The 48,621-nt window shown below is 34.5% G+C and carries 44 protein-coding genes and 1 pseudogene; 37 read left to right on the forward strand and 8 right to left on the reverse strand.

Going from position 1 to position 48,621, the window contains the following annotated elements:
* Positions 1–204: 204 nt before the first annotated feature.
* Positions 205–882 (reverse strand): Pr6Pr family membrane protein, encoded by a 678-nt coding sequence (locus Q5O30_RS10880; RefSeq protein ID WP_021953774.1) that lies wholly within the window; start codon positions 880–882, stop codon positions 205–207.
* A 224-nt stretch (positions 883–1,106) separates the two neighbouring features.
* Between Q5O30_RS10880 and Q5O30_RS10885 the strand changes: the two genes are divergently transcribed.
* Genes Q5O30_RS10885 through Q5O30_RS10915 form a run of 7 tightly spaced genes read left to right on the forward strand, consistent with a single transcriptional unit; the run spans position 1,107 to position 10,565 of the window.
* Entirely contained in the window at positions 1,107–1,517 is a 411-nt protein-coding gene (locus Q5O30_RS10885) for a GNAT family N-acetyltransferase (RefSeq protein WP_021953775.1), read from the forward strand.
* Between the two features lie 40 nt (positions 1,518–1,557).
* The gene (locus Q5O30_RS10890; protein ID WP_021953776.1) at positions 1,558–2,223 is read left to right on the forward strand and encodes a histidine phosphatase family protein; all 666 of its coding nucleotides are present in this window, start codon (positions 1,558–1,560) and stop codon (positions 2,221–2,223) included.
* An 18-nt stretch (positions 2,224–2,241) separates the two neighbouring features.
* Positions 2,242–4,152, forward strand: coding sequence for a type IIA DNA topoisomerase subunit B (locus tag Q5O30_RS10895; RefSeq protein WP_021953777.1), 1,911 nt, complete (start codon positions 2,242–2,244; stop codon positions 4,150–4,152).
* Positions 4,153–4,160: 8 nt separating this feature from the next.
* The gene (locus Q5O30_RS10900; RefSeq protein ID WP_021953778.1) at positions 4,161–6,554 is read left to right on the forward strand and encodes a DNA topoisomerase (ATP-hydrolyzing) subunit A; all 2,394 of its coding nucleotides are present in this window, start codon (positions 4,161–4,163) and stop codon (positions 6,552–6,554) included.
* Between the two features lie 36 nt (positions 6,555–6,590).
* Positions 6,591–8,747 carry a fibronectin type III domain-containing protein gene (locus Q5O30_RS10905; RefSeq protein ID WP_021953779.1) on the forward strand — a complete coding sequence of 719 codons (2,157 nt, stop codon included), beginning with the start codon at positions 6,591–6,593 and terminating at the stop codon, positions 8,745–8,747.
* 29 nt (positions 8,748–8,776) lie between these two features.
* Complete coding sequence (locus Q5O30_RS10910) at positions 8,777–9,565, forward strand: Cof-type HAD-IIB family hydrolase (protein WP_186840452.1); 789 nt, start codon at positions 8,777–8,779, stop codon at positions 9,563–9,565.
* Positions 9,566–9,578: 13 nt separating this feature from the next.
* Positions 9,579–10,565, forward strand: coding sequence for a peptidylprolyl isomerase (locus tag Q5O30_RS10915; RefSeq protein ID WP_021953781.1), 987 nt, complete (start codon positions 9,579–9,581; stop codon positions 10,563–10,565).
* A 1-nt stretch (position 10,566) separates the two neighbouring features.
* Here Q5O30_RS10915 and Q5O30_RS10920 read toward each other — a convergent pair whose 3' ends face one another.
* The gene (locus Q5O30_RS10920) at positions 10,567–11,244 is read right to left on the reverse strand and encodes a Crp/Fnr family transcriptional regulator (protein ID WP_021953782.1); all 678 of its coding nucleotides are present in this window, start codon (positions 11,242–11,244) and stop codon (positions 10,567–10,569) included.
* Between the two features lie 88 nt (positions 11,245–11,332).
* On the opposite strand from Q5O30_RS10920, the gene hcp reads away from it, so the two are divergent.
* Complete coding sequence (hcp, locus tag Q5O30_RS10925) at positions 11,333–12,916, forward strand: hydroxylamine reductase (protein ID WP_021953783.1); 1,584 nt, start codon at positions 11,333–11,335, stop codon at positions 12,914–12,916.
* 77 nt (positions 12,917–12,993) lie between these two features.
* On the opposite strand, the gene Q5O30_RS10930 is transcribed toward hcp, so the two are convergent.
* Together Q5O30_RS10930 and Q5O30_RS10935 are read right to left on the reverse strand one after the other, a co-directional pair.
* Positions 12,994–15,678 (reverse strand): YfhO family protein, encoded by a 2,685-nt coding sequence (locus Q5O30_RS10930; protein ID WP_021953784.1) that lies wholly within the window; start codon positions 15,676–15,678, stop codon positions 12,994–12,996.
* Between the two features lie 27 nt (positions 15,679–15,705).
* Positions 15,706–16,644: a glycosyltransferase family 2 protein gene (locus Q5O30_RS10935; protein WP_021953785.1), complete on the reverse strand. Its 939-nt coding sequence runs from the start codon at positions 16,642–16,644 to the stop codon at positions 15,706–15,708.
* 231 nt (positions 16,645–16,875) lie between these two features.
* Here Q5O30_RS10935 and Q5O30_RS10940 point away from each other — a divergent pair, with 231 nt between their 5' ends.
* The 13 genes and pseudogenes from Q5O30_RS10940 to Q5O30_RS11000 all read left to right on the forward strand — a co-directional run bounded on the left by Q5O30_RS10940 (position 16,876) and on the right by Q5O30_RS11000 (position 27,248).
* On the forward strand, positions 16,876–18,540 hold the full coding sequence (locus Q5O30_RS10940; protein ID WP_021953786.1) for an alpha-glucosidase: 1,665 nt from the start codon (positions 16,876–16,878) through the stop codon (positions 18,538–18,540).
* 125 nt (positions 18,541–18,665) lie between these two features.
* Positions 18,666–19,040 carry a hypothetical protein gene (locus Q5O30_RS10945; protein WP_021953787.1) on the forward strand — a complete coding sequence of 125 codons (375 nt, stop codon included), beginning with the start codon at positions 18,666–18,668 and terminating at the stop codon, positions 19,038–19,040.
* Positions 19,041–19,115: 75 nt separating this feature from the next.
* Positions 19,116–20,027, forward strand: a complete 912-nt coding sequence (locus Q5O30_RS10950; protein WP_021953788.1) for a hypothetical protein — start codon at positions 19,116–19,118, stop codon at positions 20,025–20,027.
* A 53-nt stretch (positions 20,028–20,080) separates the two neighbouring features.
* Positions 20,081–21,145, forward strand: a complete 1,065-nt coding sequence (locus tag Q5O30_RS10955) for an ABC transporter permease (RefSeq protein WP_186840458.1) — start codon at positions 20,081–20,083, stop codon at positions 21,143–21,145.
* 97 nt (positions 21,146–21,242) lie between these two features.
* A complete protein-coding gene (locus Q5O30_RS10960) occupies positions 21,243–22,454 on the forward strand; it encodes an ABC transporter permease (RefSeq protein ID WP_021953790.1) in 1,212 nt (403 codons plus the stop codon).
* 1 nt (position 22,455) lies between these two features.
* On the forward strand, positions 22,456–23,145 hold the full coding sequence (locus tag Q5O30_RS10965; protein ID WP_021953791.1) for an ABC transporter ATP-binding protein: 690 nt from the start codon (positions 22,456–22,458) through the stop codon (positions 23,143–23,145).
* Between the two features lie 20 nt (positions 23,146–23,165).
* Positions 23,166–23,783, forward strand: coding sequence for a sugar O-acetyltransferase (locus Q5O30_RS10970; protein WP_021953792.1), 618 nt, complete (start codon positions 23,166–23,168; stop codon positions 23,781–23,783).
* Between the two features lie 182 nt (positions 23,784–23,965).
* A complete protein-coding gene (locus tag Q5O30_RS10975) occupies positions 23,966–24,406 on the forward strand; it encodes an immunoglobulin-like domain-containing protein (protein ID WP_021953793.1) in 441 nt (146 codons plus the stop codon).
* 288 nt (positions 24,407–24,694) lie between these two features.
* Positions 24,695–24,865, forward strand: a complete 171-nt coding sequence (locus Q5O30_RS10980; protein WP_021953794.1) for a hypothetical protein — start codon at positions 24,695–24,697, stop codon at positions 24,863–24,865.
* Positions 24,834–25,838 (forward strand): RHS repeat-associated core domain-containing protein, encoded by a 1,005-nt coding sequence (locus Q5O30_RS10985; protein ID WP_021953795.1) that lies wholly within the window; start codon positions 24,834–24,836, stop codon positions 25,836–25,838. The genes Q5O30_RS10980 and Q5O30_RS10985 overlap by 32 nt, the downstream gene beginning before the upstream one ends.
* A gap of 2 nt (positions 25,839–25,840) precedes the next feature.
* Entirely contained in the window at positions 25,841–26,290 is a 450-nt protein-coding gene (locus tag Q5O30_RS10990; protein WP_021953796.1) for a hypothetical protein, read from the forward strand.
* A gap of 299 nt (positions 26,291–26,589) precedes the next feature.
* Positions 26,590–26,700 (forward strand): annotated as a pseudogene (locus tag Q5O30_RS10995) (transposase); the annotation flags it as partial.
* On the forward strand, positions 26,688–27,248 hold the full coding sequence (locus Q5O30_RS11000; RefSeq protein ID WP_021953797.1) for a DUF2247 family protein: 561 nt from the start codon (positions 26,688–26,690) through the stop codon (positions 27,246–27,248). The pseudogene Q5O30_RS10995 and the gene Q5O30_RS11000, both read left to right, overlap by 13 nt.
* A 119-nt stretch (positions 27,249–27,367) precedes the next feature.
* Here Q5O30_RS11000 and Q5O30_RS11005 read toward each other — a convergent pair whose 3' ends face one another.
* Positions 27,368–28,594, reverse strand: a complete 1,227-nt coding sequence (locus tag Q5O30_RS11005) for an argininosuccinate synthase (RefSeq protein WP_021953798.1) — start codon at positions 28,592–28,594, stop codon at positions 27,368–27,370.
* A 266-nt stretch (positions 28,595–28,860) separates the two neighbouring features.
* Here Q5O30_RS11005 and argC point away from each other — a divergent pair, with 266 nt between their 5' ends.
* The 14 genes from argC (at position 28,861) to holA (ending at position 44,953) form a co-directional block, all read left to right on the forward strand.
* The gene (argC, locus tag Q5O30_RS11010) at positions 28,861–29,901 is read left to right on the forward strand and encodes an N-acetyl-gamma-glutamyl-phosphate reductase (RefSeq protein ID WP_021953799.1); all 1,041 of its coding nucleotides are present in this window, start codon (positions 28,861–28,863) and stop codon (positions 29,899–29,901) included.
* Positions 29,902–29,913: 12 nt separating this feature from the next.
* Positions 29,914–31,146, forward strand: a complete 1,233-nt coding sequence (gene argJ / locus Q5O30_RS11015; protein ID WP_021953800.1) for a bifunctional glutamate N-acetyltransferase/amino-acid acetyltransferase ArgJ — start codon at positions 29,914–29,916, stop codon at positions 31,144–31,146.
* Between the two features lie 31 nt (positions 31,147–31,177).
* Positions 31,178–32,107 (forward strand): acetylglutamate kinase, encoded by a 930-nt coding sequence (argB, locus tag Q5O30_RS11020; RefSeq protein WP_021953801.1) that lies wholly within the window; start codon positions 31,178–31,180, stop codon positions 32,105–32,107.
* Between the two features lie 9 nt (positions 32,108–32,116).
* Positions 32,117–33,298 (forward strand): aspartate aminotransferase family protein, encoded by a 1,182-nt coding sequence (locus tag Q5O30_RS11025; RefSeq protein ID WP_021953802.1) that lies wholly within the window; start codon positions 32,117–32,119, stop codon positions 33,296–33,298.
* Between the two features lie 179 nt (positions 33,299–33,477).
* On the forward strand, positions 33,478–35,121 hold the full coding sequence (locus tag Q5O30_RS11030; RefSeq protein WP_021953803.1) for a Na/Pi cotransporter family protein: 1,644 nt from the start codon (positions 33,478–33,480) through the stop codon (positions 35,119–35,121).
* 32 nt (positions 35,122–35,153) lie between these two features.
* A complete protein-coding gene (locus Q5O30_RS11035; RefSeq protein ID WP_021953804.1) occupies positions 35,154–35,840 on the forward strand; it encodes a response regulator transcription factor in 687 nt (228 codons plus the stop codon).
* A 1-nt stretch (position 35,841) separates the two neighbouring features.
* Positions 35,842–37,182: an ATP-binding protein gene (locus tag Q5O30_RS11040; protein WP_021953805.1), complete on the forward strand. Its 1,341-nt coding sequence runs from the start codon at positions 35,842–35,844 to the stop codon at positions 37,180–37,182.
* Between the two features lie 51 nt (positions 37,183–37,233).
* Positions 37,234–37,662, forward strand: a complete 429-nt coding sequence (locus Q5O30_RS11045) for a DMT family transporter (protein ID WP_021953806.1) — start codon at positions 37,234–37,236, stop codon at positions 37,660–37,662.
* A 98-nt stretch (positions 37,663–37,760) separates the two neighbouring features.
* On the forward strand, positions 37,761–38,363 hold the full coding sequence (locus Q5O30_RS11050; RefSeq protein WP_021953807.1) for a ComEA family DNA-binding protein: 603 nt from the start codon (positions 37,761–37,763) through the stop codon (positions 38,361–38,363).
* A 13-nt stretch (positions 38,364–38,376) separates the two neighbouring features.
* Complete coding sequence (locus tag Q5O30_RS11055; RefSeq protein WP_021953808.1) at positions 38,377–39,063, forward strand: response regulator transcription factor; 687 nt, start codon at positions 38,377–38,379, stop codon at positions 39,061–39,063.
* Between the two features lie 4 nt (positions 39,064–39,067).
* Positions 39,068–40,522 carry a cell wall metabolism sensor histidine kinase WalK gene (locus Q5O30_RS11060; protein WP_021953809.1) on the forward strand — a complete coding sequence of 485 codons (1,455 nt, stop codon included), beginning with the start codon at positions 39,068–39,070 and terminating at the stop codon, positions 40,520–40,522.
* Positions 40,523–40,537: 15 nt separating this feature from the next.
* Positions 40,538–41,509, forward strand: a complete 972-nt coding sequence (locus tag Q5O30_RS11065; protein WP_021953810.1) for a GerMN domain-containing protein — start codon at positions 40,538–40,540, stop codon at positions 41,507–41,509.
* Positions 41,510–41,521: 12 nt separating this feature from the next.
* Positions 41,522–43,924 (forward strand): DNA internalization-related competence protein ComEC/Rec2, encoded by a 2,403-nt coding sequence (locus Q5O30_RS11070; protein WP_021953811.1) that lies wholly within the window; start codon positions 41,522–41,524, stop codon positions 43,922–43,924.
* A gap of 45 nt (positions 43,925–43,969) precedes the next feature.
* The gene (gene holA / locus Q5O30_RS11075) at positions 43,970–44,953 is read left to right on the forward strand and encodes a DNA polymerase III subunit delta (protein ID WP_021953812.1); all 984 of its coding nucleotides are present in this window, start codon (positions 43,970–43,972) and stop codon (positions 44,951–44,953) included.
* A 79-nt stretch (positions 44,954–45,032) separates the two neighbouring features.
* Here holA and rpsT read toward each other — a convergent pair whose 3' ends face one another.
* Positions 45,033–45,296 (reverse strand): 30S ribosomal protein S20, encoded by a 264-nt coding sequence (gene rpsT / locus Q5O30_RS11080; RefSeq protein WP_021953813.1) that lies wholly within the window; start codon positions 45,294–45,296, stop codon positions 45,033–45,035.
* A 220-nt stretch (positions 45,297–45,516) separates the two neighbouring features.
* On the opposite strand from rpsT, the gene gpr reads away from it, so the two are divergent.
* Positions 45,517–46,428 (forward strand): GPR endopeptidase, encoded by a 912-nt coding sequence (gene gpr / locus Q5O30_RS11085; RefSeq protein ID WP_021953814.1) that lies wholly within the window; start codon positions 45,517–45,519, stop codon positions 46,426–46,428.
* Positions 46,429–46,607: 179 nt separating this feature from the next.
* Positions 46,608–47,771, forward strand: a complete 1,164-nt coding sequence (gene spoIIP, locus Q5O30_RS11090) for a stage II sporulation protein P (RefSeq protein ID WP_021953815.1) — start codon at positions 46,608–46,610, stop codon at positions 47,769–47,771.
* Between the two features lie 37 nt (positions 47,772–47,808).
* Here spoIIP and dut read toward each other — a convergent pair whose 3' ends face one another.
* Together dut and Q5O30_RS11100 are read right to left on the reverse strand one after the other, a co-directional pair.
* Complete coding sequence (gene dut, locus Q5O30_RS11095; protein ID WP_021953816.1) at positions 47,809–48,246, reverse strand: dUTP diphosphatase; 438 nt, start codon at positions 48,244–48,246, stop codon at positions 47,809–47,811.
* A gap of 20 nt (positions 48,247–48,266) precedes the next feature.
* The coding region (locus tag Q5O30_RS11100) for a 4Fe-4S single cluster domain-containing protein (RefSeq protein WP_302674706.1) at positions 48,267–48,621 on the reverse strand (355 nt) is incomplete at its 5' end.

Genomic DNA, 48,621 nt, shown 5'->3' on the forward strand with positions numbered 1-48,621 from the left:
ACATTGGTTATAATTGGTGTGTAATCCTCTGGCAGGGTATCTGCATATACAGACACACCCTTAAATGAAGCAAGACATAAAATAATGAATGCTGCAAACAAAAGTTTATGCCTTAAATTTTTAATGAAAGTTGACATTTCTTATATCCTCCCTATATGTTATTTTAAATATCAGTGATAGTAAAAGTGTACCACAAAATAACAGTTAATGGGATTTTTTGTTGGAAAATCTGTACATAAGATAGTCAGCAGCAACAATAAAGGCATTTATGGCTAACAAAATTCCCATTAAAACCAATATATAGGAAAGGCATTTAAAGTAACCGATAGTTTCATAGTCAAGAAAAAAGTAAGGATATTTAGGCACCGAAAGAAATGCTGATGGGGCATTGCAGCAGCATCTTGTTATAAAGCATAAAATATAAAAAAGAGGAAAGGCAAGCCAAGTAAAAATATGGTAAAACTTAAAATATCCTTTAGGCTGGAATAAAATCCAGTCAAGGACATACATAAGGGGGGACACGTAATGAGCCAGAAGGCTTTCTAACGGAATACTGAAAAGTCCTTTAACATATATTGGATATACAACGCGGCATTCCGCAAAATGATACACTAAAAAAGTGCAGATTATGCAGGAAAGCCCCATACCCTTAAAATACATCATAAGCCTTGTACGCTCATCTTTTTTTGAAAAATGTTTAATAAGCAAAAGGCACATAACCACGAGACAGAATATATTACTTTGAATGGTAAAAAAACTAAATTCGTGTGTATTGTAGTTTTTATCATTTATATCAAAATGTATAATTATCCCAATAAAACTTACAATAATAAATGTTATTCTATAAATTAATTCAAAATTTGTCTTAATAAAATCTTTCATAAAAATCACCCATTAATATTATTAGCTTTATATAAATTACAATAACAGTTAATTTTTTGAAAAATTAGCATTAAAAATATTAACAGTCAGAAGTTTTCCGGGAAAACTTGAAGAAATGTGTGGGATATAGTAGAATATAAAAGTTAAAGTGGGCTCAGTATACAGTTGATTCAAGATACTAAGACTTATAAATTTTATCAGGAACTGAGGATAATAATTAAAAGATGATTTTAAAAGAAAATGAATTGGATTTGGATACATATTTAAAATTGAGACAGGAAGTAGGATGGAAAAAATTATCCAATGAACAGGCACAATGCGCCATTAATAACAGTCTTATCACAGTTGTGGCATATGATAACCATAAGCCTGTAGGAATGGGAAGAATAGTGGGAGACGGAGCTGTTATCTGCTATATTCAGGATTTAATAGTTATTCCTTCATACCAGAAAAAAGGTGTAGGAAGAATGATTATAGACAGACTGGTTAAATTTGCAAAGGATATTAAATTTCAGGATACGGAAGTTATGCTTGATTTAATGTGTGCAAAGGGCAGAGAAGAATTTTATAAAAAATGTGGATTTACAGCCAGACCTAATGAAAAATTAGGTCCCGGCATGATTATGTATTTATAGAAGATACCATAAAACCGATTTTATTATGTGAGGCAGTAATATGAATATTTATTTAATTAGACACGGAAGACAGAACAGCAGGCTTTGCAATGTAGATGTGGAGCTGTCAAAGGAAGGAAGAGAGCAGGCAGACTTACTTGGAAAAAGATTAGAAAAATATGACATAGAGGCTGTTTATTCAAGTCAGCTTATCAGGGCTAAGGAAACGGCAGATATTATTAATACCCATCTTAACAAGCCGAGAATTATTGATGAGAGATGGCAGGAAGCTAATTTTGGTGGAATGACAGGATTGTCTAATGAAGAAATGAAGGAAAAATACGGAGACTATCTTGAAAAGCGGGCAAAGATGATAGAGGATATGCCATATCCTGATGGTGGTGAAAACTGCCGGATGGTATTTGAACGTTCCTTTGAAGCTTTGAAGAATTTAACAAAAGAGCCTTATAAGAATGTTTGTGTAGTTACCCATGGAGGGGTTTTAAGAGCGTTAATTACAGGAATTATAGGTGCAGATTACAAAAACTGGCTTACTATTGGCAGACAAATAGAAAACTGTAGTATTTCACATATTTTATATGATGAAAAAATGGGTACATTCCACATTGAAAGATTAAATGATTTTGCTCACTTTGAGGATAAGGATTATCTTTTAAGAAAACATTTTGGAAGTGGATTTTTTAACATGAAGGACATAAAAAAATAAATTTAAACAGGAGAAATCATGGCATCAAATAATTATGATGGAAATAGTATTTCCGTTTTAGAGGGATTAGATCCGGTAAGAAAAAGACCGGGAATGTATATAGGAAGTGTTGGAACAAAGGGACTTAACCACCTTATTTATGAAATAGTGGATAATTCGGTAGATGAGCATTTAGCAGGCTATTGTTCCGAAATAAAGGTCACATTGGAAAAAGACGGCTCTGCAACTATTGTGGACAACGGAAGAGGTATACCAGTTGATTTAAACGAGCAGACAGGAAGACCGGCGGTGGAAGTTGTATTTACCACTCTTCATGCAGGAGGCAAGTTTGGAGACGGCAACTACAAAATATCCGGTGGACTTCATGGTGTTGGTTCATCAGTAGTTAATGCACTTTCTCTTTGGTTAGAGGTAGATGTAAAGCGTGATGGTAAAATATATAACCAACGTTATGAACAAGGGAAAATCAGTTACGATTTAAAGCAGGTAGGAACCTGTAGAAAAAATGACACAGGAACAACTGTAAGATTTTTCCCTGACGGAGAAATTTTTGAAAAGATATATTTTAAGGCGGATGCCATAAAAAGCAGATTACATGAAACAGCATACTTAAATCCGGAACTTACCATTGTTTTTGAAAACAAAAGGGTAGGGGAAGAAGAAACAGTAACTTTCCACGAGGCTGACGGTATAAAGGCATTTATCAGTGACATGAATAAAGATAAGGAAAAGGTTACTGATATTATTTATTTCAAAAAAGAGTCAGACGGAATCGAGGTAGAAGTGGCTTTTCAGTATATAAATGAATTTACGGAGAATATCTCAGGATTTTGTAATAACATTTATACTCAGGAAGGTGGAACTCACATTACAGGGTTTAAGTCAGTTTTAACTTCCACTATTAATCAGTATGCAAGGGAGCTGGGAATATTAAAGGAAAAGGATAATAATTTTACGGGAGCTGATGTAAGAAACGGCTTGGTGGCTGTTGTGGCAGTAAAACATCCTGACCCTAGATTTGAAGGACAGACTAAAACAAAGCTGGACAATCCTGATGCAGAAAAGGTTACAAAAAACATTACAGGGGAACAGCTTACATTGTTCTTTGACAAGAATTTAGAAACTTTGAAAAATGTTATTTCCTGTGCGGAAAAGTCTGCCAAAATCAGAAAGGCAGAGGAGAGAACCAAAACAAATCTTTTAACAAAAAGCAAGTTTTCCATTGACAGCAACGGAAAATTATCTAACTGTGAAAGCAGAAAGCCGGAGGAATGTGAAATATTCATAGTAGAGGGTGATTCCGCCGGAGGCTCTGCAAAAAGTGCCAGAAACAGAAGAACTCAGGCAATTATGCCTATAAGAGGAAAAATCCTGAACGTTGAAAAGGCTACAATGGACAAGGTTTTGGCAAATGCTGAAATTAAAACTATGATAAATGCCTTTGGCTGTGGATTTTCGGAAGGCTATGGAAATGATTTTGACATAGACAAGCTTAGATTTAACAAGATTATCATTATGACTGATGCCGACGTTGACGGGGCACATATTGATACTCTTTTGCTTACATTTTTCTATAGATTTATGCCGGAACTTATTACCCACGGACATGTTTATCTGGCAACACCACCTCTTTATAAGGTAGTGCCTAAAAAGGGTGAAGGCGAATATTTATATGATGACAAGGCATTGGAAAAATACAGAAAGAATCATAAGGGATTTACATTGCAAAGATATAAAGGTTTAGGTGAAATGGATGCAGACCAGCTTTGGGATACCACACTTAATCCTGAAACGAGAATATTAAAACAGGTTGAAATAGAAGATGCAAAAATGGCAAGCGATATTACAAGTATGCTTATGGGAAGTGAAGTTGCACCAAGACGTGAATTTATTTATACCCATGCCACTGATGCAGAATTGGATATTTAGGAGATATTATGGCTGAACAGATAATAAAAACAGAGTATTCGGAAATAATGCAGAAAAGCTACATTGATTATGCAATGAGTGTAATTTGTGCAAGAGCCCTTCCGGATGCCAGAGACGGACTAAAGCCGGTACAAAGACGTGTGCTTTATGCCATGGATGAGCTGGGGTTAAATTATGATAAGCCTCACAGAAAGTCAGCACGTATAGTAGGTGATACCATGGGTAAATATCATCCTCATGGTGACAGCTCCATATACGAAACTCTTGTAGTTTTGGCTCAGGATTTTAAAAAAGGCATGGCGTTAGTAGACGGTCATGGTAATTTCGGCTCCATAGAAGGAGACGGCGCTGCGGCAATGCGTTACACAGAGGCAAAGCTAAAGAAGTTTACACAGGATGTGTATTTAGCTGACCTTGATAAAGACGTTGTTGATTTTATGCCAAACTTTGATGAAACAGAGAAGGAACCGGTGGTTTTACCTGTAAGAGTTCCAAACCTTTTGGTAAATGGTGCCGAGGGTATTGCAGTAGGTATGGCAACTAACATTCCTACCCATAATTTAGGGGAAGTTATTGATGCAGTTATTGCCTATATGGATAATAATGATATTACCACTGAACAGCTTTTAAATATAATGCCGGGACCTGATTTCCCAACAGGGGGCATTGTAGCTAATAAGTCAGACCTTTTAGATATTTATAAAACAGGTGTAGGTAAATTAAAATTACGTGGAAAGCTTGTTTATGAAAAAGGAAAAGGCAGGGAAAAAGACAGACTTGTGGTAACGGAAATTCCATATACCATGATTGGAACAGGAATCAGCAAGTTTATATCAGATGTTATTGATTTAGTTGAAACAAAAAAGACAACGGATATAGTGGATATTTCCAATGCCTCTGACAAAAACGGCATGAGAATTATCCTTGAACTGAAAAAAGGTGCAGATGTTGAAAAATTAAAAAACATGCTGTACAAAAAAACTAAGTTAGAGGACACCTTTGGTGTGAATATGCTAGCCATTGCCGATGGAAGACCTGAAGTAATGGGACTTAGAAGCATTATAAAGTACAATGTGGATTTCCAGTATGATTTGGCTACAAGAAAGTATACTACATTACTTAATAAGGCATTAGAGCAGAAGGAAATTAAGGAAGGTCTTATAAAGGCAACTAATATTATTGATTTAATAATAGAAATAATAAGAGGATGCCAAAGCCAGAAGCAGGTTAAGGAATGTCTTGTTACGGGAAAAACAGAGGGGATTAAATTTAAGCATCCGGAATCTGAAATACTTGCAGGAAATTTATGCTTTACCGAAAGACAGGCTCAGGCTATTTTAGACCTTAGATTATCAAAACTTATTGGTCTTGAAATTATGGCTCTCCAGAAGGAATATGAAGAGTTGGTCAATAAAATCGGTGAATATGAGGATATTCTTGGTAGCAGAAAGGTAATGACTAAGACTATCAAAAAGGATCTTCAAAAAATTAAGAAGGAATATGACGTTGAGAGACGTACATTAATTGAAGATGGAAGGGAAGCTGTTTTTGATGAAAATGCCTTTGTAGAGCAGGAAGTAGTTTTTGTTCAGGACAAGTTCGGTTATGCCAAATTACTTGATCCGGCAGCATTTGACAGAAACAGGGAGTCAGTAACTACAGATAACAAATATTATTTTAACTGTATGAACACTGATACGATTTGTATTTTTACGGATAATGGAAATGTTCATCAGATTAAGGTAGCAAAAATTCCAACTAAAAAAGTCAGGGAAAAAGGTGTACCTATTGACAATCTGGGAAATTACAGCAGTGAGGGAGAAAGCATTGTTGCTTTAATGTCCTCTAATATGATAAAAGACAAAAAGCTATTATTTACCACAAAACTTGGAATGATTAAGTTAGTAGATGGAAGTGAATTTGAAACTAACAGAAAGACAATGGCTGCCACAAAACTTGGAAAAGATGATGAGCTTGTGTCTGTAAAGATTACAAGAGTATCAGAAAGAGAAGCGGTACCGGATGACTTTGAAATGCCTGTTATGCTTTCAGGTGGTTCAGATGACTTTGAATCATTAGATTACGAGCAGATGGAATTTGGTCAGATGGACAATATGGTGGATGTGCCTGTGGAAACTGAGCTTAGATACACAAGAGAAATTCTTGTGATACAGACAGAGGAAGGCATATTCTTAAGATTTCCAATTAAGGAAGTCCCTGAAATGAAAAAATCCACATTAGGCGTTAAAGGTATAAAACTTAATGCAAATGATTATGTTTCCAATGTTTACCTTCTTGATGTAGGCGATAATGAAGTGGTAGAATATAAAGGAAAACAGGTGGATTTGAGAAAGTTAAAAATTGGAAAACGAGGAACCAAGGGAGTAAAAGTAAGACGCTAGTAAGTGTCTTTTAGTTAGGACAGTTAGAGAGGTATTATGAGAGTACATAAGAATAGATTATTAAATATTGTTATTTCCATAATCATGGTAGTTGCTATGGTTGCTACTTTGTGTACGACTTTTGAAGCGGAAAGTGAAACTGTAAGTGCAGCTACGGCATTTGAAAAAAGTATAAGTAAATTTCCGGATAGCTATAAGCCGTACCTTCGTGCATTACATAGCAAATATCCAAAGTGGAAATTTGTACCTTATAATACAGGAATATATTTTGATACGGCAGTTTCAGAAGAATACAAGGATAATAAAAGTCTTATTGAAAATGCCTACAGTAAATTCCTTAAGTCAAATGCTTCGGGAGATTACAATGCATCAACAGGTAAATATATTCCTAAAGATGGAGGAAACTGGGTTTCGGCTTCAAAAAATGCCATTGCGTATTTCATGGATCCAAGGAATTTTTTAGATGCTGAACATATATATATGTTTGAGCAGTTGTCCTATGATAGTGCTACTCAGACCCAGGCAGGTGTTGAGGCCATATTAGATGGTTCTTTTATGTATAAAACTAATATTGGTTACATAACTACAGCAGGAAAATATAAGGCAAGCAATACACTTTTTTCCAGTAAGATATTAGAAGCTGCAAAAAAAGCTGATGTAAGTGCATATTATATTGCATCAAGAATCCTTCAGGAAGTAGGAACAAAAAAGAACGCAAAATATGCAGGAATGGGAGCCAGTGGAAGTGTATCAGGTCAGTATTCAAAGACATACACCGGAATATATAATTTCTACAATATAGGAGCTTATTCCAGTGCTAATCCTATAGCAAACGGATTGGCATGGGCAAGTAACAGAAAGGATAAAACTTATAACAGACCTTGGACTAAGCCGGGAAAATCCATTATAGGTGGTGCATCGTATATAGGTGAAAAGTACATAAATTGTGGACAGAACACTACATATTATCAGCGATTTAATGTAAACAAAAGTTCAAAGTATGCATTATATACTCACCAGTACATGACAAATGTTTACGGTGCAGCATCAGAGGCAGCATATACTTCAGAGGCATACAATGATTTGGGAATAGCTTCTCTTGCAAAGACCTTTGTTATTCCGTATTTTAAAAATATGCCGGGAGAAAACAGTACAGTAAGATTGGGAGCTTCCTCAAAGTCAGGGGAAACAATTGCTTCAGTAAACTTAAGAAAAAAACCGGGAACTAATTCAGCTAAGGTAATTACTTTATCTAAGGGAGATAAGGTGTCAGTATCAGGTGGTTGTATGACAAAAGTGTCTTATGGTACAGCATGGCTTAGTAATCCTTACTGGTATAAGGTATCCCTTGTAAAAAACGGTAAAAGTTATTCGGGATATTTAGCAGCAACCTATGTAAGTTTATCTGACGAATATAGTGTAGCAGTGGGAAGCAAATGTAAATTACCGGTTAGTGTAAGTAAAGGCGAAACAATATACTATATGTCAGATAATCCGGCAATAGCAACTGTTAATAATTCAGGAAATGTAACAGGTGTTAAAGCAGGAAGTGTTACAATAAGGGCATTTTTAGGCTCAGGAAGTATGAGTGCCGTATCAGTTAAAGTAGGTGGTACCACTACAGTTGCAAAGCCTAAAAGACCTGTAGCCAAAGCAGCTTCAGCTAATTATAATTCTGTTAAATTATCATGGCAGAAAGAAGAAGGGGTTGCAGGATATATAGTTTATAGAAGAAATTCTAAAGGTCAGTATACATTGAAAAAAATAATAGAAAGTCCGGTATCTTCATATACAGACAGTGGACTTACTACAGGAACAGAATATTCATATAAGGTTAAGGCATATAGACTGGCTGTAAACGGAACAAAAGTAAAAAGTGCCGTTTCAGAAGCTGTTAATGCAATACCGATACCTTCAAGAGTTTCCATTACATCCATTAAATCAGTAGGAAGCAGTGTTAAGCTAACATGGAAGAGAATAGATGGAGCCGGTGGATATAAAATATACAGGAGTAATAAAAAGACAGGAGAATATGTACAGGTAGGTAAGGTATATGGAAATAAGAGATTTACATATACCAATAAGAAAGTAAAGGGCGGCAAAACATATTATTATAAGGTTGCTGCTTATAAAAAAGCGTCAGGACAGGTGATTTATGGAAATAAATCAAAGGTTAAGTCTATAAAGAAATAATGTATAAAATTACTCAGCAGGAGGCAGTAATGATTAATTTTATAGTTTGCGGATTAGAGAATACGTTATTATATGAAAATAAGAACAAAATTGATGATAGAACAATTGAATTAATATCTGAACTTAATGCCAATGGTGTCAAGTTTGCCGTGGCAACAGGCAGAAATTATGATGCAGTTAAGCCTTTATTTGGGAATGTAAAAAATGACATTGTTTATATATGTAATGACGGTGGTGTGGTGATTTATCAGGACAAGGTGATTAGCAAGACACCTATTGACAGGTTAGTATGTATGGAAGTTGTGTCTGAAATTGAAAAAAATGATAAATTTATAAGGCGTTTTAAACTGCTGTTTTCAGATGAACGGGGGGCAATGACTAACACCCATGATATTGATTTTATTAATTATCTTAAAAACATGGGAGTTGAGCCGGAGTACATAAGAGACACTAAAGAGCTTAACGGAGATGTAAATAAAATAACAATTTGTGCCAGAGATGGATTTGATGGGGAAACATATGAATATTTTTATAATAAATGGGCAGGTAAGGCTCATGTTTCCATTTCAAGTCCTGAACAAATGTATATAACCGGAGAATATGTTACAAAGGGAATGGCAATTGCCCTTTTACAGCATGTATTTAATATATCTCAGGAAGATACAGTGATTTTTGGCGGTGGATATAGTGATATAGATATGTTTGAGCATTGTTTTTACAGTTATGCAATGCAATGGTCTGATGCCGAGGTTAAAAGAGCGGCTAAGCATATTACTGAAAATGTAAATACTATTTTAGAAGATGTAATGAGAATGTAATCCGGAGGATATAATGAGAAAAAAACAGATTGGAATAAAATGTATGGCTATAAGTCTGGTTATGGCATGTTCGGTACTTAATTTTACCGGATGCAGTATAGGTGATAATACACCGATAATTGGAAATATTACAGGACTTAAGTCAAATCAGATGTTTAAAATAGATGAGTTAGTTTGCAGCAAGTCAGAGTATATGATTTGTCTTCTTGATACTGCAAAACAATATGCAAAGGATTTTGGTGGCAGCGTTGACTGGAAAAATAAAATAAGTGACCATAAGACATTAGAGGAGTTTGTAAAGGATAAGGTAAAAGAGAGTATAACTGTTAAATATGCATTGGCAGCTATGGCAAAGAAGAATAATGTTACCCTTTCAGATACTGAAAAAACTGAGGTGAGTAAGCAGGCATCACAGTATTATAAGGCTATGACAGATTCAGAAAAGGATTATACCGATGCAAAAGAAGCTGATGTGGAGAATTTGTGCGAAAAATACAAATTGGCTGAAAAAGTATATTCAGGTATTACTGAACATGTAGGAGATGACATTAGCGAGGAAGACGCAAGAGTTATTAAAATTCAATATATAAAAATGGATTCATCTAAAACAAAGGTTTCAAAAATTAAATCTACATTAAATGAAGTAAAAAGTGTGGTTGAAGGGGGCTATCAGGAGTTTTCCCGTGAAGCAAAGCAGTATAGCGTTGATAGCACAGTGGAAAAAGACATAAAGAAGAGTGAGGCTACTCTTAAGTATGAAACGGAAGCATTCAACCTTACAAAGGGAAAAATCAGTGATATTATAGAAGATGGAGACAGCTATTATCTGGTGTACTGTGTCAACAATTATATTAAGGACAAGACAACAGAGAATAAAAAGGATATGGTTGAAAAGGCAAAGGAAGCAGCTTTTAATGAACAATACAGTAAATTTATAGACGGGTCTAAAAATCAGTTCAATGATAAACAATGGAAGAAAATAGAGCTTCCAAGCCTGTAGATTAATTATCTATATTATAAATTATGAAGTGATTTTTGTTAAAATCAATTAATCCTTCATTACGCATTTTGCAAAGCTCCTTTGATAAGGCACTTCTGTCTAAGTTTAAAAAGTCAGCCATTTGCTGCCTGTTAAAGGGAATATCAAATTCATTACTATTATTAATGGTAGACTGACCTGAAAAGTATATAGATAGCCTTCCGCGAATGGTTTTTGGAGCAGTGCAAAAGCTTCTGTTTGATAAAATAATATTCTTTCTTGTGGCGATTCTTAAAAGATTTCTAATAATTTTGTCCTGCCATGAACAGTTAGAATATATGGGATTGTCAAGGATATTTAAGTCGAAAAATAAAATAGTGGCAGAGTCTGCGGCTACGGTATTTACCATTAAAGGTAAATGGCTATAGGCGTATGACTCACCAAAGACCTGCCCCGATGTAACAATACTTAAGATGGTTTTATTTCCCCATAAATCATTATTTTCTATAATAACATTTCCACTAATTACAATTCCTATTTCATGAATTATTTCTCCGGTGTGAAAAATTATATTATTTCTTTTATATTTCTCAATGCGGAAAGCATTAATAGATTTAAGGTATACTAAATCTTCATTATCTATGTTTTTGAAAACTGGCATTTCCAAATTTCCCAAAATTTTCATTATGTTTTTTTTCATAATTCCTCATTTCTGTGGTTATAACCACCGATTAATTATTGCCATTCTAATATAATTTCATTGTAAATTCAAGAGAGGAGAATGGAAAATGTTTTGTTTTCAGTGTGAGCAGACTGCGGGATGCAGCGGATGTACAAAAAATGTAGGGGTTTGTGGTAAAACAGCAAATACAGCTAATTTACAGGACAAACTTACAGGAGCCCTGATTGGGTTAGCAAAGGCTTGTGGGAACAACCAAAAGACAGAAAATACTGACAGAATTATTATTGAAGGTTTGTTTACCACAGTTACTAATGTAAATTTTAATGATAATACATTAGAGGAAATGATAGAAAAAGTTCATAGGGAAAAGGAAAGAATTGCACCGGGATGTGTAGCGTGTATTTCAAGATGTGACAATACAGATGATTACAACATGGATGAACTTTGGAATAGTGACGAGGATATTTGTTCCCTTAAATCCCTTATTTTGTTTGGAATAAGAGGAATGGCTGCCTATGCATATCATGGCTTAGTGTTAGGATATGAAGATAGTGAAGTGAATGAATTTTTCTACAGGGCATTATCAGTTATAAGCTATGACTTAAGTAGCGACAAGTTACTTGAAACAGTTCTTAAGGTGGGAGAAGTTAATTTAAAGTGCATGGAATTATTAGATAGAGCAAATACAGACGCTTATGGCACTCCAACACCTACTAAGGTGCCACTTACTATTGAGAAAGGGCCATTTATTGTAATATCAGGTCATGATTTAAAGGATTTGGAATTGTTGCTAAAACAAACAGAAGATAAAGGTATAAATATCTATACTCACGGAGAAATGCTTCCGGCACATGGTTATCCGGAGCTTAAAAAATACAGCCATTTAAAGGGAAATTTTGGAACTGCATGGCAGAACCAGCAAAAAGAATTTGATAATATTAAAGGTCCTGTGTTGTTTACAACTAATTGCCTTATGCCTGTTAAGGAAAGCTATAGCGACAGGGTATTTACTACAGAGGTTGTATCTTATCCGGAAATGGTGCATATAGGTGAGGATAAGGATTTTACACCGGTAATTAATAAAGCTTTAGAACTTGGAGGATATGAAGAGGATAAAAAGCTTACAGGTATTAACGGTGGGGAGTATGTGACAACAGGATTTGCCCATGGAACAGTGTTGTCAGTAGCAGATAAAGTAATTGATGGCGTAAAGACGGGAAAAATCAGTCATTTCTTCTTAGTTGGCGGTTGTGATGGTGCCAGGGTAGGAAGAAACTATTACACGGATTTTGTAAAGCAGACTCCAAAGGATTCTATTATTTTAACATTGGCTTGTGGAAAGTATAGATTCAACGACTTAGATTTAGAAGATATAGAGGGACTTCCAAGAATAATGGATATGGGGCAGTGCAATGATGCTTATTCTGCCATTAAGGTGGCAACAGCATTAGCAGAGGCTTTCCAGTGTGAAGTTAATCAGTTGCCATTGTCTATGGTGCTGTCCTGGTACGAACAAAAGGCAGTATGTATTCTTTTAACTTTGCTTTATTTAGGAATAAAGGATATATATTTAGGCCCCACATTGCCGGCTTTTATATCACCAAATGTGCTTAAAGTATTAGTGGATAATTATAATATATCTCCAATAACTACACCGGAGGAGGATTTAAAGAAAATTTTAAATAAGTAAACCCTATCTGATACGGATTTAATCCCATAAAAAATAGCGGCTGCATTAATTAGCAGTCGCTATTTTTTATGATTGTGTTACTTCTTAGAAGTAACCTTGTTATTCTTTGATTTGTTAGAAATTAAGTTTATAATATTGTCTTTATAGATTATTCCAAGGAAAATTAAAAGACAAATAATTGTAATAACAATACCCGGAACTAATCCTTTAGGAGTATATTTAAAGGTAATTTCGTGAGTGCCTGCTTCTACAAGAACACCTGTAAGAGCTCCTGAACAAATAGATGTAGTCTTTGATTTTACACCATCAACATATACATTCCATCCTTTATCATATGGAATAGAAGTGTACATAATGCCCTGTTTCTTAGCTGTAACCTTACCGGTAATCTTTGTATCAGAATAGGATTCAACAGTATAAGGATTTTTGTTTAAAAGCTTATAAGCTGTTTCCCATGCATCATTATCAAAAGCATATGCATAACATGTGGTTAAAGCCTGTCCGTCGCTGGCTGTTACTGTTATAGTGGAGCCGGCAGATACGTTACCAACATGGCAAATGTAATTCTGGTTAGTAGATGAGAATGTCTTTGTTGTAGAATTGTCATCTGTTATGCTTCCATTAGTAATATTCACAGTAAGAGTTTCAGAAGAAGTTACACAGTAGAAGTAAACATCGTATGTTGCAGCATCTCCTGATGGTTTGTAATTATCATCTTCCTCTAACTGATATTTAGCAGTAAATGTTCCAACAGTGTCAGTTGTCTGTAATTGATGGAAAATATTAGCATCACTATCAATTGCAGTTTTTACAAAACTGTTCTGTGTTGTAAATGGATTTCCCGTCTCTTTATTCCAGTTTGCCTCAGTGCTCATATTTACCATAAATCCAAGAGGAAGAGTATTATTGTACTCATATAAATGAACAGTTGAGGCTGCATTATTGCCTGTTGAATATGTCTGACTTCCAATCTCTGTCATGTTAGTTGGAAGAGAAGGTGTATTGTCAGTAAATTCATATTTAACAGAGAACATAGCAGCAGTAAGTGGTGTATGTCCGTAATATGAATATGCATTAAATGATGTCTGCATACCAAGCTGATTATAATAATCCTGCATAGCAGCTGATGCTACTGATGAGAAGGTTGAAATACTGTCGTAATCAAATCTTGCACCATCATTTCTTGTGGAATGTGAAGCAGATTCTGTTCTGTAGAATTTAACTCCTTCACTTTCTGCTTTATTTTTAGCTGTTTCATTTAACTGTTTATGAGCCTGTGTACTTTCGTAATATGCAGACCTTGAGGATGTGCTTGCCATACCTGTAACGCATAAGTTAAGGGTAAGCTCACAGAATGTAGTAAGTACCAGCAGATAAATGAAAAATGCCTTCATATCTGATTTTCTTCTGTAACAGAAATACAGAATCACATATATAACAATAAACAACATACTGAAATATATTATTTTTCTTATATTAGTTTCTACAGCCAAATCGCTAAAGAATGATGTGTTTTTAAATAATTCCTGAAGGACAAGTATAAGTCCTAAGGCACCACCCATTGCACCGATAATCTGGGAGGCCTTAAATTCCTTTATGTGTAAGAAAGCTTCATATGCCATAGTAACTATAAGGAAAATGTATAAGAAAGATTCCCTACATGGAAGACTGTTTGGAAAATGGAATCCATGCCAGATATAGTTAGGTATGTTAATATTAAAGCTTAACAGCATAATTACGGCAATTACAGTTTTTCCAACACGCTCTTTAACGCTGATTTTTTTACATAACCAGAAAAGAGGAATTAAAACAAATACTGCAACTGTACAATAAATGTTAGGGTCATGTGGATACTTTAAGTCTGCTACAGGGATACAAATAAGAGACCTGAAAAGCATATAGAGAATGGAAAAATATTCTTCTATGGCATCAGGGAAAGATGTATCTGCTGATTTAGTTGTAAGTAGGTTAAAATACTCAGGTAAAATTACGCAGGCAGCAAGCCCGCCACCTAAAACGGAGTATATTGCAAAATCCTTAAATGCTAATAATCTTCCTTTAACATTACCGATTTCTTCATCAAAATCTGATACGCAGATTAAATATACAAAATAAATTACACTGTAAATACAAAGCATAATTCCAATATAGTAGTTAGAAAAGATGCCAAGAGCAAGGGCTATACAGTACATTTTGTATTTTCTTTCAGTAACAAGTCTGTCCAGACCTAAAATGATAAATGGTAAAAGCCACATACAGTCTAGCCACATAATGTTCCAGCTAAATGCTGCAAAATAAGATGAAAGTGCGTATACCATACCGAAAATAACAGCAGGAACATGCTTTGTCTTAAATCTTTTTACAAGATAGTAAGTAGCTGAAAAACCTGCAAGTCCCATTTTTACTATTATAAAGAAACTAACATAGTCAGCCATGTTACCCGGCCATAAAATAGTTAAAAGATTAAAAGGACTTGATAAATAGTAGGCGGCTATAGCCACAAAGTTCATACCGGCACCGATTTCCCAGGTATAAAATAAGCTTCCGCCTCCTCTTAACTTGTCCTGCAAAATCTGCAGATATGGTGTGTACTGATGGTAACAGTCACTTCTTAAATACATTTGATCGCCAAAAGGTGCGATATCTTTGAAAAAATAAACAATTAACATTGACAGTACCGGCAAAAGAAAAGCTAAGAAATACAGCCAGTTATCTTTTAACCATGTACTAAATGAAAATTTAGAGTCTCCCTTACGTTCCATTATTTATCTCCTTCCTTATTAATGGTTTTATTTTGATTCTTTAATATTTGTATCCTGAATAATGTATATAGGTCTGTCTTTTGCTTCTAAATATATATTGGCAATATATTCACCGAGAATACCTAAGGACAATTCGATAATTCCCCCTAAGAACAACACAGCAATAAGCAGTGAAGCATAACCTGAAACGTCTATTCCAAAGGCTAACTTTCTAATAAGGGTAAATACTATAAGCAAAAATGCAACAACGGATATTACAAGACCAAAACACGTAAGAAATCTTAATGGTGTTATGGAAAAAGAAGTAATACCGGTTATGGCATACTTAAACAGACTTTTAAAACTCCATTTGGTTTCGCCTGCGATACGTTCCACATTTTCATAAGGTATCCAGCTGGTTTCAAAACCAACCCATTCAAAAATACCCTTTGAGAAACGCTGCACTTCTGATAACTTCACTATGTTATCTACCATTTGTCTGCTCATTATTCTGAAATCAACGGCATTTTGTACCAGTTGCACATCAGTAAATCTGTTGCTGAATTTGTAAAACATTCCGGAGAAGAAACTTTTGATTTTAGATTCTCCTTTTCTGCTTGTCCTAAGGGCAGCACAGCAGTCATAACCTGCTTCAATCTGCTTTATCATCTCAGGAACCAAAGCCGGCGGGTGCTGTAAATCTGCATCCATTACAATTACATAGTCAGCAGTAGTGTTGCGAAGCCCGGCATACATGGCTGCTTCCTTACCGAAATTACGTGAAAATGAAATAAATTTTACATTATCATGTTTTCCGGCTAAATCCTTCAGTATGGGATAAGTCTTATCCCGGCTACCATCATTGACAAAAATATAACTAAACGAATATTCATCTATTGTTTTATATATTTTTTCGGATTCCACGTAGAACATATTAAGCATTGCTTCTTCGTTATAGCATGGAACCACAACTTCAACAGTTTTCATAATACCTCCAGTAAAAATAATCAGTTAAGTTAATATAGGGACAATTTAATTAGCAAGTTAAATGCCCACAATTAGTAATATTTTACTATAAATTTTGTTCACTGTAAACAAAGAAAGCAATAAGAAAAATGAAACCACGGTAATTATAAACAATAAAGCGGTATTGACATTATTAATAGGAAAAATATAATTAACTTATTAGAAAAAATAACAGAAGAAAGGGCAGTTTTTATGGAAAAGAAGTGGTGGCATGACAAGGTAGCATATCAGATTTATCCTAAAAGTTTTATGGATACAAATGGTGATGGAATCGGAGATATACGGGGAATTATCAATAAGCTTGATTATTTAAAGGATTTAGGAATTGATATTATATGGATTTCACCTATATATCAGTCACCTTTAGTTGATCAGGGATACGATATTTCAGATTATTATAAAATAGATGAACGTTTCGGAACAATGGAGGATTTTGAAGAACTGATTGCTGAAGCAAAAAAAAGAAACATTGGCATTTTGATGGATTTGGTTATAAATCATTGTTCAGACCAGCATGAATGGTTTAAAAAGGCATTGCAGGATATTGAAGGAGAGTATGGAGATTATTTTTATTTTAGGAAAGGGAAAAACGGTCAGCCACCGTGTAATTACCGTTCCTATTTTGGAGGAAGTGCATGGGAAAAGGTTCAGGGAACAGATTACTATTATCTGCACCTGTTTGCCAAGGAACAGCCGGATTTGAACTGGTACAATCCAAAGGTAAAAGAAGAGTTATATTCGATGATTAACTGGTGGCTTGATAAGGGACTAGCCGGTTTTAGAATAGATGCAATTATTAATATAAGAAAAGATTTGCAATTTAAGAGTCTGCCGGCAGATGGAGATGACGGATTTGTTCATGCAGGTGTTGCAGCGGAAAAAGTGCCGGGAATAGGTGATATGCTGGAAGATTTGAAGAAAAATACTTTTGAAAAGCATGATGCATTTACAGTAGCTGAAGTGTTTAATATGAGAAAAGATGAAATTAGGGAATTTATTGGGGACAATGGACATTTTTCCACAATGTTTGATTTCTCTGCTGAGTGTTTGGCTTTTGGAGGACATGGCTGGTACGATGCACCGGAAATAACATTTGAGGATTACAGAAGGGTTATTTTTCATTCTCAAAGAGAGTGTGAAGATGTTGGGTTTATGGCTAATATTATTGAAAACCATGATGAGCCAAGAGGAGCAAGCAGGTATATTCCATCCTATGCCCAAAATGAAACGGGCAAAAAAATGCTTGCCACGGTAAATCTTCTTTTAAGAGGAATACCTTTTATTTATCAGGGACAGGAAATAGGAATGACTAACTGCCCTATGAAAGGAATTGAGGAATACGATGATATAAGTACCATTAACCAGTACAATATGGCTGTACAGGCAGGAGTATCAAAGGAATTGGCATTAAAGGGATGTTACGAGCATAGCAGAGATAATGCAAGGACTCCAATGCAGTGGAGTGATGGAGAAAATGCAGGTTTTACTAATGGAAAACCGTGGCTTAAGGTAAATCCTAATTACAAAGACATTAATGTTTCAGACCAGGAAAACAGGGAAGATTCCCTGCTTAACTACTACAGAAAATTAATTGCTCTTAGAAAATCTGATGAGTACAGGGAACTTCTAACTTATGGAATAACAGAGCCTATTTTTGAAAATGAGGATAAAATATTTGCATACAAACGTGTAAATGAAAGCGGTGAGATTGTAGTTTTAGCTAATTTTGGAAAGCAGGACAAAGTGTTAGAGCTTGAGAATAGAAAGTACCGGGTAATACTTAATAATATGGAAGACCTGGATATGGAAGACGGAAAAGTAAAACTGAAAAGCTGCCAAAGTGTGGTGCTGGTGTAAAAGTTTTTTTATGCAAATAAAATTAATTAAGTAAAAAACATTGACAATAAAAGTGTTTTTATGTAATGTATGTAAAGATGGGGTCGACACATCTTATAAAATACGTAAGAAAGGAGACGAGTGTGATGAAGAAGAGCATTTGTAAGGTTATTGCAATGGGCGCTTTATGTGGCGTTATGCTCACATCGGTCGTGGGAGCAGCAACATTGTATGTAGAAGGAACTTTATATACCAAGAATCCATTATACAGTGCACCTAAGGGATACTCTGATACATACGGTTATAAAAAGATAACCGCTAAATGTACAGTATCCAAGAGTGGATATACTACAAGGTCTGTATCTTCAAGTAAAAGCTTAAAAAGTGGATTTGGTGGAGTTGAAACAGATTGGATATCAGGTCCTACATACAAATCTAGTGGAACTAAATTTGTAAGTAAGCATACTGGGTATAGCCATGATGGTATTTATTCTGAGTTGAAAGCTAGTAAAAAATATTAAATATTAGTTTATAGTTTCTCCATACCCTGCAAGTCAGGGTATGGAGATTAATCAATAATAAGAAGGGGAATATTAATGAGTAAGTCCAAGAAAAGAATCTTTATAATTTCCATGGTTGTTACAATAATAATATGTGGTGTGGCTGCTAAAATGATTATAGACGGTCTAAAACCTCAACAGGAGTATAGTGTTCATTCAGGGATGAAAGTTTCAAATTTAAAGGGAATGTTAGAGCTAAAAAATAATAGCATTGATAATTTTTTAGATAAAGATAATAATATTAAAATAGATTTTGAAATTTACAACTATAATGACAGAAAAGTTAAATATGAAATGACAGTTTTAGTTAATTATCATCAGAAAAGCTTTAAAAAGGATAATTTGGAATTACAAAAATATGAATTTGAATTATCTTCTCAGGGCTGTAATAAATATAGTGTTACATTAGATAAAAAAGCATTTAAGTATCAGGTAAACGATGTTGTTATTGTCCTACGGCAGGACACGGATGTTTATTCAGATGAAAATGAGCTGGTTAGTGATACAAATACAATATGCAGACACTACATAATCGAAAATAATTCCAGTGAGGAAACAATAGTGAAAACTCAAAAAATAAAGATTTCTGAGTTAGATGATGATTTAGATACAGAAGCATCTTTGAAGTGCATGAATATGAAGAAGACATTAGGAATTAGTGTAGATAAAAATCAGAAAATTAAGTTAAAAATAGATATGAAAAATAATGAAATAGGAACAGATTATATATTGGTTTGTCTGCTTAATGGCAATCAGATAAGTATAAATAATAAGGATTATATGACATATTCAGATGATTTAGAGAATATGGAAATTTATGCACCGGACAAATCAGGAAAATATGAAATGGAATTTTTATGCATTCCTAATTTAAGCAATGCCGTGATAAATACAGAAAAAGAAATACCGGTTATAAGTAGTAACAGGTATACACTAGAGGTTGAATGATGTTTAAGTATATAATGATGCAATGGAAACACAAAAAAATAATATTAAGTCTTATGGTGATTGGATTTTTTGTAGGAAGTCTGTTTCTTTCGGTGGGAGCGAGCCTTGTAAAAGAAAATTATAATTACATATTAGACTGCAATTCCGGAGATTATTCTAAACAATTAAATATTGACATGAAAATTAATGAGGGTCTGAACATTGAGAAAATTAAAAGTATTTTTCAGAAATTAGGTAAATATGGGGAGATACAAATTTTATCCCTTGGAGGAGTGGAAACAGATAATGGAGTTTTGCAGATTGTTCCTGTGGAAGCTAAAAATCAGGGTGATTGGCATATACCGATTATTAATGGAAACTATTTAGACGGACAATGTGGTCAGGTTGTTTTAGGAAAAGATGCAGCTGATGCTTTGAAGTCGAAAAAGGGAAAAAATGTGAGTATTAATGGTAAAAAATATAATGTTCGGGGGATTTGCGGAAGGGAAAACAGAGAAACAATATGGGATAATGCCATATATATGGAATTTGAAGACTACATATCATCATTTGGCAATGATTTTTATAATCCACAAAAAAAGAATAATTACATAATGGTATTAAAAAATGGAAAAGATGAATTTATTAATGAATTTGGTGATATTGAACAGAAGTTAAGTAATTATGGTGTTGAAATAGTATATGAGGAAATGGAAAGGAATATAGATGGAAGTTCATTAGACAATTCCATAGCTATTACAGCCATAGCATCGTGTCTGGTATTTTTTATCGCAATAATTAATATTATTAATCTTATGAATTATTGGATGATGGAAAGAAAAAAAGAAATAGGAATTATGAAAGCAATGGGAGCATTAAACGGATTCATTATAAAGTGGGTTGTTGTGGAAATGACCATGATTTCTTCAATGGGCGCAATATTAGCTTTGTTTATTCAGTTTGTAATTAATGTGCTTTTCAAATCTATGCTTGTAAGTTATGGTGTGAATATCAATTTATCCTTTACAAATCTTTTATTAGCAATATTAGTATCCGCATTATGTGGGGTTATTTCAGCGCTTTTAATAGTTCGTAAAAGTGTTATGTTTAACCCAATAGAAGTTATTTCATGTGAGTAGGAGGAAACAAAATGAACGAAGTTCATTTTTCAGGATGTTTCCGACGAAATGCCGCTGACCCGAAGGGAGGGGGCACTACATATTATTAGGAGGAAATATGATTAGCATTATTTTGAAAAGTTTTAAGATTCATAAGAAAAAAAGTGTCCTTAACATAATTCAGTTTTCAATTGCATTTTTTTCTTTGCTGTTAAGTATTTGTATGGTGCAGCAGGTTTTGGAATATAGAAGAAACATTGAATCAATTATGGATTCAGATACGGTGCAAATGTCAGTTACAGAGGATGAAAGTGATGACGAAGAGGACGGAGAAGTTGTAGGAAAGGAGCCACCAAAAACTCAAAAAGATAAATACAGCACCATATATGACGAAATAAAAAGTGATACAAATGTCTCTATCGGTATTTTAGACAATATTAGTGTTTATGATGAAAATAATATGGTTGACAATGCTATTATGGTAAATAAAGATTTTATCAATATGGCAAAGTGGAAATTTCAGGATGGCAACATAGAAAAATTGGTAAATTACAATGACGATGATGTTATTCCTGTTATTGTTAGTTATTCATTAAGGGATAAATATAAGCTTAATGAAAAATATAACATAGAATATATGATAGATGAGGATACATATAATGCCACTATTATGGTAGTGGCTGTTGCAGATAAAAATTCTTATATATTTACAGGGAATGCCACATGTATTTCGGATACTATTAAAAATAAAGAAGATTTTATGGTATTTCCTAAAATAGCAGATTTTTCTGATTTGGCTTATGAGAATAATGTTTTAATCAAGGCAAATAGCGATATGGAGAATATTGAGGACAGATTATCAGATGAATATGAAAATGTAGGAAAAAACATACAGTTTATTAGCCTGGAAAGTCAGATTGAACAATATTACAATAAACAGAAAACAGTTATTTTAGCTACAATGATATTTGCAATTATAATTATTGTTTTGTCATTGTTAGGAACAATTGGAACAATATTGTCTAATCTGGTGCTAAGAAAACGGGAATTTGGTATTCATTATGCCATGGGATTATCAAAAAAACATTTGCTTATTATGACATTAGGGGAAGGTATGGTTATGTTTTTCATTAGTTTTGTAATCTCTATAGCAGGGAGTCTTGCAGTAACATTCTTTATGGCATCTGAGGGCTTTAAAATAACATTAGAAAATGTGGCAATTACACTGCTCGTTATGATTGTATGCATGGTTGTATGTGAGTTGCTACCTATGAGAAAAATTGCAGGTCAGGAACCGGTAGAACTTATAAACGAAGGAGCAGGCAAGTAAAATGAATATAATTGAGTTAAAAAATATTAATAAATTCTTTGGAGAAAAAGAAAGCAGACAACAAATATTAAAAAATATTTCTATAAACATTGAAAAGGGTGAAATGGTAGCCATTATGGGACCATCAGGTTCGGGAAAATCAACAATGCTTAATGTTCTGGGATTATTAGATAATAATTATTCAGGAGAATATATGTTGGACGGGATAGAAGCGTCAAAATTAAGCAATAATGAATTGGCAATGGCTAGAAATGAAAAAATAGGTTTTGTATTTCAGAATTTTAATTTAATAAAAGAATTATCTGCAAAAGAAAACGTAAAAATGAGTCTTATATTTTCAAATATTTACAAAAAGGGTAAGGAAAAAATCAGTAAAAAAGTAATGGATAAAAGTTCTTCTGACATCTTAGAAAAGGTTGGATTGAAAAATCACGAAAACAAGAAACCGGGACAGTTATCAGGTGGTCAGCAGCAGAGGGTGGCAATTGCCAGAGCATTAGTTAATAACCCGGAAATAATTTTGGCAGATGAGCCGACAGGGGCATTAGACAGCAAAATAGGCGAGGAAATAATGAAAGTATTTCTTAAATTGAATAATCAGGGGAAAACGGTTATAATTGTAACTCATGATGAAAGAGTCGCACAGATGTGTGGCAGAACCATACATATTAAGGATGGGGTGGTTCAATAAAGTCGTAGGAGAGTGTTAGGATGACAGAAGAAGAAAAGATGATTAGAGGCATGATTTATGATTCATCAGATAAGGTTCTTGCAATGAAGCGTACAAATGCCCATAAGTTGTCAAAGGATTATAATGATACATATGAAGATGAAGTGGAAAAAAGAGAGGAGATACTAAAAGGATTATTGCCCAATATGGGAAAGGGCACAGCCATTCAGGGACCGGTACAATTTGATTATGGAGTAAATACTGTCTTTGGAACAAATTGTTTTGTTAATTTTAATCTGGTGGTTTTGGATTGCTGTCCGGTTATTATAGGCAATGATGTGTTAATGGGGCCTAACTGTACATTGGCAACACCAATTCATCCAATGTTAATAGAAGAGCGTAAAGTTAAGTTTAAGGAAGATGGCACACCATATGATGAAGAATATGCGGCACCAATTAATATTGAAGACGGTTGCTGGCTTGCATCAAATGTAACAGTGTGTGGTGGCGTTACCATAGGAAAAGGTGCCATTATTGGAGCAGGAAGTGTGGTTACCAGAGATATTCCGGAAGGAGTGTTTGCAGCAGGTAATCCATGCAGGGTAATTCGGAAAATTACAGAAAAAGATTCAATAAAATACAGGAAAGAATTATTTTAGTGGGAAAAATCTTCGGGGGGATGGTATAATAGGTTTATCAGATGAGAGCGGTAATATATGGTATTGAGGGGCATAATTAATTGGAGAAAATTATATTAAAAAATGAATTTGAAATAGTAAAAGAAGAGCTAAGAAATCGAATCAAATGGTTACAATTGATTTTTTGAAGAAAGGGGAACGTAATGTATAAAAAATTATATTGCAAGCATAAAATGAAAAAATATTTGATTGTTATATTGATAATGTTTAGTGGTCTAATATTTAATGCATATAACGTAAATAACGTTTATGCCGGGTCGGATAAAACAAACATGACAACGAGTAGCAGGAAAGTAACAGTTAAAGTATTAAAGGCTACAAAAAAACAAATTAAAATTAAGATTAAAAATAATGGGAAAAAAGATTTCTATTTTTCAGAATTGTTTGTTTTAAAGAAACATGGAAAGAATAAATGGAAAAAAGTGAAATTCAGTGAGAAAGCAGTGTTCTGTAAAACGATAGTGGCGAGGAGTGGCAAAAGCGTTACTGTAAAATTAAAATGGAAAAAATTCTTTGGAAAGAATTTGTCTAGAGGAAAGTACAAAATTAAGTTTGTAAAAACAAAATCATTTAAAATTAAATAGTGAAATGGTTAGTTATTAAGTTGTACTAAATGTTGGAAATTTATTTTCATATGTAGATGAGAAAAATCACTTCTATCGTGACAGAGAAGGGAAAAAATACGTTAAACTGGAATTTGTATCATTTGACTTTAGCGGGTATCCATATATGAATTGAATAAAGGGCGTTGTATATTTAGGTTAGTGGAGCTTAAGTGTATAATTTAATCAGAGAAAATGATGAAATCTGGAAAATGCGCTGAGGCTATAAGATACATACAGGCAAAGTCATAAAAGGAGTGGATGTCAGGTATGAAAAGTAATCAACTAATTGATTTTTTAGAAAAAAGAAGGCAGGAAATATACAAAGATGAACGAAGCATATTGAAAGAATATGATGAGTTGCTTATGAAATACGGAGTAGTGAGGGGATATGATGGCGTAACATATAGTGACCTACAAGGCAACGGAAAAGGCATATGATGTCTGGTACTTTTATGACAGCAATGACAGCGTTATCGGTTTTGAGTACAGCCAGATAAGTGAAATGGATAACAGCCTGAAGAAGACAAGGGTATACTATGAGAAAAATCTTCAGGGAGATGTCATCGGACTTCTGGATGCAAGAGGGACAGAAATCGCTACTTATGCATATGATGCGTGGGGAAATATAACTGACACGGTATGTTATGAAGGAAATGAGACTGCATACGCATTAAATCATATAACATATCGAAGTTATTACAGGGATGAAGAGACGGGATTTTATTATCTGCAGAGCAGATATTATGATACTAATATTTGTAGATTTGTTAATGCAGATGATACGGAAATTATAGGAATTAATGAAGGAAGTATATTTAAAGATAATTTATATGTTTATTGTAATAATAATCCAATAAAATATATTGACCCTAGTGGATATTGGGTAGTTTCAGCAGGAATTGAGTTGGGTGCTGCCTTTGTATTAGGACTTTATGTTATGGTGGGTGTAAATTATGATGGAACAAATTTATCAGTAACACTTGCATTTGGAGTACTTTGTATTACTAATGCGTCTGCATATATTAGTGGTTATCTTGCGTATTATCCTAAAAAGAAGAATGTAAATAGCTTAAATGGAATTGGTTTGTCAACAGGAGCATCGTTTAGTGTTGGTATACATCTATCTGGTTCAGGAGCTGCAGAACTATCACAAAATGGAAATGGATTTTCAGCAAGTGTTGGTTATGGAGCATCTTTTGCACCTATTCCGTATTGGCAAGTTAAAGTTGGATGGACTTGGACAATAGTTAAATGGAAATTATCTAGTATAAAAAATGGGACATCAGTAACAAAATCTCATATAGGTGCTAAAGTTAAAGTGACAAAATATTCTCAATATACCAATATATATATTTATGCGATGAAAAAAACGATTCGTGTATATAATAATAAAAATATAAGGATATATTAGTTATGAATATTGGAAAAAAATTTTTTAAACATATTAAAATAGTAAATATCTTAGTATGTATCTTTTTAACGATTGTATTGGTGCCGGCAATGGTAATGAATATATGTGAAGGAAAGTGGAAAATTGTTCTTTTGTGTATATTGGCGATAGAAATGGGGGGAGGAATAATGCTCTTTCTTTTTAGACATTATCAAAATATGGTAATAGGGGTTCATTTAGTGAATGGTGAAACAGTGGAGATTGTTACTAATAAGGAGATTTTTCGTTACAAGATAGGGCAAGTATCAAAAATAGAAAAAGAGTCAGGTCGAATATGCATATATTGTTGTGGAGAAAAGGGAGAAAGAAAATTCACTTATCAGACGATATATTTTGTAAAAGAGCATATGCCCGACATTAAATCTTGGAAAAGAAAGTTAATTTATACTACATTTGTTGGATTTGATGAGTAAAAAATAAAGAATGAAAGTGTTAAATAACAAGTTGTAAGTAAGATGCAACATTTATAATATCATAAAATGTTGTGCCTTGCTGGTTTAAAGCTCACTAGCCACCTGCATAGCAGGAGACTAGTGAGTTTTAACTTATGGGTCGTGCCCCTGTTGAGTCCGCAAAGCGTGCGAAACATAAACCACCCGCTATGCGGGTGCGCGGTAGATGTTATACAAAAAATCACATTTCCATTTATAATAAGGTTGTTCAAGCCGATTATAAACGAAAGGAAAGGTGATTTTAATGGCAAATAAGACAAATGATGTGTAAGTATCACATAGTATTTATCCCAAAGTATATGAGAAAAGCAATATATGGAGCATACAGGGAAAATACACGTGATATATTGATAAAACTATGCGAAATGAAATAATAGATGAGTTGATAGTTAACAGTACTTGCCCTACAAATTCGCTTTCAATTAAAATACCTGTTACCTATGCTCTGCGGTTAGTTCAGATAAATTGGGCAGACATTATGTTTGCAATAGAAAATGATTATTTTGATATTGAAGCAGCAGTTGAATATGCCGTGCATTTAATGGAACTGGATCAAAGTGATGATTTAATAATAGAATTGGCGTGTATAAAGGCAAATGAGTTGATTCGAGAAGAAATAATAGAAAACTATATAAATAAATTTGTTGAACGAACAACAGTTGAAGAAAGACAAGAAGCAAAAGATAAAATACTTTATGCTGTTATGAATTATTTGTATGAAAACAAACAAATCTTCGAAAACCCTGCTACAGTTATTGAAGTAGTGTATGATGATTTTGGATTTCCAGAATCAATGAAAAAGGTTGTTAGTTACATACCTTCGAAAAATGAGTTGGATAAAGAAAACAATTTATTTTATAATAATTGGAGTGAATATTTATTACAGCAAAGAAAAAAATTAGTGCGATTGAAAAGGTAGATTAAAAGAATACTGTGGAATATAATAAAAAACAGGACTACCGGTATTATGTACTGATTAGTCCTGTTTTTTGAAAACGGAATGTTTTTTATGGGAAAATCCAAACCGAATCCTAAATATTATTTATTGTTATTTTTTACTTCCTGCATTTTCATTGCACGGACTTTCAAAGGAAGACCGAATAATGTGATAAATCCTTCAGCATCGTGGTGGTCGTATAAATCACCTGTTGTAAATGATGCAAGGCTTTCACTGTATAATGAATATGGAGAAGTTGTTCCGGCTTTAATGATGTTTCCTTTGTAAAGTTTAAATTTAACTTCGCCTGTAACATATTCCTGAGTTGATTCAACAAAGGCCTGTACAGCTTCACGGAGAGGAGTAAACCATTTTCCTTCGTAAACAATCTGTGCCATCTTGTTGCCCATATCTTTTTTCGCATTCATTGTATCACGGTCAAGAACTAATTCTTCAAGCTGTTTATGAGCTTCCATAAGAATTGTTCCACCGGGAGTCTCATAAACACCACGGGACTTCATACCTACAACACGGTTTTCAACAATATCTACAATACCGATACCATGTTTGCCACCAAGTCTGTTTAATTCACGTATAATATCAGATACCTTCATCTGCTTTCCGTTGACTGATGTAGGAACACCTTTTTCAAAAGTCATTGTAACATATTCACCTTCATCAGGAGCCTTTTCAGGGGTAACACCTAATACTAAAAGGTGGTCATAATTTGGCTCGTTAGCCGGATTTTCAAGTTCAAGACCTTCATGGCTGATATGCCAGAGGTTACGGTCACGGCTGTAGCTCTGGTCTGTTCCAAATGGAAGATGAATACCATGAGCCTTACAATATTCAATTTCAGCTTCACGGGAATCCATTGTCCACTTATCATCTCTCCAAGGAGCAATGATTTTAATATCAGGAGCTAATGCTTTAATGGCAAGTTCAAAACGAATCTGGTCATTTCCCTTTCCTGTAGCACCGTGGCAAATAGCAACAGCACCTTCTTTTCTTGCAATTTCAACTAATTTTTTGGCAATACCCGGTCTTGCCATTGAGGTACCAAGTAAATACTTGTTTTCATAAACTGCACCTGCCTGTACACATGGAACAATGTAATCATCACAGAATTCATCTGTAATATCTTCTATGTATAATTTAGCTGCACCTGAATATTTAGCTCTCTCATCTAGTCCGTCTAATTCATTTCCCTGTCCGCAGTCTACACAACAGCAAACAACGTCATAATCATAATTTTCCTTTAACCAAGGGATGATAGCTGTAGTATCAAGTCCGCCTGAATATGCCAAAACAACTTTTTCTTTTGCCATTTTACAAATCCTCCAATATATTTTCTTATTTTAAATGTCTAAATCAAAGACATAACTCTAACATCTGATACTATACATCATGGATGCATAAAAATCAAGAAAAAAATAAGATTATATGAATAATTTATGAAAGATGTGTATAAAACTTGCATAATTTCTGGGATAGGTGTATAATATGCCAGGATGTGAAGCTTGGACTTGTATTTTAATAATGAAAAGACTAAAATATCATATCAGAGTAATTGATAAAAAAGAGAGGTTTTGTGATGATTAAAGTAGGAATTATTGGTGCTACGGGATATGCGGGAGTTGAGATAGTACGTCTTATTCAGCAGCATAAGGAAGCAGAAGTAATATGGTATGGTTCAAGAAGCTATGTGGATCAAAACTACGGAGACGTATTTAGAAATATGTTTAAAATAGTTGATGCCAAATGCCTCGATGATAATATGGAGAAACTTGCAGATGAAGTTGATGTGATATTTACAGCTACACCTCAGGGATTGTGTGGCTCATTAGTTACCGAAGAAATTTTAAATAAAGTTAAGATAATAGACTTAAGTGCAGATTTCAGAATAAAAGATGTTGCTACATATGAAAAATGGTACGGAATAAAGCACCAGAGTCCACAGTTTATTGATGAAGCTGTGTATGGACTTTGTGAGATAAACAGAGATAAAGTTAAAGGGGCAAGACTTATTGCCAATCCGGGATGTTATACAACCTGTAGTATTCTTTCGATTTATCCGTTAGCTAAGGAAGGATTAATTGATCCGAAATCCATTATAGTGGATGCAAAGTCAGGTACATCAGGAGCCGGAAGAGGAGCTAAGGTTCCTAATCTTTTCTGTGAAGTAAATGAAAATATTAAGGCGTATGGGGTAACTACCCACAGACATACACCGGAAATAGAGGAACAGTTAAGTTACGCAGCAGGTGAAGAAGTGATTATTAACTTTACACCTCATCTTGTTCCAATGCAGAGAGGAATTTTAGTTACTGCATATGCTAACCTTAAAAAGAAAGTTACATATGATGAAGTCAGGGCAATATATGACAAGTATTATGGAAATGAATTTTTCATAAGAGTATTAGATAAAGATGTGTGCCCTGAAACAAGGTGGGTAGAAGGAAGCAACTTTGTTGACGTAAACTTTAAAATAGATGAAAGAACAGGCAGAATTATTATGATGGGTGCCCTTGATAATCTTATAAAGGGAGCTGCAGGTCAGGCTGTCCAGAACATGAATTTATTATTTGGATTAGAAGAGAATGAGGGACTGAAGCAGGTTCCTATGTTCCCATAAGGAGGATATACAATGTTAAAGAAGATTAAAGGCGGAGTTACTGCTCCATTAGGATTTGCTGCAATGGGACTTAGAGTAGGAATCAAAGAGGGAAATCCAAAGAAAAAAGATATGGCAATGATTTATAGTGCAACCCCGTGTGTGGCTGCCGGTACTTTTACTACTAATCAGGTTAAGGCTGCCCCGGTTAAATGGGATAGGGATATTATTTATTGTTCACCTTTTGTACATGCAGTTGTATGTAACAGTGGTGTTGCCAATGCCTGTACAGGAGAACAGGGTATGAAGTATTGTGAAGAGATGGCACAGGCTACGGCAGATGCACTTGACATAAAGAAGGATGAGGTTTTAGTGGCATCTACAGGTGTTATTGGAGCCCAGTTGCCAATGGACAAAATTGTCAACGGAATAGGACTTTTAGCTCCAACACTGGATGAAACAGAGGAAGGTGGTCATATGGCTGCCCAGGCAATAATGACTACTGACACAATGCCAAAGGAAATTGCTTTTGAATTTGAAATTGGCGGGAAAAAATGTAAAATAGGTGCAATGTGTAAAGGTTCAGGAATGATTCATCCAAATATGTGTACAATGCTTGGATTTATTACAACGGATGTAAGAATTTCAAAGGATTTACTTTATCATGCATTAAGTGAAGATATAAAAGATACATTTAATATGGTATCTGTTGATGGAGACACATCAACTAACGATACGGTACTGCTTTTGTCAAACGGACTGGCAAACAACAGAACCATTATGGTTATGGATGAGGATTATTACAAATTTGTGGAAGCACTTCATGAGGTAAATGTTTATTTGTCAAAGAAAATTGCAGGGGACGGGGAAGGTGCCACAGCACTTTTTGAAGTTAAAGTTATTAACGGAGAAAGTAAGGAACAGGCAGTTACCCTTGCAAAGTCAATCGTAACTTCAAGTCTTACAAAGGCTGCAATTTATGGCCATGATGCAAATTGGGGAAGAATTTTATGTGCCATGGGATACTCTGATGCAAAATTTAATCCTGACATTGTAGATATTTATTTTGAAAGCAAGGCAGGAAAAATCAAGATAGTAGAAAATGGTATGGCAACAGATTACAGTGAAGAGGTTGCCACAAAGATTCTTTCAGAAAACGAAGTTACAGCTATTGCAGACGTGAAAATGGGAGAATATGAAGCTACGGCATGGGGATGTGATTTAACCCATGAATATGTAAGCATTAATGCGGATTACAGAAGTTAATATAAAAAAGGAAGAAGAGAGGCAAAAGGTAATGTTAATGAAGGGACAGCAGAATTTACATATGGAAAAATGGATAGAGAAAGGAGATGTTCTTATTGAAGCATTGCCTTATATCCAGAGATTTAACAGAAAGATTATTGTTGTAAAATATGGCGGAAGTGCCATGCTTGACGAGGATTTTATGACAAGTGTTATTCAGGACATAACATTGTTAAAGTTAGTAGGCTTTAAACCTATTATTGTTCACGGCGGCGGAAAGGCAATCAGCCGTCATATTGACAGATTGGGAATGGATACAAAGTTTATTAATGGTTTGCGTGTAACAGATGATGAAACATTAGATGCAGCAGAAATGGTTCTTAACAGTGTAAACAAAAAACTTGTTCAGATAGTGGAACAGTTAGGGGTAAGAGCTATTGGAATAAGTGGTAAAGATGGAAGACTTTTAACAGTTAAAAAGAAATTATCTGAAGGAGAAGATATAGGATATGTAGGAGAAGTTACAAAGGTAAATACAGATATTTTATTAGATTTGTTAGAAAAGGATTTCCTTCCTATCGTATGTCCTATTGGTTTAGATGAAAACTTCCACGGATATAACATTAATGCTGATGATGCTGCCAGTGCCATAGCAGAAGCTGTAAAGGCAGAGAAACTTGCATTTTTAACAGATACGGAAGGGGTTTACATGGACCCTGATAATGCAGCATCTGTTATATCTGAAATGACTGTTTCAGAGGCACAAAAGCTTATTGATGATGGAATAATTGCAGGTGGAATGCTTCCAAAAATTAAAAACTGTATGGGAGCCATTAAAAACGGAGTATCAAGAGTACATATTTTAGATGGAAGAATACCTCACAGTATTTTGCTTGAAATCTTTACCAACAAAGGTATTGGAACAGCAATTTTAGATGATGAACAGGAAAAGTTTTATACAGATACTGAATTAGGAAAGTAGGAGAAGAAAATGACAACACAGGAATATATGGAGCTTGGAGACAAATATTTTGTACACACATATAACAGATATAAAATCGTAATGGATAAGGCAAAGGGTGTGTATATTTATGATGCAGATGGAAAAAAATATCTGGATTTTGCATCGGGAATAGGTGTTGCCAGCTTAGGTTATGGAAATAAAAAATATACAGATGCAATTAAATCACAGATTGATAAAATAATGCATACATCTAATTTGTTTTACAATGAGCCGGCAGTTTTAGCAGCTGAAAAATTAGTTAAGGCTTCAGGGCTTGAAAAGGCATTCTTCACAAACAGTGGTGCAGAAGCCATAGAGGGTGCATTAAAAATGGCAAAACGTTATGCTTATGACCGTGATGGAAAGTCAGATCATGAAATAATTGCCATGGGACATTCATTCCACGGAAGAACCATGGGAGCTTTGGCACTTACGGGAAATGAGCATTATCAGAAGCCTTTTGGCCCTATGATTTCAGGTATAAAGTTTGCTGAATATAATGATTTAGACAGTGTAAAGGCATTAGTAAATGATAAAACATGTGCCATTATTTTAGAACCTGTTCAGGGTGAAGGCGGTATTTATCCTGCTGATAAGGAATTTATTGAAGGAATCAGAAAAATATGTGATGAAAAGGATATTTTAATGATTTGCGATGAGGTTCAGTGTGGAATGGGTCGTACAGGAGAAATGTTTGCATTTCAGAATTATAATGTAAAGCCTGACATAATCGCATCTGCTAAGGCATTGGGATGCGGGGTGCCTGTTGGAGCCTTTGTGGCAGGAAAGAAATGCTGCAACTCTTTAGTGCCTGGAGACCATGGAACAACCTACGGTGGAAATCCTCTTGTTACATCAGCAGTTAATGCAGTTTTTGACATATATGAGGAAGAAAATATCCTTGAAAATGTAAAAAATGTAGGCGCTTATTTGGAGGAAAAACTGGATGAGTTGGTTAATGAAAATAAAAATATTGTTTTAAGACGTGGAAAAGGTTTAATGCAGGGACTGGTTCTAAAAACACCTGTGGGAGATACAATTAACAAGGCAATAGAAAAAGGACTGCTGGTTATTTCAGCAGCGGGAAATGTACTTAGATTATTGCCACCACTTATTATAACAAAAGAAAATGTTGATGAAATGATTAATATTCTAAAAGAATGTATATAATAGTAATTAAGAAAGTGTGTCAGGGTTTAAATACTTTGACACTCTTTTTTTCTGGTTTTTATGTAAAATTTATGTTAAAATTTTACATAGACTTTACATAGGAATGTTAAGGTACTATTCTGTATAGGAATGTAATTAAAATAATTTAGAAATTAACATTGCATAGGAGATAAGACATTATGGATTACACAATGATGAATTTAGTAATGGATTTACTAAGTGGTCTGGCGCTGTTTCTTTTTGGTATGAAATACATGAGTGACAGTTTACAGCAGGCAGCAGGACAGAAGCTACGTGGCATACTTAACAGATGTACCACAAACAAATATAAGGCAGTTGTATTTGGAGCTTTATTTACTGCATTTATACAGTCATCAGGAGCTACAACAGTTATGGAAGTTGGCTTTGTAAACGCAGGAATTATGACATTAGGGCAGTCTGTTGGCATAACTTTCGGTGCTAATATAGGAACAACAATAACATCCCAGTTAGTATCATTAAAGCTTACTGCAGTGGCACCTTTTATTATCTTTATTGGAGCAGTTATTCTTTCTTTTTTCAAGAAACCGTTATTAGATAAAATTGCCGCAGTAATATTCGGATTTGGTTCATTGTTTTTAGGAATTAATTTTATGACAGATGCATTACAGCATGTACCTGAATTTCATCAGTTTGATGTGTTGTTTGAAGCACTTAACAATCCGGTTATAGCTGTTATTACAGCATTAATTGTTACAACAATATTACAAAGTTCATCAGTTACGGTAAGCGTTCTGGTTCTTTTAGCAGGAGCCGGACTTGTGGAACCATTGCCATGTCTTTTCTTTATTTTAGGAGCAAATATCGGTTCATGTACTCCGGCTGTTATGGCGGCAATGTCAGCCAGCAGAAATGCCAAGAGAGCGGCATTTATACATTTAATGTTTAATGTGGTAGGACTTGTTGTATTTTCAATTATTCTTATTTTTGCAGGGGAACATGTTATAAATGGAGTGTTTGCCATAAGCGGAGCAGAAAATTTCAAGAGATTTGTTGCTAACGCAGATACCATATTTAAAACAGCTCAGTGTGTAATTCTTCTTCCATGCTCAAATCTTCTGATTAAGCTATCAAGAAAGGTTATTCACGCAAAACCGGGTGAAGAGCATGACGAGGATGAAATGATTCTTAAGTTTATTGGAACATCCGGTGCAAGAACTCCGGCTACTGTATTAGTTGAAGTAGTTCAGGAAATTGAGAGAATGTCAGAAATGGTTGAAACTAACTTAAAGCTGGCATCGGAAGCACTTATTGATAAAAAATACGAAACAGCAGAAGAAGTATATAAAAGAGAGAAATATATAGATTATTTAAGTCATGGAATAACCGAATATATGGTTAGTGCTAACAGATATGATCTCCCTTTAAAAGACAGGGAACGTTTAGGCGGACTGTTCCATGTTATTATTGACGTAGAAAGAATTGGTGACCATGCTGTCAACATAATGGATGATGCCTTAAAGGAGAAAAAACAGAAGATAGAGTTTTCTCCGGATGGAATTAATGAACTGAAAGTTATGTATGACAAGGTTATTGAAATTTTTGAAAAAGCCAGAGAGATTTTCGTTAAAGAGGATGATTCTACTTTTGAGGAAATTAATAAATTAGAAGATACTATTGATCAGATGAAGATAGATTGGCAGGAAGATCATGTGGAAAGAATGGCAGCAGGCAAATGCTCCATTGAATCAGGTCTTATATTTACGGATTTGATTATAGGATATGAGAGAATTGCGGACCACGCCATAAATATCGCATACTCAATACTTCCTGAAAAAAAATAAAACACTGTTTATAATTTCGCCGGGAGAACAGGATGCAGAAAATATATATAGTAGAAGATGATAAGAATATTGCAGAAATCGAGCAATTCGCACTGAAAAATGCAGGATATAGTGTGGAGATTTTTAAAAATGCAAAGGATTTTGAAGAAAAAATAAAGGCTGAATATCCTGATTTGGTTATTCTTGATGTTATGCTTCCGGACAGAGACGGTTTAAGCATACTCAGGGATTTGAGAACAGGTGCAGGCACTGCAAAGATTCCGATAATAATGGTTACTGCAAAGACTACTGAAATGGATAAGGTTAAGGGATTAGATCAGGGGGCAGATGATTATATTACCAAGCCTTTTGGAATAATGGAACTTATATCAAGGGTTAAGGCAGTGTTAAGACGGGCAGGTTTAGATGATGCCGCCATGAATCTGGAGTTTGAGGGGATTGTTCTTGATGATGCAAAACATCAGGTTACCATTGATGGAAATCCATGTGAACTTACTTTTAAGGAATATGAATTATTAAAAATGCTTATGCAAAATTCAGGAATTGTCCTTCAGCGTGGACAGATATTAGACCGTGTGTGGGGAATTGATTATGAAGGGGAATCAAGAACTCTGGATATGCATATAAAGACATTGAGAAAAAAAATGGGTGACAAGGGAGCATTAGTACAGACTGTAAGAAATGTGGGATATACATTGAATTACAGAAAGGACAGATAGAGTGAAAAAGAAATTATATTCAAGAATGACAAGTATTTCTGTTGCCATGATGTTGCTTACAATGTGTATTACAGTTGTGGTTTTTCACGGATTGTTTAGCGAACAGGTAATGGAGGACTTGAAAACCCACGTTCATATTTTAAAATCAACGGAAGCTGTTTTGGAATATGTGGAAAAGGATTTTGATCCTCAAATTGACAATTTGAGAATTACCGTTATTGATAGTGACGGAAAGGTAATATATGACAGCAATGCTGATATTGGAACCATGGAAAATCATGGAAATCGTCCTGAAGTTCATGAGGCTTTAGAAAAGGGAAGTGGAGAGGCAAAAAGAAAATCCAGTACCCTTGATAAAACCACGTATTATTATGCGGAAAAAATGAGTGACGGAAGAGTTATCAGAGTTGCAAAGGAAGTTTTAAGTATCTGGCAGTTCTGCTTTAACATTTTGCCAATACTTATGGCAGAAATGTTACTTACGGTAGTTATCTGTCTTGTGGCATCAAAGCTTTTGGCAAAGAGATTGGTGGAACCTATTGAGCAAATGGCTCAACATTTAGACGATGATCAGGTATTAGAAAGTTATGAGGAAATCCAGCCGTTTCTTGACAAAATTCACAGCCAGCATAAGGCGTTGAAGAAAAGTGCCAATATGCGACAGGATTTTACGGCAAATGTGTCCCATGAACTAAAGACACCGTTAGCAGCTATTTCCGGATATGCTGAACTTATTGAAACAGGAATAGCAAAGGAAAAAGATATTAAACATTTTGCCAGTGAAATACATAAGAGTGCTAACAGACTTTTATCATTAATTAATGACATCATTGAATTGTCTCAGTTAGATGTTATGGATGGAAATATGGAAAAGGCTCCGGTGGATTTAAGTGATGAAGCACAAAATTGTGTGGAAATGTTACAAATGCATGCTGAAAAGCATAAAATAACCCTTCTTGCTAAGGATATAGAAAAGAATTGTATTATTTATGGAAATCAGAATATGATTCAGGAGATTTTATATAATCTTTGTGACAATGCCATCAGATATAATAAGCCAAAGGGCCATGTGTGGGTTTCAGTGTTTGAAAAGGATAGTAAGATTATTTTAAGGGTAAAGGATGATGGAATAGGAATTGCCCCAAAGGAGCAGGAGCGTATTTTTGAAAGATTTTACAGAGTTGACAAGGCACGTTCAAAGAAAACAGGAGGAACGGGACTTGGTCTTGCAATAGTTAAGCATATAGCAGAACAGCATAATGCTGAAATTGTGATTAAAAGTGAAATAGGTCAGGGGACTGTTATTTCCATTGAATTTACAAAAATTGAAAAAGATGCATAATGTAGAAAAATCCGGTAATCATATAACTATTAAGTTTTAAGGAGAGTAGTTATGTGGGGATTTATAATAGCATTAATTTCAGGAGCACTTATGAGTATTCAGGGTGTTTTTAATACAGAAGTTACAAAAAGCAGTAGTGTATGGGCCGCCAATTCGTGGGTACAGCTGACTGCTTTTTTTGTTTGCGTAATAGCATGGTTTATAACCGGAAAACAAAATGTTGCGGGAATGTTTCAAATGGAAAACAAGTATATGCTGTTAGGAGGCGTTATAGGAGCATTTATTACTTTAACGGTAATTAAAAGCATGGATAGCTTAGGGCCGGCTCAGGCGGTAATGATAATAGTAATTTCACAGATAGTAGTGGCATATCTTATTGAGGTTTTTGGATTGTTTGGAGTTGAAAAAACAGGTTTTGAATGGAGCAAATTAGTAGGTGCTTTAGTGGCAATTGTAGGAATTTACATTTTTCACCGATAAAAAATATTAAAATTGTTCAATTTGAATGTTGCTAACTTTTTTATATTTTGTATAATTATATTATATGCGTTCATGGGGAAACTCCAATAGGAGGATGAATGTTTAATAAATTAAATAAAAAATATACAGCATTAGTTGTAATTGGCATTTTAACGTTATTTTTTTTAGTGGTTTTTTCCGGATGTGAAAATAACAAAAACAGTGTTTCATTAGAAAGTGAAAATGAAACAAAAACCAGGCAGGAGATTGCGACAGAGGCTAAAGATTTGTATGTGTATGTTACGGGAGCAGTGAAAAAGCCGGGGGTTTATGCAGTAAAACAAGGCAGTAGGGTATTTGAAGTGATAGAAAAAGCCGGAGGAATGACTAAAGCAGCAAAGAAGGACTATATTAATCAGGCAGAAACAGTGGCAGATAGCCAGAATATAAATATAATCACTAAGAAACAATACAAAAAGTTAATATCTAATGAAAAAAATCAAAATAATGATAACAAAACCGGTTCAGGAAAGATTAATATTAACAGTGCAGACGTAGCAGAACTTACCGGACTTAGCGGCATAGGTGAAGCTAAGGCAAAGGCGATTATACAGTACCGTAATGAAAATGGTAATTTTACCAATATTGAGGACATAAAGAAGGTTTCGGGAATTGGGGATGCACTGTTTAAAAAAATAAGTAATGAAATTACGGCTAATTAAGAAAGGATAATAAATGAAGGCTTTAGTGGTTGATGACGAAAAGTTAATTGTAAAAGGGCTGAAATTCAGTTTAGAGCAGGAAGGATACGAAGTGGACTGTGCATATGACGGACAGGAAGCGGTAGATAAGTGTAAGGAGAAGGAGTATGACATTGTACTTCTTGACTTAATGCTTCCAATATTATCAGGATATGAGGTTTGCCAGCAGGTAAGGGAGTTTTCTGATATGCCAATTATAATGCTTACGGCTAAAGGGGATGACATGGACAAGATTTTAGGTCTTGAATATGGTGCTGATGATTATATTACAAAGCCTTTTAATATATTAGAGGTTAAAGCGAGAATTAAGGCTATTATAAGAAGAAACAAAAAGAGAAGCGTCAGTGTACCACAGGAGCCGAAGGTTATTATTTCAGGTAAGATGAAGTTAGATATTGAAGCAAAGCGCTTGTACATAGAAGACATTGAAATAAAACTTACTGTTAAAGAATTTGATATATTAAAGCTTTTGGCTGAAAATCCGGGAAAAATATACTCAAGAGAGCAGTTACTTACCATTATCTGGGGGTCAAAGTATCCAGGTGATGCAAGAACTGTTGATGTAAATGTAAGAAGGTTAAGAGAAAAGATTGAGGAAAATCCGGCAAAACCAGAGTATGTTCATACTAAATGGGGCATGGGATATTATTTTCAGGGTTAGTTAAATGAAGAAAAAGTCAGTTAGCAGGTTTGTAAGAAGTATTCAAAGTTTAAAATTCAGAGTGTTTATGATTGTAGCTGTATCCGTAATGATTCCGGCAATACTGCTTAGTGTGTTCATTGCGGTTATGGCTATTAACGGATATACCGACAAGCAGATAGACAGATTTAAGTCTAATAATACAATGCTTAAAAACAGCATTATAAGTGAAGGGTATATTGAAAATTTAAAGTCTGAAATTGTAGATACCCAGATTGAACAATTGTCTAAAGAGTATAATTGCAGAATTGAGATTATTAACAGACAATATACCATTTTAAAGGATACAGACAGTAGCGAAATCGGAAAAACAAGTATTTCGGACAGTGTTTTGAAGTGTATAGATGGCGAGAATATATATGTTAAGAATCTAAAAGAGCAATATGTGGAGTTTGCCATACCTCTTGTTAGTACCGCACCGGATTCAGGGGGCAAAACCAAATCAAAGATAATTGGGGCGTTGTATATTAATTATTCAATTGCAGATGTGGATACATATGGTGACAAAATAAAAAGATACACTGTTATGGTAGATTGCATTTTGACAGTTTTAGCCCTTGTATTGGCATGGATGTGCTCAGGATTATTTAGCAGACCGTTAAAGAGGGTTCAGGATAATATTGAAAATATTTCTAAGGGAAAGGAAATTAATAAGCGTAAGAGAGATTATTCTGAAGTGGTTGAGGTTACTGAGAGATTCCAAAAGACTGTAGACAGAATGAATACCCAAAACAAAACAAGACAGGAATTTGTATCTAATGTATCCCACGAATTAAAGACTCCAATTACTTCCATGAAGGTTTTAGCTGAATCTCTCATAGGTCAGCAGGGAATGCCGGAAGAATTATATCAGGAATTTCTCCAGGATATATGTAAGGAAATTGACAGGGAAAATGACATTATTACAGACTTGCTGGAATTGGTAAAATTAGAAAAGCAGGATATTGAAATTAATATTTCATCAGTAAATATAAATGAAATATTAGAGGCTGTGTTAAAGAGATTAAAGCCTATTGCAGAGGCAAAAAACATTGAACTTGTGTTTGAAAGTTTCAGACCGGTTATTGCTGATGTAGATCAGATAAAATTTGCCAGTGTGGCAACAAACCTTGTGGAGAATGCAATTAAGTACAATAATACTGACGGAACTGTGACGGCATCCCTTAACTCGGATCATCAGTATTTTTATTTAAAGGTTACAGATACCGGAATTGGTATATCAGAGGAAGACCAAAAGAGGGTATTTGACAGATTTTATAGAGTGGATAAGGCAAGGTCGAGAGAAACCGGAGGAACAGGACTGGGACTTGCAATTACAAAGGATATAGTGCTTAAGCACCATGGCTCCATAAAGATTCACAGCAAAGAAGGGGAAGGTACTACCTTTACTGTTAGAATTCCTCTTAAGTATATTCCATAAATGGCAGGTAAATATATGAAAAATCATAAGTTAAATAAAAAAGCAATAATGATGTTATTAGTAGTATGCATTGCTGCCGTTGCGGTTTTGGCAGGTTGTGGAGAAAGCAGAAAAAGTGCAACTACAGGTACAAGAATTTATTATGTTGATTTGGATAAAAAGAAACTTGTTAATGAAAGGGTTACATTAACTCAAAAGGATACTGCTAAGCTGACGGAGGAATGTCTTGAAAAATTAACCCAAAATGGTAAGCAGGATGGGGAAGCTGCGGCAGTACCTGAAAAGGTTAAAATTAACGGATACGATATTACTGACAGAATTGCCACAATTAATTTTTCAGAAGAATATTCCATGTTGGCTGCTGACAGGGAGGTATTGTGCCGCTCAGCAATGGTACTTACATTAACACAGATAAAAGGTATAGATTATGTGGCATTTACCGTAAATGATGCACCTTTAAGACAAAAGGACGGAAGTCTTGTGGGCACAATGAAGGCATCAGATTTCGTGGCAGATTTAGGGGGTGGAACCAATACTCATGCCACAGCGGATTTTGTTTTGTATTTTGCCAATAAAAAGGGTAATATGCTTAAGGAATACAAGCTTATGAATGCTAAGTATGGGGAAAAGTCAAAGGAACAGTTTATTGTGGAACAGTTAATCAGAGGACCAAAGAAGAAAGGGTATGTAGCTACACTTTCTAATAAGATAAAGACGGTTAATGTTATGACTGCAAACAATATCTGTTATGTAGATTTTGACGAAAGCTTTTTAAACGAGCAAAGCACAGTGTCAGATACATTAGTTATATATTCTATAGTAAATTCTTTATCTGGACTAAATGAAATTCACAAAGTCCAGATAAGTATCAACGGTGATGCAATGTTAGAATATCACAATAATATATCTCTATCAGAGCCTTTTATCAGGAACCTTGATTTAATTGAAAGCGAAGAAGATACTACTAAATTAAAGTTAGATAATTAATAGGAGACAGTTATGAAAAGACCGATTTTTGTGTTGTTATTGGTCTTTGTACTTGGAGAGGTAATAGCTGTTTTAAAATTAAACATAGCCGTTTTTATACCGGTTATTTTAATAATGGTTATTATAAAAATCATTACAAAAAAGCATGCAGGTGTTTTTGTGGTGATTTTTTTGTTTATTTCTTTAGGTTTTTTAAATACAAACAACAAAATGTTACAGCGGGATGTGGCATGGAAGTTAGGCAATATAGAGGGGGAAGGTCAGGGAAGTGTTGATAAAATATTAAAAACACAGTACGGCTATAATGTATATTTGAAAAATGCCTTAATTAATAATAGGGAGTGTGGAAATATTATTGCTTATTTTCAATCAGAACCTGATTTAAAAATAGGAAATAAGATATATTTAAAGGGGAAAATTCAGCAGTTTGAAGTTGCCCGTAACAAAGGAAATTTTGACAGCAAAAAGTATTATTTATCCATTGGAATTACAACCAAAATAGCAGTAAAAGAGTATTATGTGTCAGATGATAATTACGATTTCTTAAGAGATAAGCTTTGTACGTTAAGGGAATATGTTGTAGGGATGTTTTCAAAATTATGTGATACTAATGGGAAAGATAAGTGGTTGTATGGTAATAAGGCAGGAATTTTTTCTGCAATTCTTATGGGAGATAAGACGGAACTGGATCAGGAAATAAAGGATTTGTATTCTTTATCGGGAATAGCCCATATTTTGGCAATTAGTGGTTTGCACATAAGCTTAATTGGTATGTTTTTATATAGCCTGCTTCGAAAAAGATTTTCCTTTGCAACGTCTTCTGCCCTGACCATAGCAGTTGTTACATTATTTGCCATAACATCAGGCATGGGAATTGCCACAATAAGAGCATTCGTGATGTTTATTTTAAAACTAATAGGAGAAATTTTAGGAAGAAAGTATGATTACATTACAGCCATATCCTTATCGGCACTTATTCTGTTAGCAGATAATCCCTTTATAATTATTAATTCAGGCTTTCAAATGTCTTTTTGTGCCATGATTACCATAACCATAATCTGGCCTAAAGTGGTTTATTTAATAAACATCAAATCCAAAATAGCCAACAGTATTGTTTTTAGTTTGTGCATAGGAATATTTATGAATCCTGTAATTGCATATAATTATTTCCAGTTGCCGACATATTCGTTTATGTTAAACATTATCGTGGTTCCACTGTTGGGAATAGTGGTAATATCGGCGATAGCAGGAAGCGGTATGGGATTTCTTAGTATTTTAATGGGAAAAACTGCCTTGACACCGGGGTGTCTTATATTAGAAGTTTATACTTTTCTATGTGAAAATGTTCTTAAAATACCGGGAGCGGTGATTGTGGTGGGAAAACCGACAATAAAGATCATAGTGTTATATTACATAGTGATTGTATTTTCCCTGTTTTGTTTTACACTGGTAAGAAAGAATTACGAAAAAGACTGCAATATAAAAGAGATGATTGATGAAAATGGTAAGAAAGTCATAAGCAGTCAGATAATTTTGAAAAAGCAGAGAAAATTCGATTTTAAAATACGTCTGGCTGTTATTGGAATAAGTATTTTATCAGGATTTTTTATTTATTATACACCATCAAAAGGACTTGATATTCAGTTTATGGATGTGGGACAGGGAGACGGAATTTTTATAAAGGCAGATGATGGTACCACCATAACAATAGATGGAGGAAGCAGTGATGTAAAAAATGTGGCTAAATACAGAATGATTCCCTGCATAAAGGCATCAGGTACAGGGGTTATTGATTATGCCGTTATAACTCATGCCGATAAGGATCATATAAGTGGAATAGAAGAAATTCTAAATATGAATACTGAAAACGGTCTGACAATCAGAAATCTGGTAATGCCCCATGTTTCCTATGAGGATGAAGCATATGATGAATTACTTACAGCAGCAAAAACAAAAGGAATACAGGTGTTATACATAAAAGAGGGAGACACTATGAAATTGGGCAAAGTGGAAATTAAATGTATTCATCCTGATGGGAAATATATATCTGATAACAGAAATGATTATTCAACAGTTTTAAGCTTGAAATATGAAAACTTTTCGGCGTTGTTTACCGGGGATATCCCGGCAGAAATAGAAAAAAGCATTATAAATAAAATAGATAATAACTATACAATTCTTAAGGTGGCACATCACGGCTCAAAATATTCTTCGGATATGGAATTTTTAAAAAAAGTGATGCCGGCGTATTCTGTTATATCTGTAGGGGAAGATAACAGTTACGGACATCCGGGGACTGAAACCATAAATAAGCTTAAAAGTTTAAATTCAAAGATTTTACGGACGGATTTATCCGGTGAGATAGAGATTTTTTCTAAGGAAAATAATATGGAAATTGACGTTATGAAGAATTAAAGGTAAGATATTACATAGTTTAATAAAAAATGGCAGAGGTAAGAAGTGAAAACATTAGCACAGGATATTAAAAGTGGAAATTTCAAAAATGCATATTTAATTTGCGGAGAAGAGGAATACCTTAAGCTTAACTACAAAAATCAGCTTATTAAGGCAATAGCAGGGGAAGATACAATGAATTTAGCCCTGTATGAGGGAAAAAACATTGACATAAATGAAGTTATTGATAATGCTGAAACATTTCCTTTTTTTGCAAAGTACAGACTTATTGTATTAGAGCAGTCAGGTTTGTTTAAAACCGGTGGAGAACAGTTGGCTGAGTATATGGATAAAATTCCTGAAACTACCATTTTTCTCTTTGTGGAGCAGGACGTGGACAAGCGCAGCAAAATGTATAAGGCAGTAAAGAAAAACGGATATATATGCGAAATAAACCGCCAGAGCGAAAAGGATATTGAAGTGTGGGCTGCCAAAATTTTTGACTACAATGGAAAGAAGATAACAAAGGCTGACATGGCGTATTTTATTGCTAATGTGGGAACAGATATGGAAATTTTGTCACAGGAAATTGAAAAACTTATAAGTTATGCCTATGACAAAAATGTTATTAATAAAAATGATATTGATGCAGTGTGCATTAAGCAGTTAAATGTGAGAATTTTTGATATGATAGATGCCATATCCGTAAAAAATCAGCAAAAAACATTAGACTGCTATTATGAACTTATAGCAGAAAAAGAGCCACCTATGAGAATACTGTTTATGATAAGCAGACAGTTTAATCTTATTCTTCAGGCAAAGGATTTATCTGCCAGAGGTATGAGTAAAGAGCAAATAGCAGGAGCTATGGGTGTTCAGGGATTTATAGCATCTAAGAGCATTTCCCAAAGCAGAAACTTTACGGTTTCGGAGCTTAAGGCAGGGCTGGCAGAAAGTATAAGTACGGAAGAATTAATAAAATCAGGACGCATGGATGAAAATATAGGGGTGGAAATGCTTTTAGTTAAGTACAGCAGAAAAAGCAGATAGTAAATAAAAGAAAAAAATAAGAGACCGTTGTTTCAACACAAGTGAAAAAACAACAGCCTCTTATTTTTGTTGCAATTAATTATGCAATAGTGTTAACTAATTTTGTTAATCTTGAAACTTTTCTGGCAACATTGTTCTTGTGGAAAATTCCCTTTGAACCAGCCATTTCAATAAGCTTTGTAGCTGCGATTAATGCTTCGTTAGCTGCAGCCTTGTCGTTTGCTTCAACAGCAGCTTCAACTTTCTTAACAGCAGTCTTAACAGCTGACTTAACTGATTTGTTTCTTTCGTACTTTGTCTGATTAACTAAAATCCTTTTCTTTGCTGACTTAATATTAGCCATTTTTAATACCTCCGCTTATTAACGTTTAAGATTTCCGTTGAGAGAGATTGGAAATCCTGTTATATATCTGCGCCACTGGAAATGCGGACGTCGACGCAGACATCAAGGATTATTTTAGTAAAAGAAAAATAATATGTCAATAGTATTATTGAAAAATAATTAATAAAACATTAAAAGATGCTTAAACTAATTATAGGTATTAAATTAGTAGGAGAAGAAAATGTCTTTTTTGGAAAATAACAATATATATACAGATTTAGCCCTGGAAGAGAGGGAAAGATTTAAGGGAAATGTTGAAATTGAAGGTGTAAAAATAAATAAAAAATATGATGAAAACATGCATATGACTACTACGGTAGTGGATATATTTAACGAAAAGGGTGCTGGTGAAATGGGTAAGCCTGAGGGATGTTACGTTACAATGGAAACTAAACTGTTAAAGGATAATGATGAAGATTTCAGAAAGAAAATTGCTGAAGAATTAACTGACAACCTCGTAACAATTATGGAAAAACAGAGACCTGAAAGTGTATTGATTGTGGGGCTGGGAAACCTTTATGCCACTCCTGATGCATTAGGGCCTAAAACCGTGGAAAAAATAGAAAGCGGAAAGGGAGTATATTGTGTTTCTCCGGGTGTACTTTCCCAAACGGGAATGGAAACATTTTCCATAATTAAGGGGATTATAAATGAAGTAAATCCTGATTTAGTTATTGCTATTGACTCATTAGCTGCCCGTAATGTAAGGAGAATAACTACAACCATACAGATTACTGATACGGGAATTACTCCGGGGTCAGGTATAGGTAACCATAGGAAAGGAATAAATCAGGAGTCATTAAACCGAAAGGTTATTGCCATTGGCGTTCCCATGGTAGTAAGCGGTGCTACCATTGTTAATGACACTATGGAAAATTTAATTAAAATTCTATCTTCAGTTAAAAATAATTCCGTGGTAAAACTTTTTGAAGATTATACAGAGCAGGAGAAATACCAGCTGTTTGAAGAACTTTTGTCAGAGGAAACAGAGCAGATGTTTGTAACACCAAAGGATGTGGATGAAATTGTGGAAAATCTAAGCACAACCATTGCTCATGGACTTAATAAATATTGCAGGGAATTATTTAATTAAGTTCTAAGGGTAAAACTTGTGGCATATACTATATCAGTGGGACAAAGTGGGGTGAGTATGTGCAAAAAGGATTATATTTAAACAAAAACAGAATAAATATTTCAGAAAAACTGTTTTCGATTTCAGTGAAAATCATAATCGTATTATTGTGCATATATATAACCATCAGGTGTATTAATATGATTTCAGGAAACAAGGCAGGAGAAGTTACAGGGGAAGCCATAAATAATGCATCATCTGTAATTGCAAGGGAAATAGTTGAAAATTCGGGGATTATGAATGAATATATGCTTTATGTGGAGAATCACGGAAATATTTCTGAAATGGCAAAGAAGGAACTGTTAAACAAAATTGTTTCTGAATATATGATGCATAGTGAATATACTTATGATACAACTGATCCGGGGTATGACCAGGTAATTAATCTTATATATGAAAATGCAAACTATGCAGAAAAAAAGGAACAGCCTACAGAAAAAGAGACAAAACCTAAAAAGAAAAAGGCAGTTGCGGCATCAGCAAATGTGATTGTTCCTACGCCAAAAATTACAGGAAGACTATATAATGCTCAAAACATAGGTAGCTTTAAAGATGTTATGGACAGATTTTATATTGTGACAGAGGCAACAAGCCTTTATTCTGGGGACATACCCATAAAATCTGCTTTAAACGAGAATTTTAAAATAAAAGGGAATAATACAAAACCTCAAATATTGATTTATCATACCCATTCCCAGGAAGAATTTGCTGACAGTAGCGACGATGTATCAACCACCATAATAGGAGTAGGAGACAGATTAGCCAAAATACTTAAAAGTCAGTTTGGGTATAATGTAATTCATGACACTACTAAATATGACATAGTAAATGGAAAGTTAGACAGAAGTGAAGCATATGATCAGGCAAGAGTAGGGGTTAAAAAGATTTTGGAAAAAAATCCTTCCATCAGCCTTGTGCTTGACATACATCGTGACGGCATAAATGAAAACACCAGATTAGTTACAGAGGTTAATGGAAAAAAGACTGCACAGATAATGTTTTTTAATGGTATGTCCAGATTTAAAAATTCAGGAAATATTGATTATTTGTATAATCCTTATTTATATGAAAATCTTGCGCTGGTTTTACAGATGAAGGTGAATGCAGAGGCTTATTATCCGGGATTTACAAGAAGAAATTACGTGAATGCTTATAAATATAATCTTGATTTGTGCAGGCAGTGCATGTTAATAGAGGTGGGAGCCCAGACTAATACATATGAGGAAGCGCAAAATGCGGCAGAGCCCTTAGCAATGCTTATAAATCTTACAATGGGTAAAAATAAACAAGGTGCTTCTAAGTAAGGGAAATCCTAAAACTTCAGCACCTTGTTTTATATAATTATTTTCTTCCTGTTGAACCAAATCCATCAGCACCTCTTACAGTATCTGAAAGTTCATTTACTTCATTGAAATTAACTTTCAAAAATGGAGTAACTACTATCTGGGCAATTCTGTCACCGGGCTCCACTGTGCGGGATTCCTGAGAGTGATTGTATAAGGCAACGGTGATTTCTCCACGGTAATCCGCATCGACTACACCAACTTTATTAGCGGGAGCTAATCCCATTTTGCAGGAAAGACCGCTTCTTGCATAAACAAGACCGGCATAGCCTTCAGGTATTTCCATGGCAAGACCTGTTCCAATAAAACTTGTTTCACCGGGATTGATGGTAATAGGTTCGTCAAGGCAGGCGTAAAGGTCGGCACCTGCTGCGTAGTCTGAACCATAAGTAGGAACAATGGCTTTTTCATTTAGTTTTTTTATGTTTAACTGCATTTTTAATCTCCTTAAAATTTTTATATTTCTTTCTCCCACAAACATATTCTGCCGGAAGAAAGAGTTTCCGGCAACTTAATAAGACGCTGGTTTTCAGAACCTCTGAAAACAAGATTAAGGTTCTTTAGGGATTCTATAAAGGGACCATCTACTAAAACGTCAATATATGACATAAGTTCTTTTGTGTATGGCCATTTATCATACATATATCCCATAATGTCCCGTTCAAATTCATAACCGGTATAGCACCATATGTTTTTATCAGGGTAAGTTTCTTTAATTTTTTTTGCCAGAAGAAGAAGGTCATGTTGATTCTCCTTTGCAAATGGCTCTCCACCTAAAAAAGTAATACCTGCATAGGCGGGGAAGCTTAGT

Source organism: Eubacterium sp. CAG:161, assembly GCF_000432355.1.
Lineage (GTDB): Bacteria > Bacillota > Clostridia > Lachnospirales > Lachnospiraceae > Eubacterium_G > Eubacterium_G segne.

Bases quoted from the DNA above. Each gene is read 5' to 3' on its own strand.
- Q5O30_RS10880 (WP_021953774.1), bottom strand. From the start codon at position 882: ATGAAAGATTTTATTAAGACAAATTTTGAATTAATTTATAGAATAACA.
- Q5O30_RS10885 (WP_021953775.1), top strand. From the start codon at position 1,107: ATGATTTTAAAAGAAAATGAATTGGATTTGGATACATATTTAAAATTG.
- Q5O30_RS10890 (WP_021953776.1), top strand. From the start codon at position 1,558: ATGAATATTTATTTAATTAGACACGGAAGACAGAACAGCAGGCTTTGC.
- Q5O30_RS10895 (WP_021953777.1), top strand. From the start codon at position 2,242: ATGGCATCAAATAATTATGATGGAAATAGTATTTCCGTTTTAGAGGGA.
- Q5O30_RS10900 (WP_021953778.1), top strand. From the start codon at position 4,161: ATGGCTGAACAGATAATAAAAACAGAGTATTCGGAAATAATGCAGAAA.
- Q5O30_RS10905 (WP_021953779.1), top strand. From the start codon at position 6,591: ATGAGAGTACATAAGAATAGATTATTAAATATTGTTATTTCCATAATC.
- Q5O30_RS10910 (WP_186840452.1), top strand. From the start codon at position 8,777: ATGATTAATTTTATAGTTTGCGGATTAGAGAATACGTTATTATATGAA.
- Q5O30_RS10915 (WP_021953781.1), top strand. From the start codon at position 9,579: ATGAGAAAAAAACAGATTGGAATAAAATGTATGGCTATAAGTCTGGTT.
- Q5O30_RS10920 (WP_021953782.1), bottom strand. From the start codon at position 11,244: ATGAAAAAAAACATAATGAAAATTTTGGGAAATTTGGAAATGCCAGTT.
- hcp (WP_021953783.1), top strand. From the start codon at position 11,333: ATGTTTTGTTTTCAGTGTGAGCAGACTGCGGGATGCAGCGGATGTACA.
- Q5O30_RS10930 (WP_021953784.1), bottom strand. From the start codon at position 15,678: ATGGAACGTAAGGGAGACTCTAAATTTTCATTTAGTACATGGTTAAAA.
- Q5O30_RS10935 (WP_021953785.1), bottom strand. From the start codon at position 16,644: ATGAAAACTGTTGAAGTTGTGGTTCCATGCTATAACGAAGAAGCAATG.
- Q5O30_RS10940 (WP_021953786.1), top strand. From the start codon at position 16,876: ATGGAAAAGAAGTGGTGGCATGACAAGGTAGCATATCAGATTTATCCT.
- Q5O30_RS10945 (WP_021953787.1), top strand. From the start codon at position 18,666: ATGAAGAAGAGCATTTGTAAGGTTATTGCAATGGGCGCTTTATGTGGC.
- Q5O30_RS10950 (WP_021953788.1), top strand. From the start codon at position 19,116: ATGAGTAAGTCCAAGAAAAGAATCTTTATAATTTCCATGGTTGTTACA.
- Q5O30_RS10955 (WP_186840458.1), top strand. From the start codon at position 20,081: ATGGTGATTGGATTTTTTGTAGGAAGTCTGTTTCTTTCGGTGGGAGCG.
- Q5O30_RS10960 (WP_021953790.1), top strand. From the start codon at position 21,243: ATGATTAGCATTATTTTGAAAAGTTTTAAGATTCATAAGAAAAAAAGT.
- Q5O30_RS10965 (WP_021953791.1), top strand. From the start codon at position 22,456: ATGAATATAATTGAGTTAAAAAATATTAATAAATTCTTTGGAGAAAAA.
- Q5O30_RS10970 (WP_021953792.1), top strand. From the start codon at position 23,166: ATGACAGAAGAAGAAAAGATGATTAGAGGCATGATTTATGATTCATCA.
- Q5O30_RS10975 (WP_021953793.1), top strand. From the start codon at position 23,966: ATGTATAAAAAATTATATTGCAAGCATAAAATGAAAAAATATTTGATT.
- Q5O30_RS10980 (WP_021953794.1), top strand. From the start codon at position 24,695: ATGAAAAGTAATCAACTAATTGATTTTTTAGAAAAAAGAAGGCAGGAA.
- Q5O30_RS10990 (WP_021953796.1), top strand. From the start codon at position 25,841: ATGAATATTGGAAAAAAATTTTTTAAACATATTAAAATAGTAAATATC.
- Q5O30_RS11000 (WP_021953797.1), top strand. From the start codon at position 26,688: ATGCGAAATGAAATAATAGATGAGTTGATAGTTAACAGTACTTGCCCT.
- Q5O30_RS11005 (WP_021953798.1), bottom strand. From the start codon at position 28,594: ATGGCAAAAGAAAAAGTTGTTTTGGCATATTCAGGCGGACTTGATACT.
- argC (WP_021953799.1), top strand. From the start codon at position 28,861: ATGATTAAAGTAGGAATTATTGGTGCTACGGGATATGCGGGAGTTGAG.
- argJ (WP_021953800.1), top strand. From the start codon at position 29,914: ATGTTAAAGAAGATTAAAGGCGGAGTTACTGCTCCATTAGGATTTGCT.
- argB (WP_021953801.1), top strand. From the start codon at position 31,178: ATGTTAATGAAGGGACAGCAGAATTTACATATGGAAAAATGGATAGAG.
- Q5O30_RS11025 (WP_021953802.1), top strand. From the start codon at position 32,117: ATGACAACACAGGAATATATGGAGCTTGGAGACAAATATTTTGTACAC.
- Q5O30_RS11030 (WP_021953803.1), top strand. From the start codon at position 33,478: ATGGATTACACAATGATGAATTTAGTAATGGATTTACTAAGTGGTCTG.
- Q5O30_RS11035 (WP_021953804.1), top strand. From the start codon at position 35,154: ATGCAGAAAATATATATAGTAGAAGATGATAAGAATATTGCAGAAATC.
- Q5O30_RS11045 (WP_021953806.1), top strand. From the start codon at position 37,234: ATGTGGGGATTTATAATAGCATTAATTTCAGGAGCACTTATGAGTATT.
- Q5O30_RS11050 (WP_021953807.1), top strand. From the start codon at position 37,761: ATGTTTAATAAATTAAATAAAAAATATACAGCATTAGTTGTAATTGGC.
- Q5O30_RS11055 (WP_021953808.1), top strand. From the start codon at position 38,377: ATGAAGGCTTTAGTGGTTGATGACGAAAAGTTAATTGTAAAAGGGCTG.
- Q5O30_RS11060 (WP_021953809.1), top strand. From the start codon at position 39,068: ATGAAGAAAAAGTCAGTTAGCAGGTTTGTAAGAAGTATTCAAAGTTTA.
- Q5O30_RS11065 (WP_021953810.1), top strand. From the start codon at position 40,538: ATGAAAAATCATAAGTTAAATAAAAAAGCAATAATGATGTTATTAGTA.
- Q5O30_RS11070 (WP_021953811.1), top strand. From the start codon at position 41,522: ATGAAAAGACCGATTTTTGTGTTGTTATTGGTCTTTGTACTTGGAGAG.
- rpsT (WP_021953813.1), bottom strand. From the start codon at position 45,296: ATGGCTAATATTAAGTCAGCAAAGAAAAGGATTTTAGTTAATCAGACA.
- gpr (WP_021953814.1), top strand. From the start codon at position 45,517: ATGTCTTTTTTGGAAAATAACAATATATATACAGATTTAGCCCTGGAA.
- spoIIP (WP_021953815.1), top strand. From the start codon at position 46,608: ATGATTTCAGGAAACAAGGCAGGAGAAGTTACAGGGGAAGCCATAAAT.
- dut (WP_021953816.1), bottom strand. From the start codon at position 48,246: ATGCAGTTAAACATAAAAAAACTAAATGAAAAAGCCATTGTTCCTACT.